Raw genomic sequence first — 40,901 nt, 5'->3', positions numbered from 1 at the left:
TTGCTGCTCTCCACCGCCTTGCTGCTCTCCACCACCTTGCTGCTCTCCACCGCCTTGCTGCTCTCCACCACCTTGCTGCTCTCCACCACCTTGCTGCTCTCCACCACCTTGCTGCTCTCCGCCACCCTGCTGCTCTCCGCCGCCCTGCTGCTGACCGGGGCGATCGTCGCCACGGCGTTGACCGTCGCCTTGATTGGCTCCGTCTCCCTGGGGCATCCCCGCTTGGTCGCCGTCGCCACCCGGTTCTTGCCCCGGTGCCGGCTTTTGATCGCGCATGCCGGGGGTTTGCTCCCCACGGCCGTCTTCTGGATCGCGGGAGCCCGGGCGATCGGCCCCGTTCGCAGCGGCATCGGTGCCAGCCTGCGCATCGCCAGCGCCCGGTTCGCCGCCTCTCCCGCGCTGGTCACCGGGTCGTGCACGATCGGCACCCGAGCCATCGCCCGCGTTCTCCCCGCCGTTGCGGTCGGAGCTCACGCCGTCCTGGCCGGGACGCTTTCGATCGTCGCGACGTTGCCCGCCCTGCTCATCGCCGCGCCGGTCCCCCTCGGGCTGGCCAGCACGATCGCCATCGCCACGCTGCCCCCGCGCGTCGTCCGCGGCGCCGCCGTCGGCCCCGGCAGCCTGGCGGTCGGCGAGGATCCGCTCCATCGCGGTGCCGTCGTCGGTGCCATCGGCGGCGACACGGTCTGCATCGGCGCCGTCGCGTCCGGACCGCTGCGCGGACCGTCCACCGGAGTTGGCCGGCCGCCCGTCGCCGCCGTCGGTGCCGGACGCGTCCTGACCGTCCGCACCCGACTGCCCATCGCGCTGGTCGTCCGACGAACCGCCTCGCCCCGCGCCCCGCTGCCCATCCGTCGAACCGGACTGCCCACCCGACTCCGCCGATGCCTCACCGTCGGCACCGGCGCGGGGCTGCCCCTGCTGACGTCCACCCGATCTCCCCGCGCGTCCCTCTTCGCCCCGGCCAGCGTTGCCCTGCCCCGCTCCCTGCTCCCCCTCTCCGGCCTGCTGTCCTTCTCCGCCACCGCCATCGCTGGCCGGTTCGTCGCCGTCCTGGCCTCGATCGCGTTGCTGCTGCTGCGGACGCTGCTGATCGTCGTTTTCCCTGTTCCGGTCGCGATCGCCGCCGGGGCGCTGGCGCGCCTGCTGGCCGGCGTCGCGCTGGTCGGGTTGCTGCTGATCCTCGGACCCGCCGTCGTCCTGCCGCTGACCACCATCCTGCCGCTCGCGGCCCCCCTCCGCCCCCTCGCGCCCGCCGCGCTGGTCGGCGTCGCGCGCGCCCTGTTTCCTGGCTCCCTGGCGGTCAGGATCATCGGGGATGCCGGGTTGATCGGCGGGGCGCTGCTGGGGCTTGGCAGCCGCGTCGATCTGCAGTTCCTGCCACGGTGAACGGGCGACGTTGATTTCCTGGGGACGGGTATCGATCGCGAATCCACGGTATTCCAGGACGCTCCCCGGGCCGGCGCCCAGTTTGTCGGGGATTAGCCGTGCCGTCCCCTTGAACACCCCTTCGCGGGGTTCCTCGAGGAGCACGATCGGCGTCACTTGTCCGGCTCCCTTGATCCGCGTCTCGACGCCGACCCGCGCCAGGCCGAAGTCGGGATCGTTGGCCCGGACGCGCACCGCCACCGGGCTCCCCGGCGGCACGCGCAACGGTGAATCAGTCGGTTCCTCGATGGCGATCTCCGGGGCGAGGTCGGCGATCACCTCGATGCGGTGTTCGAGACTGTCGGCCAGCACGCCATCGTCGCTCCCCGCCTGCTGGAAGAGGAGGCGATACGTGGGATGCTCGGGGGCCGTCCGGTCGCCGTTGAGGCGGAGCGGAAACGACACCGTTCCGTGGCGGGCACTCGTCCCGGAGAGCTTGATTTTCAGGTCGCGTTGGCCGTCGCAGCGGAAGTCGATCCAGGCCTGGTCGAGGGGTTGGTTGGCCTCGACGGTGAGCGTGGCGAGCGTCTCCTCAACAGCGCGGAGGTCCCCCTGCCACGCAGCCGTTTCCGGTCCGCGGCGCGTGTACGGCGGAAAGTCGTAGCGGACCTCACGCACCAGCAGCGACGGCGCGTCGACCACCGACACCCGCACCGGCTCGGTGTGGCTGTCGCCGGCGGCGATCGCGACGGCGAGCGACCGATCGAGCCCGCGGGCGGCGTCGGGCAAGAGCGCCGTGTACAGGCGCCCGCCGCCGTCGGCGTCGGCGGTGGCGCGCATCGCCACCTCCCAGGGCGCGCCGTGCGGATCGGGAAGCCCCGCCTCGTTCAGCGGAGTGATCCGGCAGACCGGCTCCTCGCCCGACCGCAGGCCACGGATCGCGGCGCTGGTCTCGAGTTGCCGTCCGCGGACGACAACCGCCCGGCCCCCGTCGATCGCCACCTTGCGGCGGGGATCGGCCCCGCTCCCGCGCCCATCCTTGGAAGGATCGTCGGCTGCGGCCCCGTTGGGCATCCGCCACGCCAATTGCGGACTGTCGATCTGCACCCGCGATGGCGCAGCCCAGCCGATCCATGGCGCCAGCAGCCGAGCCCCCGACACCAGCAGGCTCTTGGGCGCGAGCACTTCGTACAGCCCCACAAGCACCACCGCCGCCAGCAGGGCGTAGGTGAGGCGGAGGGCCATCGTCCAGTCGATGGTGGTGCCCGCGGCGAAGTCGGCGAGTTGCCGCGCCGTCCGCCGCTTGAGCGACGTCACGACCACCGGCGCGCTGCCTGCGGGCCGGGCCCGGACCAGGACCGTGTTCACCAGGTCGTTGTGCAGTTCGGGATGCTCGCGTTCGATCTGCCGTGCCGCGTAGACGAGATTGACGCGGTAGCGCACCAACGGCAACAGCCAGCGGAGCGCCGCGGCCGCCAGGCCCACCAGACCGGCGCCCAGCCATGCCCACCGGACGGGCCGCGGAAGCCCCCCCACGACCAGCCAGTGCTCGACGAGCCCGCCGCAAGCCAGCCACCCGATCGCCCCGAGCGTGGCACCGAGGATGAACGTGGTGAACGCGACCCCCTTGTAGTCGGCAGAGGCAGCGGCGAGCCGGCCGGCGAGGTAGGCGTCGGAGTTCGCGCCTTCGCCCGCGGCGCCGGGGGTCCACTCGCGGACGGTCAACGCCTCGACGCCGGCGGCCGGCGCCGGGCGGGGCACGTCGGCCGGTGGATCGGCGACGGCTGCGGCGGCATCGGGGGGCGGGATCACGGACGCCATCGGCGGTCCTCCGATCGCCGCGGCCGGCGGCAGCAGCGACTCGCATCCAGTATATCGGTCGATCGCCCCGCCGGCCCGCGGGCAAAGCGGCCGGGCCCACGCGCCGGCTGCCATTGCCGATCGGTGCCGGGGCCTGCGATATCTGTGCGGCGCGTCCACCGTCCCCCTGCCGACCCGCCGCCATGCGTCTCCTGCCCGATGCCGAGTCGTTCCGTCGGCTCGTCGACGGCTCTCTGACCGGGGTCGGCCCGGCGCTCGCCCGCGGCGTGCTCGCCGGGGTGGCGATCCCCTATGGCGCGGTGGTCGGCCTGCGGAATCGCGCCTACGACACCGGGCTTCTCGGCATCCGCCGCGCGGACGTTCCGGTGGTGTCGGTGGGCAACCTCACGCTCGGCGGCACCGGCAAGACCCCGCTGGTGTCGTGGATCGCTCGCGCCTACCGCCGCCGGTCACGGCGTGTGGCGATCGTCAGCCGTGGCTACGGCGCACTGGCCGGAGAACCCAGCGACGAGGCCGCCGAGCTGGCGGTGGTGCTCCCCGACGTGCCGCACGTCGCCGACCGTGACCGGGTCGCTGCCGTCGCCCGGGCCGTCGCCGGGGGAGCCGAGGTGGCGATCCTCGACGACGGCTTCCAGCACCGGCGGCTCGCCCGAACCGTCGACATCGTCGCCGTCGACGCCACCGATCCCGACGGCTGCGGCCACCTCTTCCCGCGCGGTCTGCTGCGCGAGCCGGTGGCGGCGCTCCGCCGCGCCGACGCCGTGGTCCTCACCCGCGCCTCCGCCGTCGCGCACGAGCGCCGTCGCGAGATCCACGCCGCCGTCGTGCGTGCCAGCGGCGCCCGGCCGCTGGTCTGGCTGGAGACGGACCACGAGCCGGTCGGGTTGCGCGGCCTCGACGGGGCGCTCCGGCCGCTGGAGTGGCTCGCCGGCAGGCGCGTGGCGGCGTTCGCCGGGATCGGCAATCCCGCCCCCTTCCGCGCGATGCTGGTCGGCCGCGGTGCGGCTCCGCTCGGCTTCCACGCCTTCCCCGATCACCATCGCTACGACGCTTCCGACCAGCATCGGCTCGGCGCGTGGGGTGCCGGCCTCGGGGCCGAGGTGCTCGTCACGACCCTCAAGGACATGGTGAAGCTGAGCCCGGAGGCGTTCACCCTGCCGGTCGTCGCCGTGGAGATCGCGCTGGCGCCCCTCGGCGACGCCGCCCCCCTCGAGCGACTGCTCGACGACGTCTGGCGGCGTGACGGGGTGGAGTCGTGAGCGCTTCCGACCCGCGGCTGGTGATCGTCGAGCCCTGCCTCGAGCCCTCGGCCCCGGGGGCGGCGGGGAGCCATGCCGGCCGGTTCGTCTCCGCGCTGCTGGGCGTTGCCGGCCAGCGCCGCTGCACGATCGTCGCGCGGCGCGGATTCGTCGCCGGTGCCGGGATCCCGGAAGAGTGCGCCGTCCAGGCGACGCTGCCGTTCGGTCCACACTCCAAGGTGACCGCCGCCGGCGAACTCGACCGGCTCGACGAGCGCGGCCGGCGCCGGTTTCGTCCCGAGCTGCCGTGGGCCGCTTGGCACCGGCAGCGCCGCCGCGAGGAGCGGATCGAGGGCTTCGCGCGCGGCGTGCTCCCGGCGCTGGCCGACCTGCGTGCCGGCGACGTGGTGTTCGTGACGACCGCGTCGGAACTCGAAGCCGCGGGGCTGGCTCGGGCGCTGGCGCGGTCCCCGTTGCCCGTCGGCATCGGCTGCCACGTGCTGTTCCACACCGCGATCGAACGCGGCTTCCGCACCGATCGGCCGCGGCAGGTCGGGCGGTTGGAGCGCGTGCGGCGGCTGCTGGCGGGGGCCGTGCACGAGGCCGCCCCCCACCGGCTCGCGTTCCACGCCACGACGCCCGAGCTGGCGGCGCAGTACACCCGGCTCGGCGTGGCACCCTGTGGCGTGCTGCCCTACCCGGTCGTCGTTCCGCCGCCACCGCCGGGGCAGCGCTCCGCCGCGGGGCCCCTGCGGGTCGCGGCGCTCGGCGACGCCCGCCCGGAGAAGAACAGCCACCATCTCGCCGGGATCGTCGACGCGGTCGCGGCGCGGCCGGTGCTGGCGGCCGCGGTGACGTTCGCCGTGCAGTGCAATCCGGGCTTCGCCGCCACCTCGACCGCGCCCGGGCACGAAGCGGTGCGCCGCTGCCTGGCGGAACTCGGTGACCGGCCGAGCGTCGAGCTCGTCGACGGGCCGCTCGACGACGCGGCCTACATCGGCCAGCTGCGCCGCGCCGACGTCGCCCTGCTGGCCTACGATCAGGACCGCTACCGCACGCGGCTCTCGGCGATCCTCCTCGAAACGCTCGTCGCCGGGGCGGTGCCGATCGTCACCGGCGGGGGCTGGATGGCCCGGCAACTCGCCGGCGCACAGGCTGACCATGTCGCGCGGATCGCCGCCGGCGCCGCCAGCCAGCGGCTGGGGCTCGTTCGCGCCATGACCGTCCGCCACCCGGGGCTCGCCGTGCGCTGCGCCGTGCCGGCGGGGACCACGGCGCTGGTGGTGGACGTGGCATGGGCGTGCGACGGCACCGATGCCCTCGCCGAACCGCCGCTCCGGCTGGCCTGTGCCACCGACGACGACGATGCCCCGCCGCTCCCCGCCACGGTCGCCTGTGCACCGTCGGCGGGTCGGACGACGGCCGTGCTGTTTCCGCTCCGGCCGGTCGCGACGCCCCGGACCATGACCGTTCACGTCGGGCCGGTCCGCGCCGCGGCGGAGGTGGCGATCGACCGGATCGCGATCGACGCGCTGGCCGGCGGCGCCCCGCCACCGGCGGGGGCCGCGGGCGTGATCGTCGACGATGTCGCCGACGTTCCCGCCGCCCTGGCCGAGGTGGCGCGGCACGCCGACCATTACAGGCACGCCGCCGCCGCGCTGGGTCGGGCGGTCGGGGCCGTCCACGGTCCGGCGGCACTCCTCGAGCGACTCGTGCCATGACCGCCCCCACCCCCGCGCGGTGCGACATCTCGCTGGTGGTCAACACCCACCAGCGCCCGCGGCACCTGGGGCTGGTGCTCGCGTCGATCGCCGCCCAGGAGGGGGTCGCGGGGCGTTTCGACGTCGTCGTCAGCGACGACGGCTCGACCGACGACACGGCCGCGGTCGTCGCCGCCTTCGCCGCGCGCGTGCCGTTCCCCGTGCGCTTCACCACCGAGCAGCGCGACGGCTTCCGGCTAGCGCGGGTCCGCAACCGCGGGGCGCTGCTGGCCGGCGGAGAGACGCTGCTGTTCCTCGACGGCGATTGCATCCTCCCCCCGGACCATGTCGCCGCCTACCTGGCGCGGCGGCAGCGCGGTACGGCGCTGCTCGGCTACTGCGTGCGCCTCCCCGAGGAGGCCAGCCGCGACCTCGAACCGGGGCCCGTCGACTGGCACGCCCTGTCCGCGCGGGTTCCCCGGGCCGAGCGGGAGGCCGTGGCGCGCCGGCTCCGCAAACAGCGCTGGCACTCCTGGCTCCGCCACCCCACCAAACCGCGCCTCGCCGGCGGCAACTTCGCCGTCTGGCGCGACGACTACGTCGCCGTCAACGGCTTCGACGAGCGGTTCCGCGGCTGGGGCCAGGAAGACGACGACCTGGGACTGCGCCTCCGAGCCGCCGGCGTCCGGCTCGAGCCGATCATCGACCGGACGATGACCTACCACGTCTGGCACCCGACCGATCCCAGCGCCACGCCGCGGTGGCGGGACGGTGCGAACGTCGGTTACTTCCTCCGCCGCGGGCGGTTGACGAAGTGTCGCGCGGGGCTCGTGAGGCGCCCCTGCGGGCAGATCGTCTGGGGCCTACCGCCGGATCTGCCGACGACCGCAGTCGGCCGGGCGCTCGCGGCGCTTCTCGGCGGGGCTCCGCAGGCCGCTCCAGGGGGGGCGTGCGAGATCGACGTCGTGATCCGTCCAGGGAGCGGAACGTTCCGCCGACGTGCCGAGTGCCGCGTGGTGCTGCTCGCCGACGGAGCGACCGGCCGATCGGCACCGGGCATCCGCCCAGGCTGGTTCGGCCGACGGGCGGATCGGGTCGTGTCTACCGATCCGGAGACGCTGCCGGCCGTCCTCGACGAAGTCGGCTGACCAGGAGGCGCCGCAGGCCGACGGCTACTTCTTCTTCTCGAGGTGGAGCGTGTGCTTCCGCAGCCGCGGCGAGTACTTCTTGACCTTCAGCTTCTCGCCGCCGGTCTTCTTGCGGAGCGTGTAGTTGTGGTCGCCGCTCTCCTCGCAAACCAGGTGGACGACTTCGAGTTTCTTCTTGCCCTTGGCCATGACCCCACTCCACCCGCTGCCAGCGTGTCGGAAAAACAAGAGGGTACCGCGGCCGGACCGCCCCCGCCAGTCGTCTCCGGCATCCGACCGGTCCGGGGCCTCTGTGGCCGCCGATTTGCGGGCCCTGGGGGCGCCACTATGATGCCCAGGGGGCTTCGGGGCAGCCGGGACGGGCCCGCGAACACGCGCGCGGGTCGTCCGGGCGAACCATCGTCGACGGTGACCGCTCATGGCTGGGCAGACCATTTCTTCGACCGGTGCCGCCGGCGTGCACTCCGACCCGGGTAGCGGGCGCGGCCTCGCCGCGGGCCTTCTCCGCCAGGTTCCAGCCTGGGCGGTGTCGATGCTCGTCCACATCATCATCCTGCTGGCGATGGCGCTGATCGTCTCCGAGGCCCCCAAGGCCGACCTGCGCCCGAAGATGATCGTCTCCAACGCCCCGGAGAGCGCCGAGGACATCGGCGACCTCGCCGACGAGATGCCCGATCAGTTGCCGATGGAGGAAGTGACCGACCCGGTAGTCGTCCCCGATGCGGCGGTCGAGAACGTCCAGGTGGTGGCCGACGCCGAGGATCTCTCGGCACCTGCCGTGGCGGTCGAACTGAGCGACTTCGGCAGCGAGATGGTGCAGCCGAGCGATCTGCTCGCCGGCGTCGGCGGGATCGCGGGGCAGGCGGGGGGCCTCGGTGGCCGCACTGATCCGAAGATGCGGCAACAGCTCGTTCTCGCCGGCGGCGGCAACGCACAGACGGAGGCGGCCGTCGAGGCGGCATTGAAATGGTTCATCTCCCATCAGATGCCCGACGGCGGTTGGTCGTTCGACCTCGCCGCCTGCCCGAGCTGCCAGGGCCAGTGCTCGCACTCGGGGAAGTCGCGGGCGAAGGACCGCTGCGGGGCGACAGCGCTGGCGCTGCTGCCGTTCCTCGGCCGCGGCTACACGCACCGCGAGGGCCCGTACAAAAAGCAGCTCGACGCCGGGATCGCGTTCCTCGCCGGGATGTCGCTCAAGGGAGAGGGGAAGTGCTACGGTGAGGATGGCACACTGTACTCGCAGGGGCTCGCGGGGATCGTCCTCTCGGAGTCCTACGCGATGTCGAAGGACCCGCGCCTCCAGCTCCCCGCGCAGTTGGCGCTGAACTTCATCATGACTGCCCAGGATCCGGTGGGCGGCGGCTGGCGCTATTCGCCGAAGCAACCCGGCGACACCTCGGCGGTCGGCTGGCAATTGATGGCACTGAAGAGCGGCGACATGGCGAATCTCCGCGTCAATCCGCTGACCGTGAAGAAGGCGGTGGCGTTCCTCGACTCGGTGCAGTCCGACGACGGCGCCGCCTACGGCTACACCGACAAGTCGACCCCCGGGCCGGCGCGGAACGCCGTCGGCCTGCTGTGCCGGATGTACCTCGGGTGGAAGAAGAACAACCCCGCTCTCCAGCGCGGCGTCGCGAACCTCGCCAAGGCGGGTCCGTCGAAGGACCTGTACCACAACTACTACGCCACGCAGGTCCTTCACCACCTCGAGGGCGACGCCTGGACCGCGTGGAACACCCGGATGCGCGACCTGCTCCTCAATACGCAGGCCAAGCGCGGCCACGAGGCGGGGAGCTGGTACGACGGCGTCGACAGCGGCCACGGTGCCGACGCGGCCGGACGGCTGTACTGCACCGCGCTGTCGGCGATGATCCTCGAGGTCTACTACCGCCACCTGCCGATCTACGGGCAGCAGAGCGTCGAGGAAGACTTCCGCGAGTAGCCGGGACCGGCCGCCCCGGTCTCCAGCCGACCGCGGCCGGTTGTCGATGATCCTCCCGGGTGACGTGCGCGGCCATCACCGCGCCCGCAGGGTCGCCGTCACCGGGAGAGTCGACCGTGGCCGCCGAGGGTGCCGTCGAGGATACGGAACGGCGTCCCACCACAGCCGGCGACGGGGGCACGGCGACCCGCCTGGAGCGGGTCCTCACCAGCCCGCAGGTCCGCTCGGGCTACGCCAGCCTGCTGGTCCAACTCGCGGCGCTGATCGTCCTCTCGCTCCTCACCGTCCGCGGCCCCCGGACCGGCCGGCCGCTGGCGCTGGTCATCGACATCGGCACCGGCGACGCCGCCGACTCCGCGGATGGCCGTGGTCCGGCCGCGGCGGCACACCCTGCCGAAGCGGCCGGACCAGAGGCCCCCGCAGCGGACATCGCCGTGGTGACCGCACCGGCGACGGAGGCCGCCGCGGTGGTCGAGCAACCGCTCGTCGAACCGTCGGCCGAGACCGGTGTTCCCACCGCCAATGCGGGGCACGTGCAGCCGGTCGCTCACCGCCCCGGTGCCCCGGCGGCGCCGGGGGCAGCCGCCGACGGCGATCCCTTCGCCGCCCGGCGGCGCTTCGGCGCGGGGCGCGGAACCGATGCCGGAAGCGGGGCGGCCGGCGCCTCGCCGGCCAGCGACGCGGCGGTCGAACGCGGCCTGGCATGGCTGGCGCGTCACCAGGCCACCGACGGATCGTGGCGCTTCGACCTCGCCGACTGCCGCTGCGACGGCGCTTGCCGTGCTCCGGGCACGTTGTCGAGCACGACGGCGAGCACCGGCCTGGCGCTGTTGCCGTTTCTCGGAGCCGGCCACACGCACACGGCCGGCCCCTACCAGGAGACGGTGGCGCGCGGGATTTATTACCTGCTCAGCCGCGAGCGGACGACCCCCCGGGGGAGCGACTTCTGCGAAGGCACCATGTATGGCCAGGGCGTGACGACACTGGCCCTCGCCGAGGCGCTCGGCATGACCGGCGACGCGCTCCTCGAGCGCCCGGTGGCGGGTGCGATCCGGTTCATCGAGACCTCGCAGGATCTCCACGGTGGCGGCTGGCGCTACCTGCCGGGTCAGGCCGGCGACATCACGGTCACCGCCTGGCAACTGGTGGCGCTCAAGAGCTGTCAGCTCGCCGGCCAGGAGGCTCCGTCGCCGACGATCGCCGGGATCCGTCGGTTCCTCGATTCGGTCCAGTCGCGCGGAGGTTCCGCCTACGGCTACCGGACGCCCGCCGCCAAACCGGCGACGTCGGCGATCGGCCTCCTCTGCCGCGTCTACACCGGTTGGCCGCGCGACGACCGCCGCCTGCGCGAAGGACTCGACGGGCTGGTGCGCACCGGCCCCGACCCGCAGGCGATCTACACCAACTTCTACCTGTCGCAGGCCCTCCTCCAGACCGACCACCCCGGTTGGCCAAGGTGGAACGCCCGTCACCGGGATCAGCTCGTCGCCCTCCAGGGCCGGGCCGGGCACGAGGCGGGCAGTTGGTGGTTTACCGACGCGGAGACGGCGCCAGGGGGCCGTCTGGCCCACACGGCGCTGGCTGTGCTGACACTCGAGGTCTACTACCGGCTGCTGCCGATCTACTCGGAAGACGCCGTGCGCCGTGGCTTCTGAGCTGTGGCGGTCGCCGGCCGGCGGACTGCTATCATCGTGTCGGGAGCAGTCCATGCAGCTCGGCACGTACACCCGTCTGACCGTCCTGCTCGGCGTGGCCGCCGCCGCGGTGGGCTGGCTCGGTGTCGCCGGCTGGCTGGCGGTCGTCGTGCTCCTGGCGAGCATCGGCCTGCATGTCGCCGGTAACTTCGTCGGCACGCGCCTCCGTGATCAGACCGACGGGGCGATCCGCCGCCGCCGCTCGCGCGGCGACCGGGCCCTCGAACAGGTTCCCGTGCCGACCGCCGTGCCGTCACGGCTGGAACGGCGCGAATCGCTCGGCCGCACGGTGCCGGTGTCGGCCACCGTGGGTGCGATCTGCGGCGGGGCCATGGGCACCACGGCGCTGGTGATGGCCACCCGGGCATCGCCCGCCGGCGCCGTCTTCGGCGGCGTGTCGAGCGCCGTGATCGGGGCCCTGTTCGGTTTCCTCGCGGCCGGGTTCGTCGAGGTGGTCCGCACGGGTCTCCGCGAGGCGATCGAGGCGGAGGAGCGGGCCGCGGGCGAGGCTCGACCATCGACCACGCCCCCGCGGGGTTCGGCCGGGTGACGGCCGGCATGGCGGCCGCCGCGCCGCCGTGGTACAACCCCCCGATGCACCTTCCAGGAGTCCGATCGGAACGATCCATGGCCAAACCCCACCGCGGCCTCAAAAAGGCCAATCACGGCGCCCGTCCTGCCAACAGCAAGGCACGGCGACTGAAACGGAAACACATCCGCACCTGAGCCGGTTCGGAGGCCGGCCGGTCGGTCGCGGCTCCCGCTGCACGCGAGAGCACCGTCGGCAGCGTTCCGGTGGGGTGCATCGACCGGGACCGACGGCTGCGAGGGCCGTGGCCGGCACGCACCTTTCCACACCATCGGCCGTTGCCTCCCCTGGGTCGCCGGTCCACAGGGTGTCCTTTCCCGGGTTCTCCGCGTCACGGGGGCCCGTTCCCGACGAGAACGAGATCGTGGCACCGCGCGACTACATCATCGATCCCTCCGCCTACGACGTTTCCCGCGTGATCGCCGGCATCACGGAGATCCGTCAGTGGAACCGGCAGCGTTTCGAGATGGAGCAACTCACGGCGATCGTCTTCGAGGACCGCTCGCGCGGGCTGTGCGTCGGCTACAAGGACGTGACTCCCGACGAGTTCTGGGTTCGGGGTCACTTCCCCGAGGTGGCGGTGATGCCCGGCGTGATGATGTGCGAGGCGGCCGCCCAGCTCTCCAGCTATTTCACGCAGAAATACAACCTGCTCGATGCCCAGATGATCGGTTTCGGCGGCATGGAAGACGTGCGGTTCCGCGAACCGGTCCGCCCCGGCGACCGGTTGGTGATCACCGTCGAACGCATCCGTGTCCGTCCGCGGGCGATGATCGTCTGCCGGTTCCAGGGGCTCGTCCGCGACAGCATCGTCGTCGACGGCGTCATCAAGGGTGTGCCGCTGCCTGTCGACTTCCTCGTCCAGTCGGCCACGGCCGGCAACGCGCACGCCGGTTGACGGCGGTACCGCAGCGGCGGGCGCGGTCGCCCCACGGCGCCGCCGCGCCCGCGCGAGCCACGGATCACGCCCACGCTCCGCCGTTCCAGGATCCCCGATGCCGCGCCGTGGTGCCAAGAAGCCCGACCGTGCCCTGGACGTGTCGTGGCACCTCCTGCGGATCGCCGACCTTCCCACTCCCTGCTTCCCTGCCGAGTTGTTTCCCACCGGTGCTTCTCCGGTCGAACTGGAGGTGGGCAGCGGCAAGGGCCTGTTCCTCGCCACGGCGGCCGCGGCACAGCCGCAGCGCCTCTACCTGGGCACGGAGATCGCCTTCGGCTACGCCCGGCTCGCGGCCGGCCGGCTCGCCCGGGCCCGCCTCACCAACGCCCGCGTCGCGCACGGCGACGCCGGCCTGCTCGTCCGCTCCGGCCTCCCCGACGGGTGCCTGGCCGCGGTCCATGTCTATTTCCCCGACCCGTGGTGGAAGGCCCGCCACAAGAAGCGCCGCGTCCTCTCCGCGATCTTTCTCGACCATGTCGGCAGGGTCCTCGGGGCGGACGGCGTGCTCCACGTCTGGACCGACGTCGAGGAGTACTTCCGCGAATCGCTCGACCTCGCTGCCGCGACCGGCTGTTTCGCTCCCCCCCGGGATGTCCCCGCGACCGAGCCGACGCACGATCTCGACTACCGCACGCACTTCGAGCGGCGCACGCGCCTCGCCGGCGCACCGGTGTGGCGGGCGGCGCTGGTCCGGACCGGAGCCGCGGCCCGGGTCGTACGCGAAGAGCGGCCTTCGCCACCTCCGGGCTGACGCCCGCCGTCGGCGCTCAGACGACGATCTCGAGCCACGCCCCGCCGCCGATCTCCGGCGCGGCAGGCAGACAGGCCGGCCACAGCGCCACGCTCCCCGGGGCGATCACCGTCCCCGCCCAGGAGAGGCGATCGACCGCCATCACCAGCCGCATCCCGGAGGAGGGGACGGGAGTCGCTCCGGGGAGCCGGTCGACCCGGAAGTGGGTGCAGGAAGCGAGAGGGTTGCCGTCGGCGGCGCGCCGGAGATCGGGTTCGAAATCGTCGAAGTCGATGCAGCGCAACGACTCCGCGACGTGCAGCTGACGCGGCCGCCCGTCGAGGCCGACGCGGTTCCAGTCGAACACGCGGTAGGTGGTGTCGCTGTTCTGCTGGATCTCGAACACCAGCAGGCCGCCGCCGAGCGCGTGCAACCGGCCACTGTGCACCATCAGGCTGTCGCCCACGGCCGGTTCCAGGGCGTGGACGCACTCGGCCACGGTGCCGGCGGAGAGGGCCGCCTCGAATCGGTCGCGGGTCACGCCGTGGCGCAGGCCCGCATACAGGCGGGCTCCCGGGCGGACGCCGACGAAATGCCACATCTCCGACTTCGGTTCGCCGGCCAGGGCGGGGGCGATCGCGGCGGGGGGATGCACCTGGATCGAGAGGTCGTCGGCGCAGTCGAGCACCTTGACGAGCAGCGGGAACCGAGCGGCAGGATGGTCGGCCAGCATGTCCCCGAAGATCGCGCGCCGGTGGCGGCTCCAGAGGTCGTGGAGCGTCGTCCCGGCAAGCTCTCCGGTGGCCACCACGCTCTGGCAGTCGGGGCGGTCGGACAGCTCCCACGATGCGCCGTACGGTCGATCGTCGGGGAGGGTGCGGCCGAGGGCCGTCTCGAAGAGCCTCCCACCCCAGACGCGGGTCTGGTACCGGGGCGTGAAGGTCAGCGGTGCGGCGGGGAGGTCGGGCGTCATCGTGGTCCGGTGGGCAAGGCGGAGGAACGACAGGGCGGGAGCGGAGCGGATGCCGGCCTGCCGACCGGCGTCAGGTGCGCGCCGCGGCCGCCTCGTAGGTCCGGCCGGTGACGCCACAGGCACGCTGGTCGAGCGCGATCTGGTAGAGCCGCGTTCCCGCGGCGGTCGGATAGCGACCCGTGAGGCAGGCTTGGCAGAGCTGATCCTGGCCAAGACCGATCGAGCGGGCGATCGCGTCGAGCGGCAGGTAGCGCAGCGAATCGGCCCCGAGGCGGTGGGCCATCTCGGCCTGGGCGTCGTCGGTGAGCACGCCGTCGCGCAGGAACGCCGGTGCGAACAGCTCGTCGATCGTCGACATGTCGATGCCGTAGAAACAGGGGGCGATGATCGGCGGGCAGGCGATGCGGACATGGATCTCGCGCGCCCCGCCGAGCGACCGCATCCGCCCGAGGAGCACCTTCATGGTGGTGCTGCGGACGATCGAATCCTCGACGAGCAGGACGCGCTTCCCCTCGAGGACCTCGCGGAGCGGAGTGTACTTCGACTCGGCCTTCTGGCGCCGGCTCGCCGGACCGTCGATGAACGTGCGCCCCGTGTAGCGGTTGCGGATCAGCCCCTCGACGCTCGGGATCGCCAACCGGTAGGCCATCGCGTCGGCCGCGGCCTTGCTCGTGTCGGGCACCGGCACCACCACCGTATCGGCGTCGATCGGCACCGTCTCGAGGCGTGCCAATTCCTCGCCGAGATGCTTGCGCACCAGATACACGCTGCGCTCGTCCATCGTGCTGGCGACGTTGGCGAAGTAGATCCACTCGAAGAAACAGTGGGCCCGGGGGCGTGGGGCGGCGAAGCGCACGGTCCGCGCACCCTGGCGATCGACCACGAGGGCCGTTCCCGGCTCGAGTGAGCGGATCGACGAGGTCGGAAAGCCGAGGTTGATCAGCGCGACGCTCTCGCTCGCCGCCGCCATCACCCCGCCGTCGATCGCGTACTCCATCGGGCGGATCCCGAGGGGATCGCGGGCGACGATCATCCGGCCGCAGGCATCGAGGAGGGCGATGTTCCAGGCACCGTCGAAGCGGGCCGAGATCGCCGCGAGCAGCTCGGCCGGATCGGGATCGGCGTCCCCCGACAGCTCGCGGCCGATGGCGTGCATGATGACTTCGGTGTCGTTGTCGCGGGCGAGGTGGTTATCGCCGTCGGCGAGGATCTCGGCGCGGAGCTGCGGGTAGTTGGCGAGTTGACCGTTGAAGCCGAAGGCGAACCACTTGCGCTTTTGGATGTGGGGACGCTCGAGCGGCTGGGCGTAGCCCGGGTCGTCGGCTCCGCAGGTCGCATAGCGCACGTGGCCGATCGCCGCCCGGCCCGTGAGTTGCTGCATCAGCGACTCGAACGGGTGCCGCTGGCTCATGCGGAACACCTCGGTGACGCTGCCCACGTCCTTGTGGGTGACGAGCAATTGGTTGCGCTCGGGATTCCAAGCGGTCATCCCGGCCGACAATTGGCCGCGGTTCTGCATGTCGAGCAGCATCCGCGGCACGAGCCTGGCCACGTCGGCGGTCCCTGCGGACGCGGTGCCGAGATGGTAGATCGCCGCAATCCCGCATTCGTGGTGGAGGTCGCTCACCGGCACTCACCCGCACGGCGGGACTGTGGGAACGGATCCGGTCGCGGCTCGGACGCCGCCCGAACTATACGGCTCAGCCGCCGCCGCGCCCACCGCCGGCGGGCAGGTGTGGCCGCGGGCCATGACGAGCGAGTAGGATGCCGCCCGTGAACCGCCCCGTGACGCGGCCTGCCGCAGGCAGGATGCCATGGATCCGTCACACCGCCACGCCGTCATCGAGGCTGCGACCCTGATCGTGGTCAAGGTCGGCACGCGCGTCCTGACAACCTCCGCCGGGCTGCTCGACGATCGGCGGATCGAGGCGTTGTGCCGTCAATTCGACACCCTGCTGGCGGCCGGTCGGGAGATCGTCCTGGTCAGCTCGGGCGCCGTCGGAGCCGGCATGGGCCGGCTCGGTCTGGCGAGCCGGCCGCAGGAGCTGGCCCATCTCCAGGCGGTGGCCGCGATCGGCCAAAGCTGCCTCGTCGAGGCCTACGAGCGCGCCCTGCGCTCCCGGGGCCGCCACGCCGCCCAGGTCCTGCTGGTGGCCGACGACCTCCGGCAGCGGACCCGCTACCTCAACATCCGCAACACGCTCCGGGCCCTGGTCGATTACGGGGCCGTGCCGATCATCAACGAGAACGACACGGTCAGCGTCGAGGAACTGCGGTCGAGCTTCGGTGACAACGACCGCCTCGCCGCCCAGGTGGCGACGCTGGTCGGCGCGCCGCTGCTGGTGCTCCTGTCCGACGTCGACGGGTTGTTCGACCGGCACCCCGCCGAACCGGGAGCGCGGCTGCTGCCCGAGATCACCGCCGTCGACGCCGCCGTCGAGGGTCTCGCGCGCGACAGTCTCGGTGGCGTGTCGAAGGGGGGCATGGCCAGCAAGATCGCCGCCGCACGGATCGTCACCGAGGCCGGCGGGCATTGCCTGATCGCCTCCGGTCGCGACGACCACGTCCTCGAGCGGATCATCCGCGGCGAGCCGGTGGGGACGCTGTTTCTCGGAAGGCCGACGACCATGCCGGCGCGGAAACGTTGGCTGGGGTGGTCGGCGGACGCGCGCGGCGTGTTGCTCGTCGACGACGGTGCCCGCCGGGCGCTTGCCGACCACGGGCGCAGCCTGCTGGCGGCCGGCGTCGTCGAGGTCGAGGGGGAATTCGCCGTCGGCGACACCGTCGCGGTCGCCGGCTCCGACCGACGGCCGTTCGCCCGGGGGCTGGTCAATTACCCGGCCGACGACCTGCGGCGGATCGCCGGCCTGAAGACCGAGGCGATCGCTTCGGTGCTCGGCTACTGCCCGTACGACGAGGTGGTGCACCGCGACAATCTCGCGGTCATCAACCGCGAAGCCGCCACCATGTGATCCCCAGGCGACCGTCGCCGCACCGCACCGGACCGCCCCTGCCCCATGATCGTGGAATTGGTCATCGTCTTCGCCCTGATCCTCGCCAACGGCTTCTTCTCCGGAGCCGAGATGGCGATCGTCGCCAGCCGGCGCGGTCGCCTCGCCGACATCGCCGAAGGGGGCGATCGCGCGGCGCGGATCGCCCTCGACCTCGCTTCGAGCCCCGATCGGTTCCTCCCCACTGTCCAGGTCGGGATCACGCTGGTCGGCACGCTGGCGGCGGCGTACGGCGGCAACCGGATCGTCAGCGACATTGCCACGGGCATCGCCCGGCTCGGGCCACCGGCGCTGGTCCCCTGGGCCCACACGATCGCCCTGGTGACGTTCGTCGGGCTGCTGTCGTTCTTCACCCTCCTGCTCGGCGAGTTGGTGCCGAAGCGGCTCGCCCTGCGCCGCGCGGAAGCGGTCGCCCGCGCGGTCGCGCCGGCGATGTCGCTGTTCGCCCGGCTGGCGACGCCGCTGGTCTGGGGGCTGTCGCAGGCGACCTCGGCGGTGCTGTTCCTCCTCGGCGCCAACCGAGGTGCCGAGCCGAGCGTGTCGGTCGACGACATCGAGCACCTCCTCGAGGCCGGGCGGGCCGAAGGGGTCCTCGAAGCGGTCGAGCAGGCGGTTGCCGCCGAGGCGCTGCGGCTGGGCGAGCGCAGCGTCCGCGACATCATGCGGCCCCGGATCGATCTCGACGCCCTCGACATCGACACCCCGGCCGACGAGATCGTCGGTGCGATCGCGATGGCGGGCTACTCCCGGCTGCCCGTCTACCAGGGTTCGCTCGACCACATCCTCGGCTACGTGTCTATCAAGGACGTCCTCCGCCACAGCTGGATGGGCTGGCCGATCGAGCTGCGACGGATGATGCACAAGCCCCTGTTCGTCCCGGAGTCGATGCCGCTCGACCGGCTTCTCGAGCTGTTTCAGAAGGAGCGCAACCAGCTCGCCATCGTGCTCGACGAATACGGCGGCACGGAGGGTCTGGTGACGATGGAGGACGTCTTCGAGGAGCTCGTCGGCGAGATCCACGACGAGCACGGCCACACCGCCGCCCGATTCACGCGCCGCGAAGACGGCTCGTGGCTCGTCGACGGCAGTGCCAGCGTCGAGGACCTCGTCGAGACCTGCGGGATCCGTGTCGAGTCGCTGCCCCGCGACTACTCGACCGTCTCCGGGCTGGTGCTGGCGACGCTCGAGCGGATCCCGGCGGTGGGAGACACGGCGACCTGGAACGGACTCGTTCTCGAGGTCGTCGACATGGACGGTCGACGCATCGACAAGCTGCTCGTCAGGCGCTCGTGACGGCCGCCCCGTCGGTCACTTCGCCGGCTCGAAGCCTTCCGGGATCGGGACGGGCCGCTGGGGGGGCTCCGGACGCTGCCGCGGCTGGTCCGCAGGGGGCTCCGGCGGAGCCGGGGCGCGAGTGAGGACGTCCTGGAGAATGAACGGCACCGGGAACGGCTCGTCGAGTTGTTCGAGGAGCCGCCGGTACTTGAAGATCACCTCGACCAGTTCGTCGTTGCCGATCTGGTCGTTGCGGAGGATTTCCGAGCTGTCGAGGACCTTCCGCCACGAGGCGAACGCAGTCTCGTAGGCCTTGCGCGCATTCTGCAGACGGGCGGCGTCGAATTCCTGGCCGGCGAGCCACGTCTGCTCGCGGGCCTCGAGCGCCGCCTCGGTGACCTCCGCTTCGCAGGCCGCTTTCCAGTAGTCGAAGTTCACGATCTCGCGGTAACGGGCGATGATCTCCGCCGTCTCCGCCGCCTCGACGTACTCGGCGGCGAGTTGCCGCGCCTTGTCGCGGGCGTCGGCCGGGGCCTGTCGGGCGACCATCGGCCAGTTCACCGCCGTCGCCACCGTCGCCTCGTAGGCCGTCTTCGCCTGGTCTTCGGTGCGATCGGCAGGCGGCACCGCGAGGGCCGCCTTCTGGGCATCCGACAGGCCGTCGCGAAGCTTCGCTTCGAGCGCCGCGAACTGCCCCGGGAGCAGCGCCTCGAGCTCGCCCTGGAGTTGCTCCGCGCGGGTCAGCTTCGTCTCGCGCATCAGCAACTGGATCGGGACGTTCCAGGTGGTGGGGATCTCGCGTTCGGCGAACTTCATCATGTCGCTCCCCGCCTGCGCCCAGGCGTCGCGGGCGACGTTGCCGAACACCCCCTCCTCCTCGATCGCGCGGGCGTGGTTGATCGCCGTCATCATCGGCTCGCTGTGGAAGATCAGCGCGGTGGTGCGGAGCGGCGCCCCCTTGTCGACGAGCTGCTGCCCCTCGAGATACTTTTCGCGCCCGACGAGCCAGTTGTCACGGTCGGCAGGGACACGCCCCCCCTTGCGGTCGCGCTCGTGGAAATCGTCGTCGGTCTTGAACAGCCGGCGGTACTGCACCTTCTCGTCGGCCTTGCCGATCTTCTGCCCGATGAACCACCCCATCCTTCCGAACAGGCGCGGTTCGTTGGTGTTGTAGCCGATGCCCTGGCGGAGGAACTCGATCCCCTTCATGACCCAGGAATAGCGGTCGTGGTAGTCGTCGAACTCCACCGAGATGTTGTAGGAGAGGTTGTGGGCCTGGAAGTCCCACACCGAGTAGAAGTTCGGCTGCAGTTTGGTCATCTGCTCGAGCGTCGCCGAGAGGTTGGTCCAGTCCTCGACTTTCTTGTAGTGATTCGCCCGATCCCAGAGCAGCGTGACGGCGATGTTCTTCAGGCCGAGCGTCGCCAGCCGGATCGTCTCGCTCGTCGGATCGATCTCGCCGAGATTGGCCTGCGACAGGCCGTACGCCAGCCGCTGCCTGGCCAACAGCCCTCCCGGGCTCTCCGCATCGGCCGGCAGGCTCAGCAGCGCCAACGGCACGAGGAGGACGGCGATCGCCACCAGGGCCACCAGCGTGCCCCGCCGCAATCCCAGCCACGTCCCCGCCGTCCCCCGCGAACCCCGTCCTGGCAAATCGCTCATGATGCCACCTCACGCGCCTTCAGACACAACGCCCCGGCAATGAAGAACGCCAGCAGGTAGCCGAACGTCTCCGCCCCGTGGGCTGCCACCAGATCGAAGGGGATGTCGAACCCACCGGCGACGAAATCGCCGGTTCCCAACGCCGACAGCGACGGGAACAGCGCGGCTCCGAGCCGCATCGGTGCCAGCAGCGCCGTGTCGACCGCCTTCATCACCTGCACCGCCGGCGTCTCGTCGAGCTGGAGGGTGATGCTCATCTGGGTCACGATCCTGTACAGCGATTCGATCGGTCCGCCGCCCGGGACGATCGTCGAGTCCCCGGTGACCTGGCTCGCGAACAGGCGGTTGATGAACTCCCGGAACTGCCCCACCATCACCACGGCGAGCGTCGCCAGGAGGGCGACCGGCCCGGCGAGGAACGTGCTGAACATCACCCCCAGCGCCGTCACCAGGAGCATCGAGAACCAGATCCCGAGGCAACTCTTCGCGTAGTTGAAGGCGAACGAACCGCTGCCGGTACGGAGATAGAAATCGGCCTGGGCGACGCCGAAGTACTGCGACGGCTCGAGGCACTGGAGCACGACCTCGACACGGCCGTCGGAGACGACATCCCGGTACAGATCGACCTGCCTCGTCCCTTCGGCGGTCGTCGCGCTGACGGCCCGGGGGATCGTCAGCGAGTCGATCGTGAATTCCTTGGCGGTGAAATAGAACGGGTCGGTCTGCAAGCCCGACGTCGGGTTGCGCAGCCGAACGCTGCCGGCGACTCCCTTTTCGATGTCCCCCTTGTGCGTCCGGAACACGCGGACGGTCATTTCCAGCGGTAGCCCGTCGGGGAACCGGCCCTCGAAAATGCCGTCGAACTCCCAGATCGCCGCTGCCAGCTTGCCCCCCTCGATGAACTGCCGGTAGCCCCACTCCGAACCGACACTGATGCCGCGCGTGCTCGGCCGCCCTTCGCGATCGAGGAAGCGGAGCTTGCCGCGCAGCGGCCGCCGGGCCTCGAGGAGACCGATCGGGGGACCGACCTCGTACCCGCCGGCGGCCGTGCGGGTCACGGTGTGGCGATGCCCCTGGAGGAAGTCGGTCTGGCCCGTGCCGTCGGTCCCGAGCTCGACCCGGTGCCGGTGGCCACGGTCGAGGCTCGTCCGTCCCTCGGAGCCGACCACGGTGGCCGGTGCACCCGCGGCCGCGTTCTTGGCGGTGGCACGGATCTCGGCGATGTCGTTGTCGTCGAGCGTGTGGCCGTGCTGCACGCTGCGCACGACGAACGCCCAGCCGACCAATCCCATCACCGCCAGCAGCGCCGTCCCGACGAGGGAGAAGCCGAGCATTCGCCCGAGGACGATCTCGCCGGTGCGGACCGGCTTGGTGGTCACCGTCTGGATCGCCTTGGCCTTGAAATCGGCCGGCAGGCTGAACACTGAGAGAATCAACGTCACCAGGCAGACCAGCAGATTGGTGGCGGCGAGGATGAACCCCAGATACAGCTTTCCGGGATTGACGCTGGCCGGATCGAGGAACCAGCCGGCGAACAGGACGATCAGCGCGAACAGCCCGAGCACCACCAGCACGTTGCGGCGGAGCGATTCCTGGATCGCCAGTCGGGCCAGCGCCCACACGCGCCGCGGGCTCATCCGCAAAAGGTCGCCGATGCCGCCGATCACCCCCCGGTAGACGCGGTCACCGGCCACGAGCGGCCCGACCGAGGCCGACTGGGCGAGCCAGGCGAGCATCGCGGCGATCACGGCGACGAGGCTCACGGCGAGGAGGTATTGGGCGAACGCCGGTCCGAACCAGGACACGAACGCCGGGATTTCCTTTTCCAGAACCATCGGTGGTCACCCGCGTGGCTGTCTGTGGTGGTCGATCAGGGGTTTTTCCGGCTCGCGGGACGGTTCGACGCCCAGCCAACCGCCCCGGCCCCCGTCTCGGGAGGCGGGGGCGTCACTGCTTCGCACGCCGGCCGGGCCGGGCCTCGGTGTCGCGCACGACCTCGAGGAACAGATCCTCGAGCGTGGTCATCGGGTTGCCGATCTCGGCATCCTCGACCCCGTGGCGCCGCAGGACCGCCCGGATCTCCTCGGTGGCCTGCGGCGGCAGTCCTTTGGCACGGATCTGGGTCACGTCGGTCACGCGGAGCATGTCCTCGACCCGGCCGAGCTCCTTCAGCTCGCCCTGGTGGAGGACGGCGATCCGGTCGCACACGTCCTCGACGTCGGCCAGCAGGTGGGAGCTCATGATCACCGTCTTGCCCCGTTTCTTGAGGTCGATGATCAGGTCCTTCATCTCCCGCGTGCCGATCGGATCGAGGCCGCTGGTGGGCTCGTCGAGCAGCACCAGCTCGGGGTCGTTGATCAGCGCCTGGGCGACGCCGATGCGGCGCGTCATGCCCTTGGAATACTCGCGCAGCTGCCGTTTCTTGTCGCGTCCGAGACCGACCATTTCGATGAGCACGTCGGCCCGCTGCTTGCGCTGCGCCGGCGACATGTCGAACAGCCGGCCGTAGAAATCGAGCGTCTCCTCGGCATCGAGGAACTTGTAAAGATACGACTCCTCCGGCAGGTAGCCGATCCGCTCGTTCTTGCCGACGTCGCTGGCCTCGCGGCCGAAGATGAACGCGTCGCCCGAGGTGGGGAAGATCAGCCCCAGCAGCAGCTTCATGGTCGTCGTCTTGCCCGAGCCGTTGGGGCCGAGCAGTCCGAAGATCTCGCCGCGCTGGATCTTCAGATCGAGCGGTTTGAGGGCCACCTTCTTGCTGCGGCCCCAGAAATCGCGGTACGTCTTCGAGAGGTTGCGCGTCTCGACGATCGTTTCGCCGTCGCCGCTCCGGGCGGCGGGCCCCCCTGCTCCGGCTCGGGCCCGACCGTCGATCTCTCGCGATGTCGCCATAGGAGCCATTCCCCGCCGCTGTGGTTCAATGCTCAGCCGGTGTTCGGCACCACGCCCCAGATTTACCCGGCACGCCAGTTGTACTGCCGACAGGGCGGTTGTGTAGGGGACGGATCCATGCCGAGGCGGCTAGTCCTACGGCAGTCGACCGCGGAGGGTTTTCGTCGGCTCTGCTCCGGTCCGGAACCGGCGGCGTCTGCGACCCCGCACACCGCGGCCGGCGGACACGCCAACGCCTGGGGGGCGCCGCCGGGCGCGGAGACGCACGGCAGTCTCCCTCGCCGGGCCCGTGGAGCGATTTCGCGAACCAGTCTCGCCTCGGGGCTGTGCTTGACGAAGGCCCAGACACGGCTACGATTGATCGAGATTGAGTCTCAATATCTCAGGTGAGGCGATTCAGTGCTGATCAAGTCGAGATGCGGATTCACACTCGTCGAGTTGCTGGTGGTCATCGCGATCATCGGCACCTTGGTTGGCCTGCTGCTTCCCGCCATTCAGGGGGCCCGCGAAGCGGCCCGACGGGTATCGTGCCACAACAACCTGAAGCAACTCGGCGTGGCGCTCCACAACCACCTCACCGCCCGTGGACACCTCCCCCCGTCAAGTGACTTGGCCGGTTCGCGAGTCGGCGGCACGACGGGACAGCCTTGGTCCGGTCAGGCACTGATGCTGCCCTACCTCGAGGGAGACTCGGTCTACCGCGCGATCGACTTTTCCAAGGGCTATCACGACGCCGCTCACCGCCCACCGAAGATGCCGTTCATCCTCGCATCGACGCGCGTCGACGTGCTGATGTGCCCGTCCGAGCCGAAGAACCAGGCGCGGCTGGCGAGCGACGGGACTCCGGAGCACTATCCGCTCAACTACGCCCTCAGCGTCGGGCACTTCCTCGTCCATGATCCGGTCGCGAAGGCCGACGGCGGTGCCGCATTCGCCCCGGACGCCAAGTTCCGTGCCGCGGCGGTTCCCGACGGCCTCAGCAAGACGCTCGCGATGTCCGAGGTGAAGGCGTTTACCCCCCGCTACCACGACTGCTCGACACCCCCACACGAGCCTCCCTCCACGCCGGCGGCGGTGTTCACGTCGGGCGGATCATGGTCGGCCACCAACGGCCACACCGAGTGGGTCTGCGGTCGCGCGATCCACAACGGATTCACCACCACGTTCCCGCCGAACACGGTGATTTCCCACGTCAACGGCGGCACGACCTACGACATCTCGGTAACGAGCTCACGCGAGGGCCGAAGCGCGACCGAACCGACGTTTGCCGTCATCCCCTCGCGCAGCCACCATCCGGGCACGGTCGCCAGCCTGTTCCTCGATGGCTCGGTGCGGAGCATCGCCAACGAGATCGCGCCCACGACCTGGCGGGCGCTCGGCTCGCGTGCCGGTGGCGAAGTCACCGGCGACGAATGACGGTTACGCGCCGCTCGAAGAAGTCTCGACGGCCGGCGCCGTGGTCCGCGTGACCTGCTCGACGAGCTGATGGGCAGCCCGCAGCTCGGCGGGATGGAAGTAGGCCTCGTCGGGCACGCCGACGTGGTCGATCTTTTCCGCGGCGAGCTGCTCCCACGACAGGCCGCTCGACAGATGCCAGGCCGCCGCCTGGGCCACCTTCTGGCTGATCGCTCCGCGGCCGAGCGCCTCGAGGACCGCGGCCAGCTTCGGGTCGGTCGAGAAGGTGTCGAGCTCCTGCATGCGGTACGGGATCCGAGGCATCGGGTCGTGCTTGCCGTATTCCAGGCAGACGGTCGCGACACGGACGACCCGGGTTTTCTCAGGGGGCACCGAGAAGGGGCCACCGGGCGCGACAACGCCCCCCATTCCTCCGCCCATGCCGCCCATGCCACCCATGCCACCCATGCCACCCATGCCACCGCCTCCACCGGTCTGGAAGCCTCCCCCACCACCCCTGCCGCCGCCCCCCATGCCCCCCATCCCCATGCCGCCGCCCCCCATCCCCATCTGGGCGAGGACCGGGACGCCGACGAAGGCATCGGGAAGACGGAGCGACAGCGGCTTGCCGGAGGTGTTTTGCACGATCACCTGAGCCGAGCGGGCGTCGTTGGGAATGTAGGTGAGTTTGATGAGCCCCTTGGCTTCCGCCTCGAGCACCGTGCCGCCGTCTTCGGGGGCGACTGCCATCCGGGGCGTCCGGGCGGCCCGGGGTCCCCGCACCGGCTCCCGCGCGTCGGCGGGAAGCAGTCCCGCCGCGCCGGCGACCAAAGCCACGCCGAGCGCCAGCTGACGGAACGGATCACGCGTGGACATCGCAGACACTCCCTCGAGGAGGAGACGGACGATCCCCGCCGCCGGCCGTTCTCATGGACGGGCCGTAGGCGACGTCCCCAAGTATGCCTTCGGTCCCCAAGTATGCCTTCGGTTGGTGCGCCCGGGAAATCTCCCGGCCTTCCTGATCCGCCGGCCATGACGGATCGGCGGGTCGTAGCGTCGCACCGGCCCCCGCACCGCCACCTCGGCGGGACCGCGCGAGCGGCTCGCTCCAGGGCCAAGGACCACACCGAAGGCCGTCCACGCCGAAACGGATCTGGTCGGGCGATCAGCGCTTCGAAAACTGCGTGCCGCGTCGGGCACCGCGCAGGCCGTACTTTTTTCGCTCCTTCATCCGCCCGTCGCGGGTGAGGAGGCCGCCCTGGCGAAGCGGTTCGGCCAGTTCGCCGTCGAGCGACTTGAGGGCCCGGGCGATCCCCAACCGGCAGGCGCCGGCTTGGCCGGCCGGCCCGCCGCCGTCCACCTGGATGGCGATGTCGACCGCCGCTTGGCGCCCCACCGTCTCCAGGGCTCCGCTGACGAGGACCCGGTCCTTGACCGCGGGGAAGTAGGCATCGAGTGCTCGGCCGTTGACGATGATCGTGCCCGCCCCTGGACGGAGCCGCACACGGGCCACGGCCGTCTTCCGCCGCCCCGTCGCCAGGACCGTGTCACCCGACCGCACCGTCCGCACCCGCTGTTCCTCGGCCATCGCCCTTCACCCCTGTTCGAGTCGCTCGCTGTGATCGCCGTCCGCGACGTCGATCCGGTACGGTCCTCGGCTCACTTCACGCCGGCTTCCATCGCCACCGGGCCCTGCGCCTGATGGGGATGGTCGGGTCCGGCGTAGACCTTCAGTTTGTCGAGCATTCCCCGGCCGAGCCGGGTCTTGGGCAGCATCCGCCGCACCGCTTCCTCGACGATCAATTCCGGGCGCCGGTCGCGGCGGTGCTCGGCCGTCTCGGAGCGCAGCCCCTGGTAACCCGTGTACCACTTGTAGAGCTTTTGCTGCCACTTCTTGCCGCTCATCTCGATCTTTTCGGCGTTGATGACGACGACGTAATCACCCGTGTCGATGTGCGGCGTGTAGGTGGGGCGGTGCTTGCCCATCAGCACCATCGCGACATCGCTGGCCAGCCGGCCGACCATCTTTCCGGAGGCGTCGACCAGCCACCAGCGCTGCTCGACCTCACCCGGCTTGGCCATGTAGGTCTTCATCGGAAACCGTCGCCATCGTTGGGAAAAAGGGATCGATCGCCGGCACGGCGCCTCGAAGGGCGGGCCGCGGGGGCATGGGCCCCCGGGATGGCACTCCCAAAGCAGATGGAATGCCGAAAACGCGGGTTTGGAGGATACCAGTGGTCAGGGAAGGGGACAAGCGACGCTCGGGCGCCGGCGAAAAACCCCCGTCGACCTGCGATTCAGCCGGGCGAGCCCGCCTCCCCCCGTAATACCTCCCCCCACAGGCCGTCCGACACGAGCAAGCCCGGCCGGGTGAGCCGGACATGGCGACCGTCGTCGGTCACCCACCCTCGGTCGAGCCACCGGCCGACCACCCCGCCTGCGAGGGCATCGAGCGAGAAGCCGCTCGCCGTCTCGAACGCCATCCGATCGAGCCCATCCCGGCGCCTGAGGCCGACGACGATCCGCTCGCGGGCCGCCTCCTCGGCGGTCATCGCGTCGACGTCGCCGGTGGCGTCGTGCCCGGCGAGCACGCGCGTGATCCAGGTCGTCACGCTGCGGTGGTTGGTGGTCCGTGTCCGGCCGTCGAACCGGGCCGCCGACGGCCCGAAGGCCTCCCCTGGCCGGCAATCCCAGTAGGCCTCGTTGTGGCGGCAGCGGTGGCCGGGCCGGGCGAAATTGCTGACCTCGTAGTGCTCGTATCCCGCCGCGACGAGCCGGTCGATCGCCCGCTCGAACATCGCGCGCTCGAGCGCCTCGTCGACGGGGGCGAGCAGTCCCTTGCGCCGCCGCGACTCGAAGGCCGTCCCCTGCTCCCACGTCAGGCAGTAGACCGACACGTGCCGGCAGCCAAGATTCACGACCGCCCCGAGATCTGCGTCGACCGCCGCCAGCGACTGCCCTGGTGCCGCGATCAACAGGTCGACGTTGACCGCCATCCCGGCGTCGTGGAGCAGGCGGACGGCGTCGCGGACGTCGTCGGGGGCGTGGTCACGGTCGAGGATCTGGAGCGTCTCGGCGGCGAGGCTCTGTGCCCCGAGGCTCACCCGATTCACGCCGCAGTCGCGCACGGCCGCGACGAAGCCGCCGCTGACGTCGCGGGGATTGGCTTCGACGGTGACTTCCGCCCCGGCTCCGGCCACGAGCCAGGGCGTGAGGATCGCGAACAGCCGGCGCAGGCCGTCGGGCCCGAGGTGCGACGGAGTCCCGCCGCCGAGATAGAGCGTGTCGAGCGCGAGCGGCGCGTCGAGCCGCGACAGCTCCCGGTCGAGCGCCGTGAGGTAGCGGTCGACGAGATCGTCGCGGCCGGTGACCAGCGCGAAGTCGCAATACCCGCAGCGGTGGCGGCAGAACGGGACGTGGACGTAGGCGTGACGGGGTTGGACCGGCGGGGTCATCACGGCATCGTGCCACAAGCCGGCGGCGACCGCACCCGCAGCCGCCCGTCATCGCTCCCCGGTGCCCGGAACCGGCGCGCCGCATTGGGCCGGGCGGCCGGAGGGGGGCCGCGGGACGAGTCGCCGGTGGCACGCCCGCCCTCACAGCCAGACGTGGAATCGGCCGTCGAGCATGCCGGGCAGGCGGCGGTCGAGGATCCGGCGGACGCGCTGGTCGGTGTAGCGCGTCGAAAAGTGCGTGGCGATGATCACCTCGTTGCGGAACCGCTCTCGACGGGCGAGGAAGTCGTCGAGGTGCATGTGGCCGAATTTGCGAATCTTGTCCTTGCGGTGGGCATGGGCGACGAACGTCAGCTCGGTGATCAGGACCATCGCCTCATACATCGCCGGGCAGCGGTCGAGCCCCTCGGCGGTGCTGTCGCCGAGGTAGGCCACCAGCGGCGTGCGCATCTCCTGCGTGACCTCGGTACCCGAGAGGCGGAGGTCGCGGATCCGCTCGCCGGGCAGACCGTGGTACTCCGGCTTGAGCTTGCGCCGCCGTTCCCAGACGACGTAGCCGACGCTCGGCAGCGTATGGCAGGTGGCCGACACCGTGACGACATGCTCGCGCGACAGCTCGATCTCGTCACCCGGGCGGGCGGCGAGGAGCGTGCAGGGGAGCGTGCCGCGGTCGAGGCGGGAGACGGCGCGGAGCAGCTTCTCGATCGGTTCGACCGACTCCTCGGGCACGTAGATCGTCGGCGGCTCCATCTTCATCATCCGCCGGCGGGCGACGTACACCGGCAGCGCCGCGACGTGGTCGAGGTGGGTGTGGGTGAGGAACCAGGTGCCGGTCGCCATGAAGCTCCACGGCTGCCCCCCGAGGTCGAAGCCGAGCTTCAGCTCCGGGACACGCCAGTAGCTCTGCACGGCCGCCCGCGAGTAGCCCTCGATCGTGAGCCCCTTGTGGACGAGGGTCCGCAGCGGCGCGTTGTCGATCATGCGGTCACTTCCAGGGGGGCCGGGGGCCGGTTCGCCGCCGCCAGCCAGATCTCGTCGAACAGCCGCTCCTGCCGGGTCACGAGCCGGCCGCGGCGGACGAGCTCCAGGACGGCCAGAAAGATACCCACGACGCGCGAGCGCGGCATCTCCTCGGCACCGGCCGGCACCTCGAACAGCGACGTGAAGGCCACCGTTCCCCGCTCGGCGACGGCCGCCTCGACCCGTTCGATATGGACCTCGATCGGGGTGTCGTCGTGGACGATGCGGCGCGGCTTCCGCGCCTCGCCGCGCCGCAGCACGCGCCCCAGGGCCCCGACCAGATCCCACACCTGGACGTCGCCGATCGTGACCGGTGGCGGCTGGCCGCCGGCGACCGGTTCCTGGCCTGCCTGACGGGGAAAGCGCAGCTCCCAGTGTCGGGCCCGGTCCTCGAGCATCACCGCGGCGTCGCGGAATTGCTTGTATTCGAGCAACCGGCGGACGAGATCCTCGCGTACCGTCTCGACCGGCTCCTCGGCCTGCTCCTCCGGACGGGGCACGAGGGCCCGGGCCTTGATCTCGACGAGCACGCTGGCCAGGTCGACGAACTCCCCCACCTGGTCGATGGCGAGGACCTCGAGGGGTTCGAGGTAGGCGACGAACTCCTCGGCGATCCGTGCGATCGGGACGGTGGTGATGTCGACCTCGTGCCTCTTGACCAGGTGCAGCAGGAGGTCGAGAGGGCCGGAGAAGACGTCGAGGGCGACCTTGAACTCCACGACGGCCTCCCGCGCCGGCCACCGCCGACCCGATCACGTGCCACCGCCACGCGATGGCCAGGCCCCGTTTCCGACCGGGGGCGACCGGCGAACAGCCGGCCACGGGTCATTTGCCGAGATGCCCCGGCACGTGTCAATGCCGGCGGGCACCGGCCACCGCCATTGGCCGTCGGCCCCGACGGGACGGTACAACCCGGACTCGTGGTTGCCTGCGGTCTCCGCCGCCGGCGCTTGGCACGAGGCACGCGACGATGGACAGGCTCTGGGCACCGTGGCGGATGGGGTACCTCCAGGGAACGGCGACCGAGACCGCCGCGGAGCCGATGCCGACGGCGTGGCGGTCCGGTGCCGACGAGCGTTGCTTCCTGTGCCGTGCCGCCGCGACGGACGGCCGTCACGACCGGGCCCTCGGCGTCGTCGAGCGGACGGCGCGGGGCCTCGTGATCGTCAACCGGTATCCCTACGGTGGCGGCCACCTGCTGCTGGCCCCCCTCGACCACCGCGCCACGCTCGGGGCGCTTGCCGACGACGTCCTCCTCGACCTCCAGCGGCAGCTGGCGCGGTGGATCGGGCTCCTCGAGCGGTCGCTCCACGCGCAGGGTTTCAACGTCGGCTTGAATCTCGGCGCCGTCGCCGGCGCGGGGGTGCCGGGGCATCTCCACTGGCACCTCCTGCCGCGCTGGCAGGGAGACGTCAATTTCATGCCCGCGCTGGCCGAGGTCCGGGTGATCTCGCAGGCGCTCGACGCGCTGTGGGAGCAGCTCGCCACCGCCGCCGCCGAGACGCCCCCCTGACGCCATGACGCACCCGCCGCCCTCTCCGCCCCCCGCCGATTGGCAGGCCCGCGAGGCGCTGCTCCTCGCCCCCTGGGCGATGCGCGCGGCTGACTCGGCGGGGCGCGTCCATCCCGAGCCTGCCCATCCCTTCCGCAGCCCCTACCAGCGCGACCGCGATCGCGTCGTGCATTCGGCCGCGTTCCGCCGTCTGGCCCACAAGACGCAGGTCTTCACCGGGTATCTCGGCGACTATCACCGCAGCCGCCTGACCCACACTCTCGAGGTGACCGGCATCGCGCGGACGCTGGCCCGTGGCCTGGCGCTCAACGAAGACCTCGTCGAGACACTCGCCCTGGCCCACGACATCGGTCATCCCCCGCTCGGCCACGCCGGCGAGGACACGCTCGACGAGCTGCTCGCGGCCGACGGCGGCTTCAACCACAACGCCCAGGCGCTGCGGATCGTCGAATTGCTCGAGCACCGTTACCCGGGCTTCCCTGGCCTCAACCTGTCGCGCGAGGTGATCGATTCGCAGCGGGCGCGGATCTCCCGGCCGTCGGGCGCCGCGCCGCTGCTCGAGGCCCAGGTCGTCGATGCCGCCGACTCGGTCGCCTACGACACCCACGACGCCGACGACGCGGTGGAACTGGGCCTCGTCCGCCTCGGCGAGCTGCTCGACCTGCCGTTGGTGGCGACAGCGGCGGCACGCGTCCACGACCGGCTCGGCACGCTGCCCGCTGCCGATCTCCGGCCGACGGTGCTCCACGAGTTGATCGAATGGCAGGTGTCCGACCTGCTCGCCAACTCCCGCGCGGCGATCGACCGGGCGCGGATCGATTCCGTGGCCGCCGTCCGCGCCCACCCGGGGCGGCTGGTCGTCCACTCCGCCGAGCTCGTCGCCGGCAAACGGGAGCTGGAGCGGTTCCTTTTCGAGCGTGTCTACCGCAGCGAGCGGGTGATGGCGGTGCGGCGGCCGGCGCAGCGGAAGCTCGGGGAGCTGTTCGCCTGGTACGTCGACCACCCCGACGGCCTCCCGTCCGGCTTCCACTCCCGTGTCGCCGACCATGGCCGCCGGCGTTCGGTCGGGGACTACATCGCGGGAATGACCGACCGCTTTCTCGAACGCGACCATGCCGCCCGCTGCGTGAAGGCCTGAGGCCGGCGCGACAGTGCCGCCAACGCGGGACCATGAAACCAGCGTCGGGCCCTTCAGAGGGGGCAGGGCGATGGTAGGATTGTGGCCCCGGTAGTCTGCATCTCGCCCTCCGCGACCGACGGAAGTGCCATGGCCCTGATCATCCTGCGCGGCCTGTTCGTCATGGTGTCGCTGGGGATCGCAGTCTTGATGTTCGGTTCCGAGGGGATTCGCAACTACCCGTCCTGGGTCCCGTTCGCAGTCCTCCTGGCGATGATCGCCATTCCCGCCGCGGTCATCGGCCTCGACACCTGGATCAAGCGCAAAGACCTGACCGTGATCACGGCGGTCTACTTCGGGATGCTGGTGGGGATCTTCCTCACCTACGTCGCGATCCTCGCGCTGACGCCGATCCTCCCCACGGGCCCCAACCGCTGGCCGATCGTCGATTGGCTGCCGCTGATCCTCGGGATGATCCTCTGCTACTCATGCGTCAGCCTGCTCCTCCAGACGCGCAACGACTTCCGGTTCCTCATCCCCTACGTGGAATTCGCCCGCGACGTCCAGGGAATGCGCCCCAACCTCCTCGACGCCACCGCGATCATCGACGGGCGGATCGCCGACCTCGCCGAGGCGGGGGTGTTCGAGAGCCGGTTCGTCGTCCCGTCGTTCGTGGTCGACGAGCTCCAGAATGCCGCCGAGAGCACCGACAAGCAGCGCCGGCTCCGTGGCCGCCGCGGCCTCGACATCCTCACCCGGCTCCGGGCCCGCGAATCGATCGACGTCGAGGTGCTGACACCGGACAACGAGGTTGCCGCCGAGGGTTCCGACGACGCCCGTGCCGTGGCCATGGCCCGGCGGCTCGGCGGCCGGATCATCACCAACGACCCGAACCTCGTGAAGATCGCCGCCCTGCGGAGCGTCCAGGCGATCAACGTCAACGACGTCGCCATGGCCCTCAAGCCGACCTACGTCCCCGGCGACTCGTTCCACGTCCGGCTCGTGAAGCCGGGGGAGGAGGCTGGGCAGGCCGTCGGCTACCTCGAGGACGGCACGATGGTGGTCGTCGAGGGAAGCCGCGATCAGATCGGGCGCACCGTGCCGGTGAGCGTGACCAGCACGCTGCAGACCACGGCCGGGCGGCTGGTGTTCGCGCGGCCGGAGGCGTCGCGGGCCTGAGCGGCCGGCGGGCGATTTGCGGAGAAGAACGGGCGGGCGCCATACTGCGTCCCTCGTCATTTCCCCTTCCGGAGACCTCCGTCATGAACGACGTTCGCCTGCGCCGTGGGCTGTGGGCCGTGGCCCTGTCGCTCGCCCTCGGATCCGCCGCCCGGGCCGCAAACCCGGCCTACACCGATGCGACCAAGACCGACGATGACTTCGCCTTCCAAGGCGAATACGTCGGCGAGGTGCCGATCGACGGCAGCCCGATGCGGATCGGCGTCCACGTCGTCGCCCTCGGCGACGGCAAGTTCGACGTCGTCGCCTACCCGGGCGGCCTCCCCGGCGACGGCTGGCAGCCGCCGACGCGCGTCCTCGGCACCGGCACGCGCTCGGGGACCGGCGCCGACGCGGTGGTCAAGATCGAGGTCCGCGACGACGGCGGCGAGACCTACAAGTCGGAGATCCGCGGCGGTGAGATCGCCGTTCTCGGCCCCGACGGCAAGGCAGCCGCCAAGCTCGCCAAGAAGGCGCGCAAGAGCCCCTCGCTCGGCGCCGCCCCGCCGGCCGGCGCGGTCGTGCTGTTCGACGGCAAGAACACCGACAAGTTCGTCAACGGACGGCTGTCACCCGACGGCCTGTTGATGGAGGGCACGACCACGAAGGATTCGTTCGGCGACGCCACATTGCACGTCGAGTTCCTCCTCCCCTACCAGCCGAAGGACCGTGGCCAGGGGCGGGCCAACAGCGGCGTCTACGTCCAGGGAGCCTACGAGGTGCAGGTCCTCGACAGCTTCGGCCTGACCGGTGAGAACAACGAGTGCGGAGGCGTCTACTCGGTGGCGGCCCCGGCGGTGAACATGTGCCTGCCGCCGCTGCAGTGGCAGACGTACGACATCGACTTCACCGCGCCGAAGTTCCAGGGCGACACGCAGACGCAGCCGGCGCGGATGACCGTCAAGCACAACGGCGTGGTGATCCACGACAACATCGCGATCCCCAAGATCACCCCCGGCGGTCCGGGCAACGGCAAGGGGGCGGGTCCGCTGTTCCTCCAGGACCACGGCAACCCCGTCCGCTACCGCAACATCTGGGTGGTGCCGAAGAAGTCGTGAGCGATCAGACGGCCAGCGGGACGCGGGCAGGCGGTGCGGTGTGCACCGCCTGCCCGCTCCTCTGCGCCGACATCGACCTGCCGGCGGCCGTGCGCGCCTGCGACCATGGCCGGCGGATGCTGACCGCGTCTCCCGGCGGTGTCGCACGGCCTCTCGATCACGGCCCCCCGCTCGAAGCGTCAGCGGCGCTCGGAGCCGCCGCCACGGTGCTGTCCACGGCGCGGCGCGTGCTCGTGACCGGTCTCGGCGAGGTGTCGCTCGACGCGGCCGCACGGGCCGCCGACATCGCGGAGCAGCTCGTCGCGGCGATCGACGGCGGTGATCCGGCGATGGCGCTGCGCTCCGGCCCGACGGTCGCGCGGAGCGGCGCGGTGACGGCCGACTTCGACGACCTGCGTTCCCGCGCCGACGTCGTCGTCGTCTGGGGCTGCGATCCCCCGGCGACGCATCCGCGCTTCTTCGAGCGCTTCCTGCCGCCGCGGGCACGGGTGTTCCACGTCGGTCGGTCCCCGGCTCGCGGGCTGCCGGCCGGCCACGTCGCGGTCGCGCTGGAGCCCCACGAGCGTGTGGCGGCGCTGCGCCGGCTCACGGCCCTGGCCCGTGGCCCCGTCGCGCCGCTCCCCGACGACGCGCTCGGGCACGCACTCGCTCCGCTCGTCGCCGCCGTCGGTGGTGCCGACTGCCTGGGGATCGTCACCGGCGCGCCGGAGGGCAGCGACGGCGGCGTCGGCGCCTGGGCGGTCGCCGAATGGGTCCGCGCCGAGGCGCTGCGCCGCCCCGCCTTCGAAGTGCCGCTGCCGGGCGGGGTCGGCACGGCCAGCGGAGGCGCAGCGGGGACCGCCGCCCTCCTCACCTGGCGCTACGGCGGGCCCGGGGCGATCGCCCGCGCCGACCGCGCGGGGGGCGGGTTCCGCCCGGCCGAGGCGGCGGCAGCGCTGCTCCTCGACCGGGGCGAGGTCGACGCCGTCCTCGTCGTCGGCCGTCCCCGTCCGGAGGCCGCGGCGGCGCTCACTCGCGCTGGCGACCGCGTCGCCGTGGTCACCGTCGCGCCGGACCCGGTCGTCCGGTGGGAGATCTTCGTGCCGGTCACCGACCCGCTCGACGACCCGGGCGAGTGGCTCCGCGCCGATGGCGTCGCGGTCACGATCCCCGGCCGGCATCCCGCTCGGGAAGGCGCGAGTCTCACGAGCGTCCTCGGCCAACTCGGCGCCGCCCTGGCGACGAAGCTCCGGGAGGCGCGGCGATGAGCGGCGAGCGCTTCGTGATCGCCGGCGGCACGATCCACGACCCGGCCCACGGCCGGGATGGCGAGGTCGGCGACCTGTGGATCGACGAGGGGCGGATCGTCTCCCAGCCGGCTGACCCAACCGGGTGGCGCCGCATCGACGCCGCCGGCCTGGTGGTCATGCCCGGCGGCGTCGACCTCCACAGCCACGTCGCCGGACCGAAAGTCGCCGCCGGCCGGCTGCTCACGCCGCCGACGGCACCCGGTGCAACGGCGGCGGTGCCGACGATCCACGCCACCGGCGCCCTCTACGCCGCGCTCGGCTACACCACCGTCTTCGACGCCGCGATCGCGACCGGCGCCGCGAGCCTGGCCCACCGGGAGCTGGCCGAGATGCCCGTCCTCGACCGCGGCATCTACCTCCTCGCGGCCGACGATGCCGACGTCGTCGCGGCGCTCGACCGTGGCGACGATGGTGAGCTGCGCCGGCTCGTGGCGGCCAAGGTCTCCGCCGGCCGCGGCTGGGGGGTGAAGGTCGCCAATCCGGGCGGGCCGGTGTTCTGGAAGCACGGCCGCCGCGGCGACGAGCACGACCTCGACACCACGCTGCCCGGTTCGTCGCTGTCGCCGCGCCACCTCCTCGAGCGCCTCGCCCGCGCCGTGCGGGACGTCGGCCTTCCCCACCCGCTCCACGTCCACACCGCCAACCTCGGCCTTCCCGGCAACTGGCGGACGCTCTTCGAGACGCTGCGCACGCTCGACGGTATCCCCGCCCACCTCGCCCACGTCCAATTCCACAGCTACACCGGCGGCGATCTCGACGAGGGCTCGTTCGGCTCCGGCGTCGCCGCGCTCGTCGAGTGGTTCGACGCCCATCCCGGGATCACGCTCGACGTCGGGCAGGTGCTGTTCGGCTCGACGGTGGTGATGACCGGCGATTCGGCGGCCGCGGCGCACCTGGCGCGGACGACGGGCATGCCCTGGGTGTCGCACGACCGCCACCTTTCCGGGGGCTGCGGCGTGCTGCCGATCCGCTACCGGGAGACGAGCCTCGTCAACGCCTGGCAGTGGGCGATCGGCCTGGAGTGGTTCCTCTCCGTCGCCGATCCGTGGCGCGTGGCGTTGTCGACCGACCATCCCAACGGCGCGAGCTTCACCGCCTACCCGCTCCTGATGCGGCTTCTCGGCGACGCCGCCTTCCGCCGTGAGGCCCTCGCGCGGATCCATCCGAAAGTCCGCAGCCGTTCGCCCCTGGCGACGATCGACCGGGAATACTCGCTGCAGGAGTTGTGCATCGTGACCCGGGCCGCTCCGGCGCGGATCGCGGGGCTCGCCCACAAGGGGCATCTCGGCGCCGGTGCCGATGCCGACATCGCGCTCTACCGGCCGCAGGCCGACCTGGCCGCGATGTTCGCGCTGCCGGCGAAGGTCTACAAGGCTGGGCGGCTCGTCTGCGACGAGGGTCACCTCCGCGACGCAACGCCCGGCGCGGCCCTGCTCGCGCGGGGAACGGGGCCGTGAGGCTGTCGCGTGATCGGCGGAGCTGATCCTGTAGAGTGACCGTTCCCCGGGAGACCATCCGATGCAGCGGATCGCTTTCGCCCTGGCCAGCGTCTTGCTTGTCGCCACCAACGCCGCCGCCGAGTTGCGGGTCGGCACCGGCAGCGCCGACATCACCCCGACCGAGCCGGTGCCGATGTGGGGCTACGGCGACCGGCACGCCATGCTGTCGATCGGCACCCTCGACCCGCTCCGCGCCACCGCGATCGTGATCGCGGCCGGCGAGGAGAAACTCGCGATCGTCGGCCTCGATGTCGGCCGCGCCCCGTCCGAGGCCTCGCTCGAGCGGATCCGGGAGCGGATCCGCGCCGAGGGGGGGATCACCTCGTCGATCATCGCCGGCTCCCACACGCACCATGGCCCGGTGGTCGAACTGGCCGACGAGCCGGGGCAGGGACGGGGGAAGTTCGCGGCGGCGATCCGCTACGGCAAGCACCTCGAGGAGGGGATCGTGGCGGCGATCCTCGCCGCCGACGCCGCGCTCCGCCCGGCCCGAATCGCCACCGGAGCCACCACGCTCGAAGGCTTCAACCGCAACCGCCACTCGAAGATCGATCCCGTCCCGGTCGACCGGACGCTCGCCGTCCTCCGCTGCGACGACGCCGAGACGGGAAAGCCGCTGGCCTTGCTCGTGAACTTCGCCGCCCACCCGACGAGCATCCCGGCTGAGACGCTGAAGTTTTCGGCCGACTACGTCGGCGCGCTGCGGGCGACCGTCGCCGAGGAATGGGGCGGGCAGGCGGTGTTCATGCAGGGGGCCTCGGGGGACCTGTCGACCGACCGGCGCGGCCACGGCGACCACGTGGCGTTCGGCAAGGCGCTCGGCCGCCAGGCGGTGGCGCTGGCCAAGGGACTGGAGCCGAAACCCTCCCCGGAGGCGAAGCTCGTCGTCCGCGAGGAGCGGTTCGGTTTCGAATCGCGCGTCGACTTCCGCAACCCGCTGATCGTGACCGCCTACGGGATGGCATTCTTCCCCGAGCTGGTCAATGCATTCGTCGCCGAATACGCGGCCGGCATCCGGCCGCGCCTCACCGTCGCGGTGCTCGACGAGTCGATCGCACTGGTCGGCGCGTCGGGGGAGTTCTTCTGCCAGCACGCCATCCGGCTGCGCGACCGGGCCCGGGTCGACCAGGTCTTCTTCTGCGGCTACGCCAACGGCTACCACCAGTACTTCCCGACGATCGAAGCGGCCGCGGAAGGGGGCTACGGCGCCGATCCGCAGGTCGCCCCGGCGGCGCTCGGTGCCGGCGAGCAGCTGATGAACACCGCGTTGACCTGGATCTACCAGCTCCGCGGCAAGCTGCCGTGACCCGCTCCCTGTCCGTGGACAAAGCCATCCATGGCCCCAACCGGCCGCGGGACGGCCGGCTCATTCAGTCCACTCCGGCGTTCGCGGGAAGCGCCGAGGGTTTCCCGGGTCGCCTTCGGCCGCATCCGGCGGCCGATCACTTTGTCCACGGTCCGCTATCCCACCGCCCGCTCGACGGCCGCCACGTAGCCGGCGGCCGCCCGCGCCGGATCGAACAGCGTCGCGGCCCGCGTGCGCGACGCCATCCCGTACCGCGACTCGAGCGCCGCGTCTTCGAGGATCTGGAACGCCCGGCGCGGAAACTCGCTCTCCGGCCGCGCCGGCACGATCCGGCCGTTGACGCCGTCGGCGATCGCCTCGCGGGCCGCCGGGCCGTCGACCGCGACCAAGGGCTTGCCGTGCGCCAGTCCGTCGACCAGCGCCCCGCCGTACGCGACGTCGCCCGACTGCCAGACCAGCGCCGCCTCGGCGAGCAGGTCGTCGGCATCGCCGCACCACGGCACGACCGCGAACCGGTCGGTGATCCGTTGCACGTGGGCCCGCCGCGCGAGGCGCGGCGCCAGCGGCCCGGAGCCGACGAGCACGTGGTCGAGGTCGCGGCGGACGACACCAAGCTGGTCGATCGCCCACACGAGCCGCGTGAGGTGGGTCGCCGGCTCGAGGGGGGCGACGGCCACGGTCCAGCACCTGCCGGGATCGAGCCCGAGGCGGGTGGCGAGCTCGCGCCGGTCGCGCCGCCGCGGTCCCGGCAGCATGCTCCCCGGGGCGACGGTGTCGATCCGATCGGGATCGACCCCGGCGGCCCGGCATGCCGCGGCGACCGCCGGCGTCGCGGCGACCACCCGCGCCGCCCGTGATACCGCCAGCCGGTCGGCGAGACCGAGCGTGGACCGGGCCAGCAGCGCGACCAGCGCCGGCCCGGGCACCACCACCAGGGCCGCCGCGGCGGCGCGCGACATCGCCCGCCCCATGGAAACCACGCCCCGCGGGCGCTCGGCGCGGAGCAGCCGCGAAAGCGGAGCGGCCAGTGCCAGCCCCGGCCGCGGGCGCGACGAGAGCGCGACGACGTCGCCGCCGGCATCCTGCAACGCCCTGCCGAGCGCGCCACGACCGCCGGCCAGCGCCACCCGCACGCGCCAGCCGGCATCGACGAGCGCCGTGACCGCGAGCAGCGCCTGCGTGCCGGTGCCGAATCGGTCAGCCCCGTGGACCAGCAGGAGGATCGACCGGGGGCTCGGGCGGGGCATGGCGCGCGGCAGCGATGTCGGGGGACTCGAGCGCCGCGACGTGCGACAGGTGCCGCCACGCGCCGTCGAAGTCGAGACCATACCCGACCACGAACACGTCGGGAATGTCGAAGCCGACGAAATCAGGTTCGATCGTCACTTCCGACCGGCCGAGCTTCCGCAACAACACCAGCGACCTCACCCGCGCGGCGCCGCGCCGTCCGAGCTCGGCGACGAGGGCTTCGAGCGTCCGTCCGGTGTCGAAGATGTCGTCGACGACGAGCACGTCCTGCCCCCCGAGGTCGGGAAGCAGGTCGAGATTGAGATCGAGCCGGCCGGGAGTCGTGTCGGTGCCGCGGTAGCTGCTCGCCCACACCATGCTCACGCGCACCGGTCCGTCGAGCCGCCGGATCAGGTCGGCAACCACCATCAGGCTCCCGGTGAGCACGCCGATGACGGTCAGCGGTCCGGTGCCGTCGGCGCGGACCGCCGCCGCGAGCCGGTCGATGCCGGCGGAGAGTTCATCGGCGCTGAGGAGCACGCGCATCGTGGTGGTGGCGTCCGGGTTCGGGCTGCGATTATGGCCGCGGCAACGCCGCCGGCCTACAACGGGGGCTGTTCCCGGCGATCCAGCCCGCCGCCAGCCGCTCCCATGCCCCCTCCATCCACGGCCGTCCCGCCCCTCCCCGACCGGCCGCACTGGAGCTGGATCGACGTCGCCGGCCACCCCTGCGAGCTGTTCGATCCGCCCGGTGCCGTTCCGGGGCGGGCGGTGATCTACCTCCACGGCGTCCGCGAGCGGACGCTGCGCGAGTCGACGGGTCTGCGGTCGGCCCTCGAGGGGGCGCGGCTGCGGGCGCTCGCCCCGCGCGCGGGGCGCAGCTGGTGGCTCGACCGGATCGTCCCCGAGTTCGACACCGCGGTCTCGCCGGAACGCCACGTCGTCGGCGCGGTGGTGGCGGAAGCGGCCCGGCGGTTCGGCGCGGGGCCACCGGGGATCGCGCTGGTCGGCACGAGCATGGGGGGTCAGGGGGCGCTGCGGCTGGCCTACCGGCATCCGGCGACCTTCCCGGTGGCGGCGGCGATCTCCCCGGCGATCGACTTTCACCTCGCGATGCGCGACATCGCCCGGCTCCCCGACGGCGACCTGTTCGCGTCGCTGTGGCCGTTGTTCGGCGAGATCGAGCGTGCCCGCCAGGACACGGCGATCCTCCACGTTCACCCGCTCAACTGGCCGCGGCACCAGTGGTTCGCCAGCGACCCCACCGACCGCCTCTGGCACGACGGCGCCAGCCGGCTCCACGAGAAGCTCGCCGCCCTCGGCATCCCCCATGTCGCGATTCTCGACCGGGTCGGCGGCGGCCACGGGCCGGCGTACTACGACTCGGTCGCCCCCGACGCGATCGCGTTTTTGGTCACGGCCCTCGACGCCGAGTCGCGCCGGATCGGCTGAGCGTCAGCGCGGTGGAGTCCCGCGCCGCGCCGCGGCGGGGGCGGGCAGCCCCGGGAGCCGGTCGAGGCCCCCGCCCGGCGCGAGCTGGTCGAAATCGAGATACCGGGCGTCGTCGACGTCGACCCGGTTGAGCGAGCGCCAGTAGAGGATCTTGCCGGCCGACGCGCTCGACGTGGGGGCGCCGACGCGCAGCTGGCGGTAGAGCTGGGCGTCGCTGCGCCCATCCCCCTCGAACACGAGCAGGTCCTTGGCCTCGCTCCACGACAGCCTGGCGCTCCGTGCCGTGAACGACTCCCCCTCGACCATCACGTTGCCGGCCGCGACCAATTCGAGCGCCGAGCGCGTCTGCCCGGGGCGCGGCGGCGACTG

Annotated in this window: 32 protein-coding genes and 1 pseudogene; 18 read left to right on the top strand and 15 right to left on the bottom strand. The window is 71.7% G+C overall.

Features of this window, described 5'->3' with window-relative positions; all coding sequences use genetic code 11:
- A pseudogene (locus tag FJ309_12700) lies at positions 1–75 on the bottom strand (single-stranded DNA-binding protein).
- 3,296 nt (positions 76–3,371) lie between these two features.
- Between FJ309_12700 and lpxK the strand changes: the two are divergent.
- A complete protein-coding gene (lpxK, locus tag FJ309_12695) occupies positions 3,372–4,448 on the top strand; it encodes a tetraacyldisaccharide 4'-kinase (protein ID MBM3955456.1) in 1,077 nt (358 codons plus the stop codon).
- Between the two features lie 1,273 nt (positions 4,449–5,721).
- Positions 5,722–7,275, top strand: coding sequence for a glycosyltransferase (locus FJ309_12690; protein MBM3955455.1), 1,554 nt, complete (start codon positions 5,722–5,724; stop codon positions 7,273–7,275).
- A 24-nt stretch (positions 7,276–7,299) separates the two neighbouring features.
- Here FJ309_12690 and rpmG read toward each other — a convergent pair whose 3' ends face one another.
- Positions 7,300–7,464 (bottom strand): 50S ribosomal protein L33, encoded by a 165-nt coding sequence (rpmG, locus tag FJ309_12685; GenBank protein MBM3955454.1) that lies wholly within the window; start codon positions 7,462–7,464, stop codon positions 7,300–7,302.
- A gap of 229 nt (positions 7,465–7,693) precedes the next feature.
- Here rpmG and FJ309_12680 point away from each other — a divergent pair, with 229 nt between their 5' ends.
- The 5 genes from FJ309_12680 to FJ309_12660 all read left to right on the top strand — a co-directional run bounded on the left by FJ309_12680 (position 7,694) and on the right by FJ309_12660 (position 13,191).
- Positions 7,694–9,217: a terpene cyclase/mutase family protein gene (locus FJ309_12680; GenBank protein MBM3955453.1), complete on the top strand. Its 1,524-nt coding sequence runs from the start codon at positions 7,694–7,696 to the stop codon at positions 9,215–9,217.
- A gap of 116 nt (positions 9,218–9,333) precedes the next feature.
- A complete protein-coding gene (locus tag FJ309_12675) occupies positions 9,334–10,872 on the top strand; it encodes a terpene cyclase/mutase family protein (GenBank protein MBM3955452.1) in 1,539 nt (512 codons plus the stop codon).
- Positions 10,873–10,924: 52 nt separating this feature from the next.
- Positions 10,925–11,461 (top strand): hypothetical protein, encoded by a 537-nt coding sequence (locus tag FJ309_12670; protein MBM3955451.1) that lies wholly within the window; start codon positions 10,925–10,927, stop codon positions 11,459–11,461.
- A gap of 403 nt (positions 11,462–11,864) precedes the next feature.
- Positions 11,865–12,398 (top strand): beta-hydroxyacyl-ACP dehydratase, encoded by a 534-nt coding sequence (locus FJ309_12665; protein ID MBM3955450.1) that lies wholly within the window; start codon positions 11,865–11,867, stop codon positions 12,396–12,398.
- Positions 12,399–12,495: 97 nt separating this feature from the next.
- Positions 12,496–13,191 carry a tRNA (guanosine(46)-N7)-methyltransferase TrmB gene (locus FJ309_12660; protein ID MBM3955449.1) on the top strand — a complete coding sequence of 232 codons (696 nt, stop codon included), beginning with the start codon at positions 12,496–12,498 and terminating at the stop codon, positions 13,189–13,191.
- A gap of 16 nt (positions 13,192–13,207) precedes the next feature.
- On the opposite strand, the gene FJ309_12655 is transcribed toward FJ309_12660, so the two are convergent.
- Both FJ309_12655 and FJ309_12650 read right to left on the bottom strand, forming a co-directional pair.
- A complete protein-coding gene (locus FJ309_12655) occupies positions 13,208–14,143 on the bottom strand; it encodes a mannose-6-phosphate isomerase (protein ID MBM3955448.1) in 936 nt (311 codons plus the stop codon).
- A 70-nt stretch (positions 14,144–14,213) separates the two neighbouring features.
- A complete protein-coding gene (locus tag FJ309_12650; protein MBM3955447.1) occupies positions 14,214–15,770 on the bottom strand; it encodes an amidophosphoribosyltransferase in 1,557 nt (518 codons plus the stop codon).
- A gap of 187 nt (positions 15,771–15,957) precedes the next feature.
- Here FJ309_12650 and proB point away from each other — a divergent pair, with 187 nt between their 5' ends.
- Together proB and FJ309_12640 are read left to right on the top strand one after the other, a co-directional pair.
- On the top strand, positions 15,958–17,115 hold the full coding sequence (gene proB / locus FJ309_12645; GenBank protein ID MBM3955446.1) for a glutamate 5-kinase: 1,158 nt from the start codon (positions 15,958–15,960) through the stop codon (positions 17,113–17,115).
- Between the two features lie 45 nt (positions 17,116–17,160).
- Positions 17,161–18,447, top strand: a complete 1,287-nt coding sequence (locus FJ309_12640; GenBank protein ID MBM3955445.1) for an HlyC/CorC family transporter — start codon at positions 17,161–17,163, stop codon at positions 18,445–18,447.
- Between the two features lie 15 nt (positions 18,448–18,462).
- Here FJ309_12640 and FJ309_12635 read toward each other — a convergent pair whose 3' ends face one another.
- From FJ309_12635 to FJ309_12625, 3 genes are all read right to left on the bottom strand, one after another.
- On the bottom strand, positions 18,463–20,091 hold the full coding sequence (locus FJ309_12635; protein MBM3955444.1) for a hypothetical protein: 1,629 nt from the start codon (positions 20,089–20,091) through the stop codon (positions 18,463–18,465).
- Complete coding sequence (locus tag FJ309_12630) at positions 20,088–21,926, bottom strand: hypothetical protein (GenBank protein ID MBM3955443.1); 1,839 nt, start codon at positions 21,924–21,926, stop codon at positions 20,088–20,090. The genes FJ309_12635 and FJ309_12630 overlap by 4 nt, the downstream gene beginning before the upstream one ends.
- Before the next feature lie 112 nt (positions 21,927–22,038).
- Positions 22,039–22,983, bottom strand: coding sequence for an ABC transporter ATP-binding protein (locus tag FJ309_12625; GenBank protein ID MBM3955442.1), 945 nt, complete (start codon positions 22,981–22,983; stop codon positions 22,039–22,041).
- Between the two features lie 399 nt (positions 22,984–23,382).
- On the opposite strand from FJ309_12625, the gene FJ309_12620 reads away from it, so the two are divergent.
- Positions 23,383–24,399, top strand: coding sequence for a DUF1559 domain-containing protein (locus FJ309_12620; GenBank protein MBM3955441.1), 1,017 nt, complete (start codon positions 23,383–23,385; stop codon positions 24,397–24,399).
- Positions 24,400–24,402: 3 nt separating this feature from the next.
- Here FJ309_12620 and FJ309_12615 read toward each other — a convergent pair whose 3' ends face one another.
- The 6 genes from FJ309_12615 to FJ309_12590 form a co-directional block, all read right to left on the bottom strand.
- Positions 24,403–25,254, bottom strand: a complete 852-nt coding sequence (locus FJ309_12615; protein MBM3955440.1) for a hypothetical protein — start codon at positions 25,252–25,254, stop codon at positions 24,403–24,405.
- Between the two features lie 289 nt (positions 25,255–25,543).
- Entirely contained in the window at positions 25,544–25,966 is a 423-nt protein-coding gene (rpsI, locus tag FJ309_12610) for a 30S ribosomal protein S9 (protein ID MBM3955439.1), read from the bottom strand.
- Between the two features lie 71 nt (positions 25,967–26,037).
- Positions 26,038–26,460 carry a 50S ribosomal protein L13 gene (gene rplM / locus FJ309_12605; protein MBM3955438.1) on the bottom strand — a complete coding sequence of 141 codons (423 nt, stop codon included), beginning with the start codon at positions 26,458–26,460 and terminating at the stop codon, positions 26,038–26,040.
- Between the two features lie 215 nt (positions 26,461–26,675).
- On the bottom strand, positions 26,676–27,833 hold the full coding sequence (gene hemW / locus FJ309_12600) for a radical SAM family heme chaperone HemW (GenBank protein MBM3955437.1): 1,158 nt from the start codon (positions 27,831–27,833) through the stop codon (positions 26,676–26,678).
- A gap of 141 nt (positions 27,834–27,974) precedes the next feature.
- Positions 27,975–28,814 carry a metal-dependent hydrolase gene (locus FJ309_12595; protein MBM3955436.1) on the bottom strand — a complete coding sequence of 280 codons (840 nt, stop codon included), beginning with the start codon at positions 28,812–28,814 and terminating at the stop codon, positions 27,975–27,977.
- Positions 28,811–29,572: a chromosome segregation protein ScpA gene (locus tag FJ309_12590; GenBank protein ID MBM3955435.1), complete on the bottom strand. Its 762-nt coding sequence runs from the start codon at positions 29,570–29,572 to the stop codon at positions 28,811–28,813. Before FJ309_12590 ends, FJ309_12595 begins: the two co-directional genes overlap by 4 nt.
- 251 nt (positions 29,573–29,823) lie before the next feature.
- On the opposite strand from FJ309_12590, the gene FJ309_12585 reads away from it, so the two are divergent.
- From FJ309_12585 to FJ309_12555, 7 genes are all read left to right on the top strand, one after another.
- Positions 29,824–30,366 carry an HIT domain-containing protein gene (locus FJ309_12585; protein ID MBM3955434.1) on the top strand — a complete coding sequence of 181 codons (543 nt, stop codon included), beginning with the start codon at positions 29,824–29,826 and terminating at the stop codon, positions 30,364–30,366.
- A 4-nt stretch (positions 30,367–30,370) separates the two neighbouring features.
- Positions 30,371–31,504, top strand: a complete 1,134-nt coding sequence (gene dgt / locus FJ309_12580; protein ID MBM3955433.1) for a dNTP triphosphohydrolase — start codon at positions 30,371–30,373, stop codon at positions 31,502–31,504.
- A 129-nt stretch (positions 31,505–31,633) separates the two neighbouring features.
- Positions 31,634–32,662 carry a PIN/TRAM domain-containing protein gene (locus FJ309_12575; GenBank protein ID MBM3955432.1) on the top strand — a complete coding sequence of 343 codons (1,029 nt, stop codon included), beginning with the start codon at positions 31,634–31,636 and terminating at the stop codon, positions 32,660–32,662.
- 83 nt (positions 32,663–32,745) lie between these two features.
- Positions 32,746–33,759, top strand: coding sequence for a DUF1080 domain-containing protein (locus tag FJ309_12570; protein ID MBM3955431.1), 1,014 nt, complete (start codon positions 32,746–32,748; stop codon positions 33,757–33,759).
- On the top strand, positions 33,756–35,006 hold the full coding sequence (locus FJ309_12565; GenBank protein ID MBM3955430.1) for a hypothetical protein: 1,251 nt from the start codon (positions 33,756–33,758) through the stop codon (positions 35,004–35,006). Before FJ309_12570 ends, FJ309_12565 begins: the two co-directional genes overlap by 4 nt.
- Entirely contained in the window at positions 35,003–36,505 is a 1,503-nt protein-coding gene (locus tag FJ309_12560) for a formylmethanofuran dehydrogenase subunit A (GenBank protein MBM3955429.1), read from the top strand. Before FJ309_12565 ends, FJ309_12560 begins: the two co-directional genes overlap by 4 nt.
- A gap of 61 nt (positions 36,506–36,566) precedes the next feature.
- Complete coding sequence (locus FJ309_12555; GenBank protein ID MBM3955428.1) at positions 36,567–37,853, top strand: hypothetical protein; 1,287 nt, start codon at positions 36,567–36,569, stop codon at positions 37,851–37,853.
- 155 nt (positions 37,854–38,008) lie between these two features.
- Here the strand turns inward: FJ309_12555 and FJ309_12550 are convergent, their stop codons facing one another.
- Positions 38,009–39,100, bottom strand: a complete 1,092-nt coding sequence (locus FJ309_12550; protein ID MBM3955427.1) for a glycosyltransferase — start codon at positions 39,098–39,100, stop codon at positions 38,009–38,011.
- On the bottom strand, positions 39,051–39,626 hold the full coding sequence (locus FJ309_12545; protein ID MBM3955426.1) for a hypoxanthine phosphoribosyltransferase: 576 nt from the start codon (positions 39,624–39,626) through the stop codon (positions 39,051–39,053). Before FJ309_12545 ends, FJ309_12550 begins: the two co-directional genes overlap by 50 nt.
- 33 nt (positions 39,627–39,659) lie before the next feature.
- Here FJ309_12545 and FJ309_12540 point away from each other — a divergent pair, with 33 nt between their 5' ends.
- Entirely contained in the window at positions 39,660–40,532 is an 873-nt protein-coding gene (locus FJ309_12540) for an esterase (protein ID MBM3955425.1), read from the top strand.
- Positions 40,533–40,901 lie beyond the last annotated feature (369 nt).

Source organism: Planctomycetota bacterium (assembly GCA_016872555.1).
Classification (GTDB): domain Bacteria; phylum Planctomycetota; class Planctomycetia; order Pirellulales; family UBA1268; genus F1-20-MAGs016.
This window is presented reverse-complemented; position numbering and strand designations above follow the sequence as displayed.

Excerpts from the sequence above, each read along its gene's own strand:
- rpmG (MBM3955454.1), bottom strand. The coding sequence starts at position 7,464 with ATGGCCAAGGGCAAGAAGAAACTCGAAGTCGTCCACCTGGTTTGCGAG.
- dgt (MBM3955433.1), top strand. The coding sequence starts at position 30,371 with ATGACGCACCCGCCGCCCTCTCCGCCCCCCGCCGATTGGCAGGCCCGC.
- proB (MBM3955446.1), top strand. The coding sequence starts at position 15,958 with ATGGATCCGTCACACCGCCACGCCGTCATCGAGGCTGCGACCCTGATC.
- FJ309_12630 (MBM3955443.1), bottom strand. The coding sequence starts at position 21,926 with ATGGTTCTGGAAAAGGAAATCCCGGCGTTCGTGTCCTGGTTCGGACCG.
- FJ309_12550 (MBM3955427.1), bottom strand. The coding sequence starts at position 39,100 with ATGCCCCGCCCGAGCCCCCGGTCGATCCTCCTGCTGGTCCACGGGGCT.
- FJ309_12545 (MBM3955426.1), bottom strand. The coding sequence starts at position 39,626 with ATGCGCGTGCTCCTCAGCGCCGATGAACTCTCCGCCGGCATCGACCGG.
- lpxK (MBM3955456.1), top strand. The coding sequence starts at position 3,372 with ATGCGTCTCCTGCCCGATGCCGAGTCGTTCCGTCGGCTCGTCGACGGC.
- hemW (MBM3955437.1), bottom strand. The coding sequence starts at position 27,833 with ATGACCCCGCCGGTCCAACCCCGTCACGCCTACGTCCACGTCCCGTTC.
- FJ309_12655 (MBM3955448.1), bottom strand. The coding sequence starts at position 14,143 with ATGACGCCCGACCTCCCCGCCGCACCGCTGACCTTCACGCCCCGGTAC.
- rplM (MBM3955438.1), bottom strand. The coding sequence starts at position 26,460 with ATGGCCAAGCCGGGTGAGGTCGAGCAGCGCTGGTGGCTGGTCGACGCC.
- FJ309_12585 (MBM3955434.1), top strand. The coding sequence starts at position 29,824 with ATGGACAGGCTCTGGGCACCGTGGCGGATGGGGTACCTCCAGGGAACG.
- FJ309_12595 (MBM3955436.1), bottom strand. The coding sequence starts at position 28,814 with ATGATCGACAACGCGCCGCTGCGGACCCTCGTCCACAAGGGGCTCACG.
- FJ309_12625 (MBM3955442.1), bottom strand. The coding sequence starts at position 22,983 with ATGGCGACATCGCGAGAGATCGACGGTCGGGCCCGAGCCGGAGCAGGG.
- FJ309_12640 (MBM3955445.1), top strand. The coding sequence starts at position 17,161 with ATGATCGTGGAATTGGTCATCGTCTTCGCCCTGATCCTCGCCAACGGC.
- FJ309_12555 (MBM3955428.1), top strand. The coding sequence starts at position 36,567 with ATGCAGCGGATCGCTTTCGCCCTGGCCAGCGTCTTGCTTGTCGCCACC.
- FJ309_12570 (MBM3955431.1), top strand. The coding sequence starts at position 32,746 with ATGAACGACGTTCGCCTGCGCCGTGGGCTGTGGGCCGTGGCCCTGTCG.
- FJ309_12540 (MBM3955425.1), top strand. The coding sequence starts at position 39,660 with ATGGCCGCGGCAACGCCGCCGGCCTACAACGGGGGCTGTTCCCGGCGA.
- FJ309_12660 (MBM3955449.1), top strand. The coding sequence starts at position 12,496 with ATGCCGCGCCGTGGTGCCAAGAAGCCCGACCGTGCCCTGGACGTGTCG.
- FJ309_12680 (MBM3955453.1), top strand. The coding sequence starts at position 7,694 with ATGGCTGGGCAGACCATTTCTTCGACCGGTGCCGCCGGCGTGCACTCC.
- rpsI (MBM3955439.1), bottom strand. The coding sequence starts at position 25,966 with ATGGCCGAGGAACAGCGGGTGCGGACGGTGCGGTCGGGTGACACGGTC.
- FJ309_12615 (MBM3955440.1), bottom strand. The coding sequence starts at position 25,254 with ATGTCCACGCGTGATCCGTTCCGTCAGCTGGCGCTCGGCGTGGCTTTG.
- FJ309_12670 (MBM3955451.1), top strand. The coding sequence starts at position 10,925 with ATGCAGCTCGGCACGTACACCCGTCTGACCGTCCTGCTCGGCGTGGCC.
- FJ309_12635 (MBM3955444.1), bottom strand. The coding sequence starts at position 20,091 with ATGAGCGATTTGCCAGGACGGGGTTCGCGGGGGACGGCGGGGACGTGG.
- FJ309_12560 (MBM3955429.1), top strand. The coding sequence starts at position 35,003 with ATGAGCGGCGAGCGCTTCGTGATCGCCGGCGGCACGATCCACGACCCG.
- FJ309_12575 (MBM3955432.1), top strand. The coding sequence starts at position 31,634 with ATGGCCCTGATCATCCTGCGCGGCCTGTTCGTCATGGTGTCGCTGGGG.
- FJ309_12690 (MBM3955455.1), top strand. The coding sequence starts at position 5,722 with ATGGGCGTGCGACGGCACCGATGCCCTCGCCGAACCGCCGCTCCGGCT.